Source organism: Paenibacillus pabuli, from assembly GCF_039831995.1.
GTDB lineage: Bacteria > Bacillota > Bacilli > Paenibacillales > Paenibacillaceae > Paenibacillus > Paenibacillus pabuli_C.
Genome location: NZ_JBDOIO010000004.1, coordinates 57,672 through 115,342, shown reverse-complemented (window position 1 = coordinate 115,342; position 57,671 = coordinate 57,672). Strand labels below are relative to the sequence as shown.

Genomic DNA, 57,671 nt, shown 5'->3' with positions numbered 1-57,671 from the left:
TGAATTAAATGGCGAGATAGTCGCACCCAAGTCACGAAGCAGCTGCACCCGTGCTTTGATAATATAAGCAATCGGCCCAACAGCTTCGGTGTATACCACACCATGATAACTGGCATCCGGTTCGGTCAGACACGGGTACTTGCCGCTCGCTTTCCAGTCGAATTTCCCGCTATCAACAATCACCCCACCAATGGATGTACCATGTCCCCCAATAAACTTCGTCGCCGAATGAACCACAATATCCGCTCCATGTTCAATGGGACGAAGCAAGTACGGGCTGGGGAACGTATTATCCACGATCAAAGGAATGCCATGCTCATGGGCAATCGCCGCAACTGCTTCAATGTCCAGCACATTCCCTTGAGGATTACCGATCGTTTCCGCATATAATGCTTTCGTTTTCTCTGTAATGGCCGCCCGGAAATTCTCGGGATCACTGGAATCGACAAACTTCACATCAAGGCCCAGCTTCGGCAACGTTGTTGAGAACAAATTATACGTCCCACCATACAAGCTCGCCGAGGAAACAATTTCATCCCCTGCACCTGCTATATTCAGAAGGGAAAACGTGATGGCTGCCTGCCCGGAAGCTGTAGCCAGCGCCCCGGCTCCTCCCTCCAATGCTGCAATCCGCTGCTCGAACACATCGGTTGTCGGGTTCATCAGACGGGTATAGATGTTGCCAAACTCTTTCAGACCAAACAGATTGGCAGCATGTTCCGTGTCCTTAAAGCCATAGGATGTGGTCTGGTACAAAGGCACAGCACGTGCATGAGTCGTTGGATCAATCTCCTGGCCTGCATGAATTGCCAATGTTTCAAATGAAAGCTCACGTTCGTTTGACATAAATCGGAATCCTCCCTTGGCTTATACGTTTCAATATCCTGATGTCCTCACATGGTGGCGTATGTTTTCCATATTCTCTCATAAGATGTCGTGTTTGAAAAGAGTTATTTCCGATTTATCCGATAAGAAATATATTATATGTATTGACGACAAGCTCATACCAAAAAACCTTTGCAAGGGCAAAGGTTTCCTGGCTATTTAAATACACGCAGATATGAGCTTATCTCCAGCTCATCCCTAGACTCGCACACCATTCCATACTTCACGCAAATGCTTGGCTGCTGGAACCGCTTCTTCCGCAGTCACGCCCTCCAGTGAGATATCGATATGTGGCTTATACGTTTTTAACAGTTCAAAAAACAGCGGGTAATCCAATATGCCTGCACCCGGTACCGGATTAATCTTCTCGCCCTGTGCATTGAAGGCCACATCCTTCGCATGAATGACAATGATCCGCTGGTATAGCGACTCCATCACATCACGCAGGAAAGCGCCTTGATCAGCGACATGGGGCTGTTTAATCAGATTGCATGGATCAAACAACATACCCAGATTGGAGGATGGGATCTCTTCAAACAAACGAGTCATATGTTCACGTGTATGAAGTGTATGGGTAGATACGGGCTCAATAGCCGCATGCACACCCCATTTTTCCGCTTCCTCCGTAATCTCCTCCAACGTTTCCCGCAGCACCGTCCAAGCCTTTTCTTCATACCCGTCTGGATGGGTGGCTTGGTAGGTGTCCAAACCTCCGGTTTCTGTTGCGACCATGCTGCAACCAAAATCCCGGGCATAACGCAGATGCTCCTTGAAACGCTCAATATCTGCCCGTCTGCGTGCAGCATCCGGGTCGATCGGATTAATATAGCAGCCCAGAACAGCAATCTTGACTCCACGTCTTGCAAACTGGTCCCCGATCTCATTCGCGAGTCCCGGACTGAGTTTACCGTTAGCCGAGTCAACATCGGACAGGGCTTTTGCAAGCGCCAGCTGCACCGAATTGAATCCATGATCTGCGACTGTCTGCGCCAGCTGGGCTGTAGGCTGCTGGCCAAACGTATGTGCCAGAATACCAAGTTTCATGTCACTGCCTCCTTTACCATTGATAGCAGAGCAGATTAACGAGCCATCCAGCCGCCATCTACATTGAGTACATGACCATTCAAATAATCCGAAGCTGCCGATGCAAGAAACACGACCGGACCTTTCAAATCTTCCGGAGTTCCCCATCGCCCTGCCGGAATGCGTGCTGTGATATCCCGATATCGGTTTTCATCCGCACGAATTTGGGTCGTATTATCCGTCTCCATGTAACCTGGTGCAATACCGTTAATTTGTATGCCTTTGCCTGCCCACTCATTGGCGAGAGCTTTGGTTAAGCCTGCAACGCCATGTTTACTGGCCGTATAACCCGGCACGTTAATGCCGCCCTGATAGGACAGCATGGATGCGATATTGATGATTTTGCCGCTGCCGCGTTCAATCATATGTCTGCCCGCCAGTTGGCTCAAGAAGAATACCGTGTTCAGGTTAAGCCCGATGACATCGTGCCAGTCCTGCTGTCCGTGGTCAGCCGCAGGTGTACGGCGAATAATACCCGCATTGTTAACGAGAATATCAATCTTCCCTTGAAAAGCTAATGCCTTCTCAAATACCGCCGGCAATTCGTCTTCACGACTTAAATCCGCTTCAATGATATATGCTTTGCGCCCGAGCGCTTCGATCGCACCTGCTGTCTCGGATGGTTTCGAATAGGAAACGAGCACCACATCTGCTCCGGCTTCCGCCAGACCAATGGCCATTCCCTGCCCTAAACCACCAGATGTACCGGTTACAAGTGCAACTTGTCCGCTTAGATCAAATGGATTCATGAATGATTCCTCCGCATGTTATGAGATGCAAACCTATAAGTGATGCAAATCAACTTCTTATGTTTATGCTTAGTGATTCAGACATTAAGCGCTTCTGTGCGTTTAGCTTTGATAATCGACTTTGACTCCGAGTTGGTTGTACAGTGCTGCTGTCTCTTCGTCCAGATGGCTGTCACTGATAATACAGTCCAGCTCCGAACAATGGGCAAAGGTCCGCAGCGCAAACTGTCCGAATTTATAATGATCCACCACGCCGAAGATCTGCTGGGAGGCCGAGATCATTGCCTTTTTCAGTGGAACCAGATCACCTGTGTAAATGGATAGTCCGAACTCCGGATGTAGTGCCGTGGTTGAGATAAATGCTTTGTGGATATTTAGACTGGAGATGAAAGTCGCCGTATCGTCTCCCACCAGCATATTACGAACTCTTGCCCCTCCTGGCACAACCAGTCGGACCTGCTCCTTTTTGGTCAGCTCTGCGATAATGAAGAGGTCATTGGTTACGACAGTGAGCGGCTGATTGTCCATCCGCTTCGCCATTTCAAGTGTGGTGCTCCCTCCGTCCAGCGCAATGATTTCATGGGGACGTATATAAGCGAGCGCACGCTCGGCGATCTCCGTTTTCTCGGAATGATGCTTCTCTGTGGCTCCGCGGCTTGTGAGGATACCATACTGGTCATTCTGAGCCAGCATGGCCCCTCCATGGACACGCACAAGCAACCCCATCGCTTCCAGCTTGTCGAGATCCTCTCGAACCGTCTTGCCGGTCACCTGCAGCAGTTCGCTCAGATCACTAACAGTAACTTCCTGGCGCTCCAGCAGAGCCTCCATAATTTTCTCGTGTCTTTTCAATGGATTCATACAATCAACTTCCTGTTTCTTTGGAATTTACGTGTTTACTTGAGGTCTTTCATCGCCACGCCGTCCATATCCTCGAACGTTTGGTTCTCACCAGCCATGGCCCAACAGAACGTATAGCTGCTCGTGCCTACTCCGCTGTGAATGGACCAGCTTGGAGAGATGATCGCCTGACGGTCACGTACAACCAGATGCCGAGTCTCGTTTGGTTCCCCCATCATGTGGAATACCACGCCGTCCTCCGGCAGATTGAAATACAAGTATACTTCGGAACGGCGGTTATGGGTATGTGCAGGCATGGTGTTCCACATGTTACCCTTGTCCAGCTCGGTAATTCCCATTACCAACTGACAGCTCTGAATTCCGCCCTCACCCTGATGGATGTAGCGATAAATGGTCCGTTCATTCGAGCTTTCAATGCTGCCCAGGTGGTTCGGCTGAGCTTGTTCCTGGGTTGCCTTTTGCGTAGGGTAAGTGTGATGTGCTGGTGTGGATACAAAATAGAACTGAGCTGGCTGCTCATTACCATTACTTTTGAACACAACCTCTTTCACACCTTTTCCGATATAAAGGCATTCTTTGGCACCAATCTCATATCCCTGTCCATCCGCCGTAACCGTACCATGACCTCCCACGTTAATGATACCGATTTCACGACGCTCCAGGAAAAAGTCCGTTCCAATGTCTTTCAGGTTCACTTCAAGCGCAATGTCCTTGCTCTGAGGTACCGCAGTTCCTACAATATAACGGTCCACATGAGAATATACAGTAACCAGCTCGTCTGTTGCGAACAATTGCTCCATCAAAAATTCTTCACGCAGGCGAGACGTATCATAATTTTTCACTTCATTGGGGTGTGCAGCATAACGATTTTCCATCATTAATCCATTCCCTTCGTCAATTGAGTGATGTTTGAATTGATTTGATTATAAAAGTTCATATAAGTTCATTTTAGTTCATTATGTATCTTTTGTGTACCTTTTTTTGAAAATAAACTGATTTTAATCCAAGTTGTTTATTTTGCTTTCCATCCGTATTAAATCTAAAAAGGATCTCCACAGTCTGCAGTGCAGACCGGGAGATCCTCTTTATTCAAACATTAATGTGCAACGACGTTATTCAGCATGATCCAGATTGAACCGATAACGATGGTCATCATGATCAACAGGCCGAAAATCAAAGCCATGACATTCCAGCGTGGTTTTCCTGTTTCACGAATATGCATGAAGAAGAAGAGTTGAACCACAAACTGAAGTGCAGCCGTTACGAGAATAACAACCATTGTTCCTGTTCTGCCCATCATATCGTTCAGTACAACCACCAACGGGATGATTGTGAGGACGATGGACAGAATGAAGCCGATGACATAGGACTTCATGGAGCCATGCTGTTCGTGAGCATGGGAATCATGTGAGTTATGCTCTGCCATCTACATCACCCCCATCAGATAAACGATCGACAGGAGGAAGATCCATACGACGTCCAAGAAGTGCCAGTACAAGCTGATGACGTTAATTTTACCGCGAGTAACATCGGTAATACCACGTTTTTTCAGTTGGAACATGAGTCCGATCATCCAGATCAAACCTAACGATACGTGAAGTCCGTGAGTTCCCACGAGGGTGAAGAATGCGCCGGAAGCAGCACTCGTAGTGTAGCTGAATCCTTCGTGAATCATCTCAACAAACTCGGTTACTTCAAGTGCGATAAAGGCTGCACCGAGAACGGCTGTAACAGCCAGCCAGCTAATCAGTTGCTTCACTTTACCTTGGTTCATTGCAAGAACGGCAAGTCCGCTCGTAAATGAACTTGTGAGCAAGATAAATGTCTCGGCGATAACGCCAGGCATTTTAATCAGCTCTGACAATATTGGTCCGCCCGCCGTATTGTCACGCAACACAATAAAGGTTGCGAACAATACGGAGAACAGGATAACGTCGGATATCAGGAAGAACCAGAAACCGAGCAATTTCAATTCTTGTGGATCATGGTGACCATGGTCGTGACCGTGATCGTGACCATGTTTAGCGGCTGCTTGAGCCATTATACCGACCCCCTTAACGACGCTTCGGTACGCTTAATTTCGTCGACCGGAATGTAATAATCCGTATCGTATGAGAATGAACGAGCGATCATGCAGATCCCTACGCCAGCGAGTCCGAGAATCGCCATCCACAGCCATCCGAATACAAAGCCGAAGCCGGCGATGAACCAGAACACAGACATGATAAATGGAATTGCGGAGTTCTTAGGCATATGAATCGGCTCGAGCGGTTGCTCTGGTGGGTAAATGCCTTTGGCACGACGTTCTTTCTCTTCCCACCACTCATCAATATCATCACCGCGCGGTGTAATGGCGAAGTTGTACTCAGGAGCTGGTGAAGGAATCGACCACTCGAGTGTACGACCATCCCATGGATCGCCGGATGCTTTGAGTGTTTTGTATTTGCGAATACCGTCTGCGATTTGTGCAACCTGGAACAAGAAACCTACACCCATCAGGAATGCCCCGATTGTGGATACGAAGTTCAGTTCCCACCAGCCGGTATCCCAGCCGTAGGTGCTCAGACGACGTGTCATACCCATCAAACCTACAGCGTACTGCGGCATGAAGCAGACATAGAAACCAATATTCCAAGTCCAGAAAGCCCATTTGCCCAGTTTCTCTTCGAGTTGGAAACCGAACATTTTTGGCCACCAGTAGTACAGACCTGCGAAGTATCCGAATACTACGCCACCGATCAATACTTGGTGGAAGTGGGCAATCAGGAAGTAACTGTTGTGGAACTGGAAGTCAGCAGGTGCGACAGACAGCAGAACCCCTGTCATACCCCCGACGATAAAGCATGGAATAAATGCGATTGTCCATAACATCGGGGTGGCCATGCGGATCCGTCCGCGATACATCGTAAACAGCCAGTTAAAGATTTTAACCCCTGTCGGTATTGCAATCAACATCGTTGTAACAGCGAAGAATGCATTAACGTCTGCTCCCGAACCCATCGTGAAGAAGTGATGCGCCCATGTGAAGAAGGACAGGAAGCTAATGATCAACATTGCAAATACCATGGATTTGTAACCAAACAGTTTTTTCTTCGAGAAGGTACTTACAATCTCGGAGAACACACCGAATGCCGGCAAGACGACAATGTATACCTCAGGGTGACCCCACATCCAGATCAAGTTGATATACATCATCGGGTTACCGCCCATATCAAGCGTGAAGAAATGCGCCCCGCCGAATCGGTCAAGGAAGAGCAATGCAAGCGTCACGGTCAAAATTGGGAATGCAAACAAGATGATGATACAAGTGGAGAATACCGACCATGTGAACATCGGCATTTTCATCCATTTCATGCCTGGCGCACGCATTTTAATGATGGTAACCAGGAAGTTGATACCGGTAGCCAGGGAACCGATACCCGAGATCTGTATACCCCATATATAGAAGTTCTGTCCTACCCCCGGACTGTGTGACAGTTCCGATAGAGGCGGATAACTCAGCCATCCAGCATCAGGTGATCCACCGATAACAAAGGATAGGTTGAACAGCATTGCTCCCAGGAAGAATAACCAGAAGCTTAATGCATTCAGGAACGGAAATGCGACGTCCCTTGCCCCTATTTGAAGAGGCACAATTACGTTAAACAATCCGAACATAAATGGCATCGCCATGAACAGGATCATGATGGTACCGTGAGTCGTAAAGACTTGGTTATAATGTTCTGGATGTAAGAAATCCATGTTAGGCATAGCTAGCTGAAGACGCATCATCAGCGCATCGACACCACCACGGAACAACATGATGATGGAAGCAATGATATACATAATACCGATCTTTTTATGATCGACGGTTGTTAACCAGTTACGCCAGAGCCAGCCCCATTTTTTGAAATAAGTCAGCACCGCTACGATGGTAATCATCGTAATACCGATGGCCACGTCCGCACCATAAATCAGCGGGTCACCGGTAACGAAAAACTCCGATGCAAACTCCTTAAGTCTCTCTAACATTGGGGGCCTCCTTTCGAATCTTTAGTTAGCACTCTTGTCCACTTTAGTGGACGCATTGTCTTGGGCGCCTGCAGCTTCTTCCGAAGTTCCATGGTTATGAGCGCCTGTACCTTCAATGACATACTTGGTCACAATGTCTTGGAACAAGCCTTCAGGGAAGGAAGAATAATAAGCAACATTGCTTGTTCCCGGTTCCGCCAGTGTATTATACGTCTCTTGCGTCAGCGGCTGGGATTGATTTTTCACTTCTCTCACCCATTGATCGAATTCTTCATCTGATGTTGCGTTGACGTCGAATCGCATTTGGGCAAAATGTTCACCCGTAAAGTTAGCACCTGAACCGAAGTAAGTTCCTTCGTGATCAGCTTGCAAATACAAGGTCATCGCCATACCCGACATCGTATAAATTTGTCCACCAAGCTGCGGAATCCAGAATGAGTTCATCGGTGAATCCGCGGTGAGCTCAAATTTCACGGGCCGGTCTGCCGGAATATTCAGCGTATTGACCGTTGCAATGCCTTGCTCAGGATACATAAACAACCATTTCCAGTCCAATGATGATACTTGAATGGTAATGGGTTCTTTCTCGGAAGCCAGTGGCTTCGAAGGTTCCAAATCATAGGTGTAGCGAACAGTTACGATCGCAAGCAAACCAATGATTACAATTGGAACCGTCCACCAGATAGCCTCAGCTTTGGTACTATGAGCCCAGTTCGGCTCATAAGCAGCTTTATTGTCCGGCTTGTCGCGGTAACGCCAAACGATTACAGCAGACAAAATCAATACAGGCACGATAACAATCGCACAAAGAATCGTCGAAATGACAATCAAATCTCTCTGCGAAGCGCCAATAGGTCCCTTCGGATCCAGAACAACGTACTGCCCGCCTGCCAGCATTGGCCAGACAATCAATGCAATTGTAACCAACGTCAGGACAACCGGAATGATAATCCGGGTTAGCGACCTAGGTTTCTTGTTCATCTTGATCCCCTCTCCTTAAATTCGCTCATACTGAAAAATCAGTATACTACTCTCTTCCTTCTAAAGATATCAGAAATGAGCAACTTTTTTGTTCTTGTTAACAAATTTGTCGATTTTACACCTTAAATGTGTGAATTTTTTCTCACAAATCGCTTGCACACTTGATATTTTTCCATTGTAATCATTACACTTCAAGTCACAAAATAAAACCCTTTGCAGTCCCGTTGAACAGTATCAACGAATCCGCAAAGGGCTTTATTGACTGGATTCCGGGTACTTATCCAGTCTTATTATGAACGAAAGATCGCCAGATTATAATTCAATCCGCTCCTTCGTCTTCCCGGCGTGTATGAACAAGACCAATCGATTTGGCGATTACATAAATAAACACACTACCTACTAGAAAACCAATACCCACCATCAAGCCAAGATTTCGGTCATTAAAATCATTCAGGTTAATCAAGCACATGACCACTCCTGTAATGAGGGCGATCCAGGCCAAAACTGTCATCGTCAACACTGCGCGCCGCATATTCTTGTCTTTGCGCTCCAATTGGCTTACCATTGCTGTCTTCGATGCCATAGTAAACACTTCCTTTTCCCTTTTTGTAAGTGCTTTCCTTATACCAATATACCACATCAGTATGATTTTTAGTCAACAAATGTTCAAATTTATTTCGCAATTTGGACACTTTATTTTAAATTCTGATGTTGACAAACACTTATTTTATATTCTTGTTATGTATAACCCAAAAACAGCCTCTTCATAACAGCAATGCGGTTTAACCTTTTGAACGCTTTATGAACATGTCTCCGTTCCTAGAAAAACTCCATAAAAAAACGGCAGTTCGGATAAACCGAACCCACCGTCTGATTCTAAGCGTATGTTTGAATAGCTGACTCTAACTAATTACGTGTCTCCAGCCAGTTATTTTTAATGACATTCTGGTACCAGTAAAAACTCTCCTTCGGCGTTCTTACCAGTGAACGATAGTCCACATGAACGAGACCAAAGCGCATCCGGTATCCTTCTGCCCATTCAAAATTGTCCATCAGAGACCATGCCATATACCCCTTCAAGTTAATGCCATCGTTAATGATCCGGTGGATTTGGGCTAAATGCTGTTCGTAATAGGAGATCCGGCGATCATCATTAATTTTTCCACTTTCCAGGTCATCATTGATACAAGCACCATTCTCGGTGATGTAGACATCAACGTTGCCATACTTTTGCAAATAATGCATGAACTCATACAGTCCACGGGATTCAATCGGCCAGCCAATGTCCGTCTTCGTCAGTCCCATATCCACCTCTTCAGACTGGAGTGCCCCTGCCTCCGGATTGAAGCGATTAATACCCATGGTGTAATAGTTGATACCCAGCAGGTCGATCGGTTGCGAGATGATCTCCATATCGCCTTCCTGAATTGGCACTGTAGCACCTGCTTGGGCAAACCAATCCACCATGAATTGCGGATAGGAACCTTTGTAGATCGGGTCTAGGAACCAGTCTGTATTGAGTGCGATAGAGCGGTCGCATGCCGCCTGATCTTCAGGTGACTTGCTGTATGGCTCAGCCCAGCATACATTCGGCGCAATACCGATCTGTCCCGTAGTGCCAAGGCGCCGGAAGGATTGCACCGCTTTACCATGAGCCACAAGCAGTCCATGAGCCACATTAAGGGAGGTCTGGAGGTCTTTGTTCCCCGGTGCATGGATCCCCAGCAGGTTCGACAGGAACGCAATACACCATGGTTCGTTAAATGTCAGCCATAACTTGATTTTTCCCGTGAACTCCTTGAAGATGACCTCTGCATATTTCACAAATGCATCGACGGTTCTCCGGTTACCCCAGCCCCCGTCATCCTCCAACACTTGTGGCAGATCCCAGTGATACAGTGTGCAGAAAGGTTCAATACCTGCTTCAAGCAATTTGTCCACGAAACGATGGTAAAAGTCCAGCCCTTCACGATTGATCTCGCCGTCTCCGTCGGGGATAATGCGCGGCCAGGCGATAGAGAAACGGTACGTGTTGATACCGAGCTTCTTCATCAGCTCAATATCTTCCTCATAGCGGTGGTAACTGTCGCAAGCCACATCTCCATTATCTCCGTTGAAAACTTTGCCTGGTGTCCGGGCAAACGTATCCCAAATGGATACACCGCGTCCACCTTCCTGTGCTGCTCCTTCTATTTGATAGGAAGCTGTTGCTGTACCCCAGCGAAAATCCTGCGGAAATTGAAAAATAGTCATTGGTTTCTCCCTCGTCTCCTCATGATACGCGGACAGTCTGCCCTGCGGTCATGGATAAAGTAATTACATAATCCCCTTGTGGTGTTAGCTCAGCCGGATGCTGTCCCCCGTTCTCCACACTCAGCACACGTGCGCTTCGGATCGTCACCGAACCATTACGCTCAGCCCTAATCTCAGCAGAAATCAAGTTGCTGTCCGTCCACTCCATGGACAGGGTATAGCCGCCTCGTGCACGCAAACCTGCTACACTGCCTTGTGTCCATTGTTCTGGCAGGGCCGGCAACAAATGGAGTTCATTCAGATGGCTCTGAAGCAGCATCTCTGCAATGCCGGCCGTACCACCGAAGTTGCCATCAATCTGGAACGGAGGATGATCATCAAACAGATTGGGATGAGTCGACCGGGCAAGCAGTGTACGCACAAACTGATGCGCCTGGCCGCCGTCAAGCAGACGTGCATACAGATTGATTAACCATGCACAGCTCCATCCGGTATGCCCGCCCCCTTGCGATATGCGCCGTTCTAGCGATACACGGGAAGCTTCTACAAGCTCCGGTGTTTCGATTCGATTGATCTGTTCTCCCGGATACAGACCATACAGATGGGAAACATGACGATGTCCCGGCTCTGATTCGGCGAAATCCTTGAACCATTCCTGCAATTGACCTTCACTGCCGATCCGGAACGGATATAATCTGCTCAGGCTGCCTTCCAATTCCGTAACCAATGCCTGATCGACCTCGAGAGTCCCCGCTGCCTCAATACACCTGGTGAACAATTCTCGAATCAGGGTCATATCCATCGTCGACGCCATCGAAATGCTGCGAGCCTCTCCTTTCTCTGTCAGGAACTTGTTCTCCGGAGAGGTTGAAGGAGCAGTAACCAGATAGCCATCCGGTCCTTCAATCAGCCAGTCCAGACAGAACAGTGCGGCTTCCTTCATAACCGGATAAGCACGCTCTTCGAGAAAACGCTGATCACCTGTAAAGAGGTAATGTTCCCACAGATGCGATGTCAACCAGACACCACCCATCGGCCAAAATGCCCAACTGGCATCACCGCCTGTAGGTGTTGTCGTTCTCCAAATATCCACGTTATGATGGGCTGTCCACCCTCGAGCACCGTACAATATCCGAGCTGTTCTGCGCCCGGTCTGACTGAGGTCTTCCAGCAAATCGAACAGCGGTTCATGACATTCGCTCAGATTACACACCTCAGCTGGCCAATAATTCATTTCCGTATTGATATTAATCGTATAATCACTGTGCCAAGGTGGCTCAACCTGATGATTCCATATGCCCTGCAGATTGGCTGGTTGTGTACCTGGGCGCGAGCTGGCCATTAATAGATATCTGCCATATTGAAAATACAGGGCTTCGAGCCCGGGATCTTGAACTCCAGTCTGGTAAGATTTCAGCCGCTCATCGGTAGGCAGCTCTGCATTAGGAGTAGATCCAAGGTCAAGACGGACCCGTGAGAATAAAGACTGGTGATCAGCCTCATGCCGGATGCGCAGGCTTTCATGGCCTAATGACATGGCTTTGGTGATGACATCTCTACACTCTTGGTCAAGCAGATGCTCATCCTTTACTGGCATAACCTCATAGTTTTCAAAAGCTGTAGCTGCAGCCAAGTAAAATACAACCTGTTTGGCTCCCTGAACATGAAGCTTGCCATTCACGGTTGATATCTTCGCCTCATTCCCGGTCACCGTCACCGCTAAACGAACTGCATATGAGGTTCCCCGGTCTTCTTCATAGATGACGGATTCGGGATGGTCCCGGAAGTAGTTCGATTCCACATGACTCGGACAACGGCTGAACATCGTCACGCCATCTTCTGAATGCTGAGTTGTAAAGGGATGCGGACTGTCCAAATGAGCAGTAACGTTCACAGCCCCTTCCCGGTCTGCCGTAAGCGTGCATACCATCAAATTATCCGGTGTGCTAGCGTACACCTCACGGATATAACGAATACCTTCATAGGCATAGCTCGTCTTGGCTATACCGGACGCTAGGTCAAGTTCACGTTCAAACTCTTCATAACTCAGCTCAAGAAGTCCTTCCTGCTGCAGGATGAAGTGCCCCATAGGTTGATAAGCTTCCACGTCGCGCCCCAACATTTCACGGTTTAAAAGCGCTTCAGCTTCACTATATTGTTCAGACATGATTAGTTCACGAGTTTGCTTCAAGTATCTCTGGCTGCTGTACTGAATGGTGTCGCGCGGGAAACCCGACCACAAAGTGTCTTCATTGAGCTGAATACGCTCTTCGGACGCACCTCCGTAGACCATGCCGCCGAGACGGCCGTTCCCAATAGGAAGCGCCTCTTCCCAGCGAGTAGCGGGCTGGCGGTACCATAGACGATTAATCTTTGTTTTCTCATTGAATGGGGACATAAAATAACTCCTCTTCATGAATCATCTATTTATTTACCTGAAATAACTAAAACGTTTTCGAATACATCAGTATGAAATCTTATTACTATGTATCCACTGGCCTTTCACACGTTCAAATTCGGTGCTCAATTCACATCAAAGTGAAAGTGCTTTCAGTAAGAAAAGTATATTGGATTTATAATTCTTCGTCAATGTAAAACATCATAAGACAAACAAGAAGAGACCCTAATTCAGGGCCTCTTCTATTCTGCGGGTAAACCCCCGCAAATGTATTATTTCACATCTTTGCCTGTCCACAGGGACACGCGGTCTTTAACCCATACTGTATATTGTTTCTCCATTTCCACTGCACCTGCTTTATCCAGCTCAGCGAGCATGTCATCATACACTTTATCGAAATTCGCTGGCGTTGTCAGAACCGCTTCTGGAATCCGTTTACGTACGATGTCCTGAGTTTTTCTGAACGTTACGTCATAATCTGTACCTGAAGGTACAGGCATGTTGTATGCCGCTCCCCATTCTTTGAGTGGAAGATCCTCTTCAGACGGGTAGAACTCTTTCCAGGTTGTAATGCCATAGGCTTTGAGCGTTTCCTTCTCAGCCGCTGTATAACCAGCCACAATCTGCTCAGGGAAGTTGGTTGTGTAATAGTTATCCGTTGAATCCTTCACACCATCACCATATCTTGCACTGAAGATATTGTAGAGACCAATACCTGTTTCTTTGCTAAATGCGGAGTTATCGTTGGTTTTACGATCCTGCACATCTTCAGGGATAACACGTTTACCATTCTCTACATTATAGTGTTGGCCCTCAATTCCCCAGTTTCTCAGCACTTGGCCTTCGTCCGAAGCAAGCCAGTCCATGAATTTGATAATACGAACTGGGTCTTCCGCTGCAGTGGTGATTCCAATTCCGTAGCCGTCAAATCCAGTTGGCTGGAATGTGTGATCCACGATATCCTCGTTCAGGGATACAGAGAAGTGAGCGTATGTGCTGTCGTCCTTGCCTGCACCTTTCAGTGCATTTTCAGCTTCTTGATAGTTCCATTCTTGGTCAATCAGACCGAGGACACGGCCGCTGGCAATTTTGGATTTGTATTGGTCGTCTTTTTGAACAAATGTATCTTTGTCAAGCAGTCCTTCGTTGTACATTTTGTTCAACCAACGGAAGTATTCTTTTTCCTCCGGACGTTTATAGTGCAGCATCGCTTCATACGTTTCAGGGTTGATATAGTATTCACCGTCATCCGGTGCACCTGTTGCCTGGAATGCCGGGTTCGTTACGGTAATCATGATCTTCCAGTCATCCGCATTCAATGTCAGTGGAATGGTTGGCTGACCATCGATCGTTGGATGCTTCTCATAATAGGCTTTCAGTACGTTTTCGTAATCCTCAAGTGTTTTTACCTCAGGGTAGCCGAGTTCTTTCAACACCTTTTGTTGAATTTCAAAACCGCCTGTAGCGTCAAACGTCATATTATCTACACCCATATTGGTTGGGATCGTGTAGATGGCTGGGTCTTCCGTGCTGTATTTCAAGCGATTCATCTGATCGCCATAGATTTTCTTCAAGTTCGGTGCATGCTCCTCAATCAGATCCGTGAGGTCAATCATCGCACCAGCATCTACAAGCTTAGACAAGTTACCTTTTGGGAAAATGATATCAGGATAATCACCGCTGGCAGCCATAAGACCAATTTTTTGATCGCCACCATTGTTTACATCGTATTCTGCTTCAATTGTAACGCCTGTTTGCTTGGTAATTTCCTTACCAACTGCATCTTGCATCTTGTTCCAAGTTGGACTTGCATCAGCACCAAAAAAAGTAAATGTAACCGGATCGGTACCGGTTGATTCTTCAGAAGCACTTTTGCTTCCCGAATTTCCGCAACCAGCAGTAACCAACAGCGCACTTGCGAGCATCAACATTGCAAAAGTCTTAGGTGTGTTGCCTTTCATTTTGCCTCTCATTGTCTAGTTCCCCCTATTATTATGAAGGTTTTATCTGTATAACAGGCTAAGCCTGCGAATACCACATTCGAAGCGCATTTCTGTATGCGCTTACCAAAACAACATTTCATACTTTTTGTAAACATAAAATACGCTGTTACAATCAAACCATTTTTAATGCTTTTAACAAGGATAAAACGTTTTCGAAACTATGTTTAAAACGCTTACTGAAAGTGCTTACATCAATGATTATATGCTATCCTTACCGTCCCGTCAACAACAAAAAAAGGCCTTCTGCAAAGGCCTCCTTCTGTATATCAAAAGCTTTAAATTAATATCCCGGTTTCTGAAAGTTTCAGAGTTATTTCACATCTTTACCAGTCCAAAGTGCTACACGTTCCTTCACCCATACGGTATACTGTTTCTCCATCTCTACTGCCCCTGCTTTGTCGAGTTCAGCTAGGAGGCTATCATAGACTTGGTCGAAGTTTTCAGGCTTCGCCAGAATGGCTTCAGGAATCCGTTTGCGGATGATATCCTGTGTTTTCTGGAAGGTTACGTTGTAGTCTGTATCCGATGGAACCGGCATATTGTACGCAGCGCCCCAGTCTTTCAACTTCAGTTCATCTTCGGATGGGAAGAAATCCTTCCATGTTGTAATACCATATGCTTTCAACGTTTCCTTCTCAGCTGGAGTGTATCCTGCCTGGATCTGTTCAGGGAAGTTTGTTGTGTAGTAGTTATCCGTTGAATCCTTCACACCATCGCCGTATCTTGCACTGAAGATGTTATATAGACCAATCCCGGTTTCTTTGGTAAATGCTGAATTGTCATTGACTTTGCGTTCCTGGATTTCGTCAGGAATGACACGCTTGCCGTTTTCAACGTTATAATGTTGACCTTCAATTCCCCAGTTTCTCAGCACTTGGCCCTCATCTGATGCAAGCCAATCCATGAATTTGATGATACGCACCGGATCTTTGGCCGTTGTTGAAATCCCGATTCCATACCCGTCGAATCCAGTTGGCTGGAATGTGTGATCCACGATATCCTCGTTCAGGGATACAGAGAAGTGAGCATATGTGCTGTCATCCTTGCCCGCTGCTTTGAGGGCGTTTTCAGCTTCACCATAGTTCCAGTCCTGGTCAATCAGACCGAGTACGCGACCACTGGCAATTTTGGATTTGTATTGGTCGTCTTTTTGAACAAATGTATCTTTGTCAAGCAGTCCTTCATTATACATTTTGTTCAACCAACGGAAATATTCTTTTTCTTCCGGACGTTTATAATGCAGCATCGCTTCATACGTTTCCGGGTTGATATAGTATTCACCGTCATCCGGAGCACCTGTTGCCTGGAATGCCGGGTTCGTTACGGTAATCATGATCTTCCAGTCATCCGCATTCAATGTCAGTGGAATGGTTGGCTGACCGTCGATCGTTGGATGCTTCTCATAGTAGGTTCTCAATACGTTTTCGTAATCTTCAAGTGTCTTTACTTCCGGATATCCAAGCTCTTTTAGTACCTTTTGTTGAATTTCAAATCCACCGCCGGCATCAAAAGCAACGTTATCTACACCCATGTTGGTCGGAATCGCATAAATAGCCTGGTCTTCCAAGCTATATTTCAGACGATTCATCTGATCACCATAGATTTTTTTCAAGTTTGGTGCATGTTCTTCGATCAGATCGGTAAGGTCAAGCATTGCGCCTGCATCTACAAGCTTCGATAAGTTCCCTTTAGGAAAGATAATGTCAGGATAATCACCGCTGGCAGCCATCAAAGGTATCTTCTGATCCCCGCCATTATTCACATCGTACTCTGCCTCAATCGTAACACCTGTTTGTTTGGTAATCTCTTGGCCGACTGCATCCTTCATATTGTTCCAGTTTGGACTTGCATCTGCACCAAAGAATGTAAACGTGATTGGACTCGTTGTATCCCCTGTATCCTCTGGTGTTTCTGAAGCAGTAGTACCTCCTCCTCCACAGCCTGCCGTAATGGCAAGTGCACTTGCGAGTAGAAGCATTGCGAATGTTTTTGGTGTTTTGCCCTTCATGTATAATCCCCCTTATGGATAAAATGAAGCTATCTATTGTATAACAGGCTGGCCTGCACATACCGGAAAGTGAGTGATTCTCAATGTAAATCTTTAGTTTTTATTACTTTAAAAGCGCTTACTAAATGAGTTTAAATTTACCTTAATTAATTTATAAACCTGATATATTCCTTTGTTTTAGACTTGAAGGGAAAGCCGTTAATGTCTGTCACACCAGTGATGTAAGTGCTTTCATACTTGAATCATAATCGCTCGGAAAGTCCTTGTCAATAGTGAATTTACAAAATTGAAAACGTTTTTTAGAAAACGTTTTAGAACTAAAAGGAGAACCCAGGTTTCTGGGTTCTCCTCTTTGAAAAATGAACGTCTCACACGTGAATCATTATTGAGCTTCACCATTCCACAATTTAACGCGATTTTGGACAAGCTCAGTGTATTGTTGCTCCATTTCTTCTGCTCCGGCCTTGTTAACTTCTGCAATCATTCCATCGTAGATGCCGTCAAACTGATCCGGGGAACTGAGAATAGCCTCCGGAATTCGTTTACGGATAATATCCTGCGTTTTCTGGAAGATGACGTTGTAATTGGAATCACCTGGTGTTGGCAAATTGTATGCCGCTCCCCATGGCTTAACCGGGAATTCATCTTCACTCGGGTACAGGTCTTTCCAAGTTGTTACACCATACGCTTTCAGTGTTTCTTTCTCTGGCTCGGAATAAGCTGCTACGATCTGTTCAGGGAAATTCGTGGTGTAATAGTTATCCGTCGAATCTTTAACCCCGTCTCCATAGTGACCGGACATATTCGTGTAGAGACCAATACCCGTCTCTTTTTGGAATACGGCAGCATTGTTTGTCTTTTGATCCAGAACATCGGCAGGAATAACGCGTTTGCCATCCTTCACTTCGTAATGCTGGCCTTCAATTCCCCAGTTCATCAACACTTGACCTTCTTCAGAAGCCAGGTAATCGAAGAATTTGATTGTACGAACCGGATCTGGATTCGTCGTTGTAATCCCTACACCCCAGCCGGATACGAAGCCAGTATCCTGATAGGAATGATCCTTGATGTCCTCTGACAGTGTCACCGGGAAGTGTGAATAGGTTGCTTCAGGCTTGCCTGCCGCTTTCAATGCGTTCTCTGCATCGGAATAGCCCCAATCCTGGTCAATAACACCAAGCACACGTCCACTTGCGATCTTGGATTTGTACTGGTCTGTTTTTTGTACGAAGCTGTCCTGATCAAGCAATCCCTCGTTGTACATTTTGTTCAACCAACGGAAGTACTCTTTTTCCTCTGGACGTTTGTAATGAAGCATGGCTTCATACGTTTCCGGATTGATGTAGTATTCACCGTCATCCGGTGCACCCGTTGCTAGGAAAGCCGGGTTCGTTACCGTGATCATGATTCTCCAGTCATCCGCATCCAGTGATAGCGGGATCGTTGGTTGACCATCAATTGTCGGGTGTTTCTCTTTGTATGCCTTCAGCACATTTTCGAAATCCTCGAGCGTGCGTACCTCAGGGTAGCCCAGTTCTTTCAATACACGGTGCTGGATACCGAATCCACCGCCTGCATCAAAGTACTTCTGGTCTACCGCATAATACGTCGGCAGCACATAAATGGCCTGATCCTCATTACTGTATTTCAACCGGTCCATGTAATTACCATACAGCTTCTTCAGATTGGGAGCATACTGGTCAATCAGATCTGTCAGATCCAACATGGCTCCTGCATCTACCAGCTTGCTAAGCTCTCCTTTGGGTGACACGATATCGGGATAATCGCCGCTCGCTGCCATTAAGGATATCTTGTCCTGACCACCGCTGACGGCAAATTCACCGTTGAGTGTTACTCCTGTTTTCTCCGTGATAACCTGGCCTACCTCATCCTTCATGCCATTCCAGTTTGGACTGGGATCGACGCTAAAAAAACTGAATGTGAGCGGAGACGTGTCACCACTTGTGTCTTTAAACGACGTTTCACCGCCAGTTCCTCCACCGCCACAACCTGCGAGCAAAGACATCGCAAGTACAGGAGCCAGTGCCCCTTTCATTTTAAAACTTGCCATAATGGTAATCCTCCCTGTTTCATATGTCTGTCTTATCCGGGACTTTTTTGTCCCTGTCTATAGCTTCATGAATGCCGCTCCGCAGCCCTATACGGTGAGGCGCCAACCAGTTGGTCACGCCTCGGGCACCTGATGCTTTTTTTAGTTTACGGCTGCTCATTTTGGCAGCTCTATAATGTTGTTTATGCTTTTACTGCACCCAGTGTCATACCGCCTACAAAGTACTTTTGCAGGAATGGATATACAACCAGGATTGGAACGGTAACAACAATCGTAATGGCCATCTTGATGGATTCTGGTGAAATCTGTGTCATCTGCTGTGCCATGTCATTGGCATTCCGTCCAGCACCAGAACCTTGCTGTGTACTTTGCAGTACTTTCATCAACTCATACTGGAGTGTTGTGAGATGTGCCTTGGAACCGTTGTACAGATACGTATCAAACCATGCGTTCCATTGACCGACTGCCAGGAACAATGCAATCGTTGCAAGTACCGGTTTACAGAGTGGCAAGATGATTTTGTAAAAAATCTTAAAGTCATTTGCACCGTCCAGCTTAGCGGACTCTTGCAGTGCATACGGCAATCCGTCAATGAATGAACGGATGATGAATACGTTGAATGCACTGATCATGCCTGGCAATACATATACCCAGAATGTACCGATCAGATTCAGGTCACGCATCAGGATGTACACCGGAATCAGACCACCGGAGAAATACATCGTGAGCGCCAGTGTAGTCGATACGAATTTTCTCAATTTGAAGTCAGGACGGCTCAGTGTAAAGGCGATCATGGATGAACTGATCAGACCGAGCAGTGTACCCACAATCGTACGCAGAATGGAAATCTGCAGACCTTGCAGCAGCCCATCATATTGGAAAATCGTTTTATAGTTTTCCAGCGTAAATTCCCGCGGCCACAAGTATATTCCGCCACGTACGGTATCTGTTGAGTTATTCAGTGAGATCGCAAGCACGTTCAGGAATGGATACAGCGTCACGACGAGCACCAGCGCCATCGCGATATAATTGAATATATCGAACAGTTTATCGCCCCGTGTAGCATTGAATGTTTTGTTCGCCATAATGTTTCCCCCTCCCTACATAATGCTTTCTTTGGTGAATTTTTTGAACAACCCGTTCGCTGTAAACAGAAGGATGATACTGACAACGGAGTTGAATATACCTATGGCTGTACCATATGAGAATCGTCCCATATTCAAACCATAATTGAGTGCGTAGAGATCGAGAACTTCCGAGTAGTCTAATACCAGACTGTTTTGCAGCAACATCTGCTTCTCGAAACCGATACTGATCAAGTGTCCAATGGACATGATGAATAATACGGAAATCGTGGTCCGGATACCTGGAAGTGTGATATGCCACATTTGTCTCCAGCGGTTTGCTCCGTCTACACGGGAAGCCTCGTACAGCTCTTGGTCAATACCCGTAATTGCCGCCAGATAGATGATGGCATTCCAACCGGTTTCCTTCCACATATCTGAAGCGGTTACAATGTACCAAAACAGGTTCCCCTTCGCCATGAATTGGATCGGCTGATCAATAAGATTAAGGCCCATCAAGATGTCGTTGACAATCCCTCCATCGGTGGAGAGCATCTTGGTAATGATCCCGGCTACAACGACCCAGGATACAAAGTGAGGCAAATAGGAAACGGTTTGGACCGTCCGCTTGAATAGCATGCCCTTCATTTCATTCAAGAGAATTGCAAAGAAAATCGGCACGACAAAACCCACAATCAGCCCCATTAAGCTCATTGCAAGCGTATTTCGAAGTACCAGATAGAACCGGTCATCGCTAAACAGCTCTACAAAGTGTTTAAAACCAACCCATTCTTGTTCGCCGAACGATCTGGCTGGTTTATAATTTTGGAAAGCCATCGTCCATCCCCATAGTGGCAGATAGTTAAATACAAAAACCCAAACTACGAATGGCAGTGACATGAGATAGAGATACTTCTGCTGCTTGATGCTATCCCAAATTCCGTTCCGCCGTTTGTTCGCTGGCGGCTTGGGGTTACTGCTTCTTTTCGCGGAAGCGGATTTTTTTGTTAGCGTTTCCATCTCCGTTCCCCCTCCTCTGTTTTATAGATCCATCATAACTGATAGAGCGTTTTCAAAATACCATCTGGATTTTAGAGAAAATCATATAAAAATTAGATATTAGCCCATAGAATTCGACATTATCCGATCAAAATCGGGTATATTATGGCCTTTCATCTACAATATACGCCATAAAAAGGTAGAGATATTTTAAAAATGTTAATTTCCGAAAACGTTTTATAGTAATCGTTTACTTTCATTTTTAGAGAATAGAAAAAGGACCTGTATCAGGTCCCCGCAATCATAATGTGAACTGAATGGTCTGCAGCTTGACAATGCCCAACAATTCGGCAGCCGATATCGTGGCAACAGGATCGAATTGATCTCCCAACAAGTACGCGACCATCTCCTGAAACAGGAAGGCAACCTCAGGACGCTTCATCATGGAAACATTGGCAAAGGGCAATGACGATACTAGGAGTTTCCCCCGCCCCACTCTAACCTCAAAAGCATATGCCAAACGTTTGGCTCTGTGAAAATGATCAATGACTTCAATTAATGGACGTACCCCGTGCAACGAATCAATACATATTGCAGGAGTACCATTAACCAGATGGTACCAATGCCAATCGGAGGCCTGATCATGAGGGAACTGGCCGAGCACAGGCATGTGTTCCTGCAGGTTCATTCCCATCGTTGCTCCAGACTGCGTTGCAAACATGAGATAATTCCAGAATACAGGCAGATACTTGGTGTTTACCGCATCGTATAATTCATCCGGTTTGACCTGAAGCCAGACACTGCCACCATTCATCAGATAATCGAGTACGTTGGGTGTAAGTGAAGAAATGATCACCAGATCCATCTCACCTTGGCTGAGTAAGTCTTTTCCATCCAGATGATCCACCTGACGATAATGGGAATCCACTAAAAATGGCTGCAGCTCATCCACGCTATTCCAGATCCGATCAGTTCGATCGTGAGGATGATAATGAGGAAACGACCAACCGTGCCAGACATTGGCGGCCATGCGCTGCGAATTGCCTGATCTGATCTCAGCTTCAATCACAAAGGCCGCAGCCCCCTGCTTGGGCGCCTGAATGGTTAGATGCCCAAGCGAAACAACGGAGCCACAGCTAATATCTCCGTATGCCCACTCGCCTTCGTTCTCTACTATATTGTTGCGGATAAGCTTCCAATGGATCGAGGCATCTACTATGGGCTTCTCTCCATAATGGGATATGCTGGCTTCAATATGAACGGGTTCTCCTGCATAGTAGGTCCGCTGACGAGCCCCCAGTAAGAGTACAATGCTATCGTTAAACTGCTTGAATGCTGCTGGTTCCACTATTCCCTTGCTCCCCCAGAACACGTCCAGAACTCCTGTTGTCGCATGTCCTTGTCCAGGGAAGTCACGGATATCAAGCAATTGGTTGCCCGCAGCATCCGGTGTGCGGCGAACCCGCTCCATCGCTTCCTTTAACGACCGCATCAGATGGATGCCACTAGCGTGCTGGAAGTCTTCCACATCAGCCGCCATGCCTCTGCGCGCAATGGACTCCTCAATCGACTCCAGCCAGCTTGGGCGCAGAACGCCTGTGTACTTCTCCCGCTCCTGAGGGCGTACGTACATGGTGAACTGTGCATGTTCATGCCCAATGACCGGATCATCCGTAAGCCGGGTGACATCATGGTAATCCAGCGTGGTGTCCGGAACCGCAGACAACTCTGACTCCAGTGGAGGATGCCAGTTCAGTGACTGGATATAAAAATCTGCACTTCGGCCTTGAGCCGGCAGCTGACCAAAGCCTGTATTATCCGTATATAACCGGGTTGGGTCCAGAGTACGAGCGAGTTCTACCAGATCATTCAACTCTGGATGGCCGTTAGCCCCGATCAGCTCATTCCCCATTGAAAACATGACAAAGGAGGGATGCGTGTGCAGCGAGTATAATAATTCCTTTAATTCACGGGTCAGGAATAGCATAATCTCCGCTGGTGCCTTCACGTCACGGTCTACAAACCATCTCGACCAGTGCGGAAGTTCAGCCTGGACAAGCATGCCCTCTTCGTCTGCGGCCTCCCAGAATGGACGAGGTGCACTCCAGCCATGCAGACGTACATGATTAAACCCATAGGATTTTGCCGTACGGAACTGCTGTACATAATGCTGCTTATCCCAGACCGGGTAACCCGTTAACGGGAAAATGCAACAATCAACGTATCCACGTAAAAAAACAGGCACATTGTTCAGCTCAAGCTTTTTTCCATTCGCTCTGAAGGAACGCATGCCGAATGTCTTTTCCACTCGATCCAGCTCTCGCTCCTCATCCTGCAAGGAGATAATGATCTGATATAACCCCGGGGACTTATCTGACCATAGGACAATGTCCTTCACCTGGCCAAGATCAAGATCCCATTGCTCACTGCCATAACTTCCTTCAAAATGTTGATCCTCAGTCCGAAGCGACATTGAACTAATTGTGCGGCTCTGCCTCGGAAGCCAGCTTCCGTCAGGGTGCCTAATATCAATATGAAGTTGACATGTCCTGGATATTGTTGAGACGCTAGCGCTTACATCATATCGGATTGCTACAATCCCTTTCTCTGCGTTAGGCTGGATATGCAACTGCTCGATCCGACAACGTGGCAGCCGTTCCAGATAAGCTCCGCCTGTAATTCCGCCCCATGCTGTTGCCGTATGAATGGAATGAATATGACTTCCGGCCAGTGGCAGCTTCATCGTGTTATCCACACGCAGCTCGAACCGGTTTTGCGTTCCCGAATGGATTAGGGATGTAATATCCCACTCCTGTGCAACAAGCAGACTGTCACGCTGCCCGGCATGATGTCCGTTTACCCAGAGATCTGTTGTCCACCTGACTCCATCAAGTCTCAATACATACTGGCAGTCCGGCTCTGACGCTACCAGATCCACTGTGGTCGCATACCAGGCAGCACCCTCGTATTCACGTATCTTGGTCCACGTATCCATCCTGAGATAATCTGGCTCATTCCCATACCCCTGCTCTTCCCAGGAACCTGGAACCTGAATTGTTCCCCATACCAATTCATCAGAAAGGGGCGGCCTCCCGTTATTGGCAAGATCTGCTTCAAGACAGAACTTCCAGGTTCCCTTCAGGTCAAAGGTATGGCGAACAGCTTGTACATCCGATGATTTCATCTGATTGTCTCTCCTTGTCCGGAATAAGATACCACCAGTTTATGATGTACAAATGGAAGACACCATTGCTTATATAAGGAAGAGGATGGATTATATAATGATGCAAACTAGACTTGAATAAGGTCGGAAGCGAAAACGTTTTATATTAAAAGATATGTGAAGTTAACATCTCAAGAAAAACAGAGCCTGTTTGACCTGCGATTAGACGCCATCAGGCTCTTCGGGCTGATCTTTGAATTGGGATCTAGCATGTTTGTATGCTGAAGGAGACTCCCCTACATACTTCTTAAACTTACCGTGGAAATAGTCCACATTGGCATACCCCACTCTTGCGGCGACCTGATGTACCTTTAAGCCTTCATCAAGCAGTTCTTTCGCTTTTTCCATTCGAACCTTGTCCAAGAATGCGTTGAAATATTCTCCCGTGTGGTTTTTGAACAGCTTGCCCAGATAACTGCTGTTATAGTTGAACACCTCGGCAAGAACCTCCAGCTTGAGATTTTCCCCTGGATTACGCCGAATAAAATCAATCATTTGTTTTAGCGCCGTATCTTTACTGCCGCCGCCCATGCGCTGAATAAGACGGCTTAGATGACCTTCTGCCATAACCTTGAGATCAGATACCGTTAATTGATGATATACTTCGTTAATCAAGACAGAATGTTCCTGCATGATCGACTGCATGTGCTGGTTCGATGCAGCCAGTTTGTTGATTGCCATGGAGAACACCTGTGAGAACGCCGTCTTGATTGACTGCTCTGTCCGATAGTAAGGAACAATTCGTTCTTCGATCTCGGCCAGTACCCGAATCACGGACTCCATGCTGCGTATGTCGAGCGCATAATACAGCTTGTCTGCCAATTCCGACTCACCAGACTCAGCGCTTTCATCTTCGCCGATCATTGAAGCAGCCTTTCCTTCAGCAGCAAGCTCTTCATTCCATAACATTATACGTTGTTCGGTAAATAGAAAACGTTCTGCAAGCAGCCCGTTAGCCTGTTGATAGGACCTGACAATCTCGGAAGTGGTATTGGCCGGTTCACCTGCTGCCCCGTACATCGTAATGTTCCATTCTCCGAGCAGCCTCTTCAGTTCATCGTATAGATGCTCGGCAGACGAAGTCGATGTAATCGGATCCTTGCACAATAAAGCAAGACCCGAATGGTAAGAGAAGACGATTCCCCGATCTTTTTGATCAAAGGCCTCTGCCAGTTTGCGTTTAACTACACCTCCACGCTGGACATCAGGCGCAGCATGCATCTCAAGCAGCACGACCTGATATTGTGGCCACTTCAATCCAAGGGCATCCTCATCGATGGGACCGACGCCTTCCAGGTTATCAAACAAAAGTGCCTCGATCTGATGCTCCCGATATGCCGTATCTTCACCTGCATGCCGTGCCAGCGCCTCCTGTTCACGTGTAAGCACTAGAGCAATACGCTGAAGCTCGCCAATAATCTCCTCTTCATCCACAGGCTTGAGCAAGTATCCATCCACACCGAAACTGATTGCTTTCTTGGCATAATCAAAATCGGCATAACCACTCAAAATTAAAAAATGTGATCCGGGATGTTGTTTCCGCACCTCTTCGATCACGTCCAGTCCGGTCATGCCGGGCATCCGGATATCTATAATGGTCAAATCAGGTTTAAGCTCATCAAATCGTGTAATGGCCTCCCGTCCACTGGCTGCTGTAGCGATCACCTCAAATCCATACGCTCCCCAATCGATGATCGTTGTCAGACCCTCGCGTATGCTCGGTTCGTCATCCACCAAAAATACTTTATACATGCTGTTCCCCTCCTGAAGGTAAGTCAAAAGCAATCTCTGTTCCTTCCCCATACACACTCGTAATTTGTAATCCGTATGGTTCACCGTAAGTCAGTGTTAACCGTTGATGCACATTGCGCAAACCAATCCGGCTCTTCTCTTGCTCCTCCGGCCCGCGGATAAATTGCATCACCTCTTCAAGGCGCTCTGGCGTGATACCTGCACCATCATCCTTGACGCGAACCTTCACCACATCATTTACCAGACGAATATCTATATTGACATGGACCGTTCCCTCTTTATTCTCCAATCCATGCACGATGGCATTCTCCACCAGAGGTTGAACGATCAAAGGCGGAATGTATATCTTCTCTGCTCCGGGATCGATATGAATCTGAAAGGCAAGCCGATCCCCGTAGCGGAATTTTTGAATTTCCAGATAGGAACTCACCATTTCGAGTTCAGCCTGAAAAGTTGTCTTTCCACTGCCAATTTCAAGGCTTTTGCGCATCAGTTTACCGAGGAGTCTGACGATATTGGCAATTTCGGCCTCCCCTTTGATATGAGCTTTCATACGAATGGATTCCAGAGCGTTAAACAAAAAGTGAGGATTAATCTGACTTGCCATCATTTTCAGTTTAATCTCTTTCTGCGCGATTTCCAATTGGTTGTTCTGCTCGGTCGTTTCAACGACCTGAGTCATGAGTTCGTTTATGCTTTTGACCATGTAATTGAATTGTCTCGATAATTGCCCAATCTCATCATCCCCGTCGATTCTGGACGTCACATTCAAATCCCCAAGGGCCAGCTTGTTCAGATGCTTGCTAAGACGAAGCAGCCTGTTCGATGTAAGGAATGAAATAATATATACAAGTAAAAGGGCAATGATTAAGACAAGGGAGATAAAGAGCATACCGATCAAACTGATTGTGTTGGCATCCTTGACGATATCTTTGGTCTCAAAGACCGAGATCACCTTCAAGCTGTTCATACTCGACACAGGACGCAGCTCATCGATAACGATATTGGACGGCTCTCCCTGAAAGTCAGCTTCCAGTGTTCCTTTGGCCTGATTCTGTAAATCCACGCCAAAATCCAGCTCATCCAGCGTTTTGCCAACCAGATCCGTATTTTTGGCAGCCACAACATAACCCTGCTCATCCGCAATCAGCGTTTCAAAAGGTTCCTGTCGAAGCAATTCATTGAGCTCATCCTGATTAATTTCAATCAGCAGTACTCCCTCGGTGCGATATTCAGGAAAAGGGACTTTGCGCACCAGGCTGAGTTTATGAACCGGATTATCTTCCTCGTCCGGAATGTAGAACCATCCCGTGTTCGTTGATAACAGCGCTTTTTGGTACCAGTAACTTTCCTTCGTCTGTTCATTCAACGGAATGAACTCGAGATTGTTGATCAGGGTGGGATTATCAGAATAAAAACGAATGCCTGCTATCTCACGGTACTGTCGCTTGTATTCCTGAAAATCCTTATAGGCCAAATAAGCGGAAGTCAGTTCCATTACGCTGGAATAGCGTTTGTTCACAATCTCTTTCAGGTCGTTGTTGAACATAAGAATATCGGAAATATCAGTCGGCACACGCAGCAATGTGGCTGTCTGGCTCTTAATTTTGTCCACGTTGTTGATCGTCTGTCCAATGGCATTATCGAGTGCCTGCTGCCGGAAGTATCCGGTCACGGCAAGACCAATGATCAGAACCGGAATCATGACGACAAGTACATAGGAAATCAGCAGTTTATGCTTCAATTTGAGATTGTTCGATACACGTATAAACCTTCTTAACATATCTGCACCTTCCGTCATCCATATAAGCGCTTACATATATATGGCAAGATCAATGGGCTCCTGCATTTCCACTTATCATACCATACAACCCCTAAAAGCTCTTCTGTTTCCAGGCTCTTGATCCCGGCAACTATTTCCTTAGATTAGCATACATTCGTGCTCAATTGCAGTGACCAAAAGATGTATTCGTGGTAGAAAATATATAAAAAGGCCGCCACTGGCATGGCGGCCAAACTTGCAGATATGCTATATTACAAACGAACGGCGATATCAACGCCAGCCCTTTGCAGAGCTACTGATCATTTAAGGACGAGGTGTCTCTACCCCATTCAGAATCAGTTTAGGATGAATATCCGCGCTCAACGAAGCCGATACGGCACAGTATTTCTCTTCAGCCATTTGGATCGCTTTCCAGATGCGGTAATCCGGGATATCTCCGTCGACTTTGAAGATCAGGTCAATGGACGTAAAACCTTTTGGCATCCCTTCACTGCGCGTACCCTGAGCTTCAATCTCAATGCCGGTGATTTTGTCCAGGAAGGCATCCAAAATCATCGTAATATCGATTCCCATGCATCCTCCAAGGCCTGCAAGTAACAGTTCCATCGGGGTAGCACCCTGACTGTCACCACCATAAGCAGCGGTGGCATCCATGCCTACAGCATATCCAGAGGGTCCTTCGGAAGTAAACGCGCGTTTGCCTTTCCATACGGTTGTTACATTCATGATGTTATCCTTCTTTCTTAGAATTCAGTAATTTGCTGCAAAAATTTCCGTGTTCGTTCATGTACCGGATGCTCAAAAAACGCCTGCGGACTGGCTTCTTCCACGATCGAACCATCTGCCATAAACACGATTTTATTGGCCACATTTCGGGCAAATTTCAATTCATGCGTAACCACCAGCATTGTCATGCCTTCCTGCGCCAATTCTTTCATGACCGAAAGAACCTCGCCTACAAGTTCCGGGTCAAGAGCTGAAGTCGGCTCATCAAACAGCATCACTTCCGGCTCCATGGCAAGTGCACGAGCAATCGCAACCCGCTGCTGTTGTCCACCCGACAAGCGGGATGGATAAGCATCCTGCTTGTCCGACAGACCTACACGATCCAGCAGAATGCGACCGCGTTCTGCCGCTTCGTCGCGTTTGATTTTTTTTACCGTCACGGGGCCTTCCATCACATTTCCCAGTACCGTTTTGTGCGGGTAAAGGTTGAATTGCTGAAACACCATGCCGGTCTGACGGCGGATCTCAAGCACCCGTGAGCGCTGAACTCGCAGCGGATCGGTACTGTCCACGACAATGCCGTTCACTTCGATCTTTCCGCCGGATAGTTCCTCAAGTCCATTCAGACAGCGGAGCAATGTACTTTTGCCTGAACCACTGGGTCCTAGCAGCACTACGATATCTTTTGCATTCACGTGCAGATCAATATTCGTGAGTACTTCATTATTCCCGAAATGTTTCTTCAATCCTGTCGTAGTAATCATCGGTTCTCTCCCCCTATCAGTAAGCCCGCGCCAACCGGCGCTCCACTTGTTCCAGAATGGCCGAGAAGCCGATACTCATAATCCAGTACATCACACCGATTGCAAGATAAAAAGGCATATTAACATAATATTGTGCGACCAGCAGCTGTGCCGACCGAAGCAGCTCCGTTACTCCGATGGTTGCCACCAGTGACGTTTCCTTCAGCATACCAATAAACGTATTCCCCATCGGTGGAATGGCAATACGGACAGCCTGAGGAAACACGATCCTTTTCATGGTTTGGAATGGAGTCATTCCCGTTGCGTAAGCTGCCTCTGTCTGGCCTTTCGGTACAGCTTGAATGGCACCCCGGAAAGTCTCAGACAGGAATGCGCCTGCATTCAAGCTCAATCCCAGACACGCTGCCGTTAGCGACCCCAAGGTTACGCCGTAATCGACCAATCCGAAATAAATAACGAATAATTGCACCAGCAGCGGGGTTCCTCGCATGATCGATACGTAGAATCTTGCGATTAACCGGAGCCACATTGGCCCCTTAAGACGTGCAACGGCAACGAGCACTCCGATAATAAACGCAAAAAACATAGATATTACAGTTAAATACAGTGTGTAGTATGCCCCCTTCAAAAAGAAGGGGATATTCTGATATACCAGTTCCATGATTTAAACTTCCCTTCGCCTTGCAGGTTCATTATTGCGCAGGCTCTTCACCAAACCATTTTTTGAAAATGGTATTGTACGTGCCATCATCCTTCATACCTTGGAGAGCATCATTCAATGCAGCAACAAGTTCCGGATTGTTTTTGCGAACGGCGATGCCGGCTTGATCACTCTTGATCGGTTCACCTACGGCCTTGATGTCGAATCCATTGGCATCCACGATTGGTTTCAGTGCATACAGGTTGTTGATGGTCGCATCAATTCGTCCAGCATTCAGATCTTTCAGTGAAGAAATGACATCGTCATAGGTCTTAATGGTGAAGTCTCCCACTTTCGGAAGCACTTCATTACGCAGGTAAGTTTCATCATTCGTGCCCAGACCTACGCCAATCGTTTTCCCTTTGAAATCTTCGAGTTTGGTAATATCGTTATTATCACTTTTCACAATGATTTTGACTTGGTTTGTGATGTAGCCTTCACTGAAGTCCAGTGCCTGTTTCCGTTCATCGGTGATCGTCATCTGGCTGATTACGGCATCAATTTTCTTGGATTGCAAACTCGGGATCAGACCGGAGAACTCCTGGGATACAAATTCAACTTCAACCCCAAGACGCTTGGCTACCTCACGTGCGATATCCGCATCAAAGCCGTCCATTTCCTTTTTATCATTCAGGAAGTTGTACGGTGCATAGGTTCCCATCATCCCCACTTTCATGGTACCAGCCGACTTGATCTGTTCCAGTTCATTACTCGCTTTTGCTTCATTACCGCTACCACTATCAGTTGTTTTGCTGCCACATGCACTTACTACCAGCACGACCATAAGCAGAATTGCCGTCAGCATCCAACTTTTGCGCATTTTTTTGCCGTTACTTGGTGTTCCATTATTCATCACGTTAACTTCCTCTCATTCATGTGGTTAATAGTTGTACCCATTATTCCCTGCTTCTGTCTCAATCATGTAAAAAAAGACCTCGGTACCGGCACATCGTTACGTGCCCAGCAAACCGTAAAATTCAAAGCTTGATGCTTCCGCAGCGAGCGATTGTGCTGTCTTGGCTGATATGCCTTCATGCAGCTCCGCGGAGCCAAACAGCCAGCGGGAGATCATGCCTTCAATCATGCTCACCAGTAGAGCAGCCCGTACAGGCACATCCATGGATGGAGGCAGCATGCCAAGTTCGATTGCACGTTCCATGTTATGGCGGAACGCCGACTCCACAGCGCCCCTTGTATCCTCAACCAGACGTCGTACCGACTCTTCGGTCACGATGCCCTTCAGCAGCAGCTCCATAAAGTAACGGTTGTCTGCGGCAAAAGAGAACAAGCTGATGAACAGTCGCTCTGACGCCTTGACCATATCCTCCACTGATCCTGCATCCTTGCGATACCCCTGACCGATGGCTTCAAGAAGCTTCTCTCTGCCGGTTAACACAATCTCTTCAGCAATGGCTTCCTTGCTCTTGAAATGCCAATAAAACGTCCCTTGGGCTACGCCAGCTTCACGAACAATATCCGATATTTTGGTCTGATGGTACCCATGAGTTGCAAATCGCTGCAACGCAATACGTATAATCTGATCCCGGCGTTCTTCCCCGGGTTCCTTAGGATTTCCTTTGGACATTTCAAAACCCTCCCGATTGATCAGTCAGTCAGTTAACTATATCCTATTGGATAACTAGGTTATTGTCAATATGGTTTTAAACAATCAATTCAACGCATAAGTTGAAGTTGGACACGTTTCTGATCATAATAGATGATAGCCTTGTTCTGCTGAACAAGCACTGTCAGTCAAGCAGAGCAGACCACGTTCTGTCATCTGCATTTCAAGGAGGAAGAGAATTGGACATTTTATCATCCATTATTATGGGCATCATCGAAGGTTTGACTGAGTTTTTGCCCGTGTCCTCAACCGGACACATGATTCTGACCGCCCATTTGCTGGGATTATCGGAGGACAACGAGTCAGTCAAAACGTTTGAGGTGGTTGTTCAACTCGGTGCTGTACTTGCTGTCGTTGTGCTCTACTGGAACAAATTCATTGACATGTTCCGCTTCACTGGAGGCAAGAGGAGCTACTCCCAACGTCTGAACCTCGTACATATCTTTTTGGCGATGGTACCGGCCGTAGTCATTGGACTTGTTTTTCGGGACTGGATCAAGGCACATCTTTTTGGGCCAGAGACCGTATTGTACAGTTTGGTCATCGGTGGGATCTTGATGATTGTAGCTGAGCGCTGGAGCCACCGCAGTGATCGAATCACAACACATGATGTGGACGATATTACGTATAAACAGGCATTTGTTGTGGGTCTTTTTCAGATTTTGGCGTTGTGGCCAGGCTTCTCCCGTTCCGGTTCAACGATCTCCGGCGGATTGTTCGCAGGGGTAAGCCGTGTTGCTGCTGCTGAGTTCACCTTCCTGGTGTCCGTTCCCATCATGATTGGAGCAACAGGATACGACCTCTACAAAAGCATCGATCACCTGAATGGTAGTGACTTCCCTATCTTTGCGATTGGATTTATCGCTGCATTTATCGTAGCCATGCTCGCCATCAAGACGTTCCTGTCCATTTTGAAAAAACTCAGTCTGACCGTCTTTGCGATCTATCGCTTTGTGCTGGCAGCCGTGTTCTTTTTCATTTTGATGATGTAATTACAGTAAAAAGTAAACCCAAAAAGGCGACACGCGTTCCATCTGGAACCTGTGTCGCCTTGTTCATTCCTCTTATACCTTGGATTCCAGCGTCTCCAGGTATTCGGAGATTTGTGTAGGCGTTTTTGCCCATTTGCTATGCAGGTGGGCAATCTTCTTGCCGTTCTGGAACACGAGCAAACTTGGAATGCCGCGTACCGCATTCTCCTCAGCCAGCGGTTGGAATTCCTCTGCATCCATTGCATAGAAGGTTTTGTCCGTGTGCTGATCTACAACTTCGCCAATAAAGCGATCGAGGTTTTTGCAGTCTGGGCACCAGTTTGTATCAAATTTGATGACGGTCAATCCGTCTGAATTAATGGTATCACGGTATTGTTGTTCACTTTGAATTCTTTCCATATGTCTTCTCTCCCTTGTACAATTCTTTATGGTTGACCTCTATTGTACCTCTTATAGTTACAATTGCAATAGGCAGTCTGGCTTATCAGCGGTGCTGCTTGTACAGATTGGCCGGAACATGTTTCCGTATTTCTTGAATTTCCGCATCCGTAAGTGGTGCAGATTCGGAAGCTTCAATATTGTGCAGCAGCTGTGCTCGGGAACTTGCCCCAGGCACGACAGCAGCTACTGCGGGATGGGACAAGGCATACCGAATTGCGGTTTGCGCCATGCTTCGCTCGTTTGTAACCAACCGGCTCAAGCCTTCACGAATGGCAAGCAGCTGATCCGGCGTATAGTCCAGATAACCTTTCTCTACCTTGGAAACACCGGAATCCGCCAGTACTCCGCTGGCGACAGGCCCGCGGGCAATGACACTGATTCCCTTTTGTTCAAGCAAAGGCAGCACTTCTTCCTCAGCCCGGCGATCCGCGACACTGTATTGGTTCATCACACTGACAATGGACGCCCTTCTGACATATTCCCGAATCACATTAGGTCGAATCGAGGATATCCCATAATACCGAATCAGCCCCTCCTGCTTCAGCTCCTCGAAAGCTTCTATTGTTTCTTCGATTGGATCGTCCAATGTACCGCCATGCAGCTGATACAGGTCGATATAATCAATCTGCAAGCGTTTCAGGCTGTCATGGACAGCTTGCTTGATGTACGCCTTGGACGGATCCCATGACCAGCCCTCTTTCCCTGGCAAACGACGATTACCCACCTTCGTTGCCACAATCACCTGCTCACGGCGTCCCTTAATCGCTTGCCCTACAATTTCCTCATTACGTCCTGCATCGTACAGGTCAGCTGTATCCAGCAGATTGACACCACGATCCAGTGCTTCATGAATCAGGTCTACAGCGGGCTCCACTTCGGTTCCGAGCGACATACAGCCCAGTCCAATTTCTCCGACGTACAGTTCAGATGAGCCCAGACGGTTTTTCTTCATGTGTGTACATCCCCTTTCATACGTTCTGCAAGTATCCATTGTATCATTCTTCCTGGTAAAAATCGCATCTCAGGGTGCAATGAAATAAACACAGAAAAGCCCGGAACCTTAACAGCCCCGGGCTTCGCTTGTGTGTGCTCACACTGTGAGTCTAATTTATGTCTACTCGTTGTACCTTATTGCTTCCATTTGAGGAATTGGAGCCTTTCATCATGCCAGAAACCGTTGAAAACAGTTTATCTCTGGCCTGCTTGTTCCTCATCAGATAGGTCACGCCTGCACCAATGGCCGTCATAATAATTCCGCTTTTTTTAGACATGTGTTTTTCCTCCTTAAGGGATTGATGTACATCGTGTCTTGCTTGAAATTTACCCTTTGTGAGAAAAACGAAACGGCTATGTCACGCCAGTCATATCTCGTTTTGACGATGCAGGATAAGCTCCTGAATGTATGCAGCCTTATGGTTATCACAAAAAAATGACCCCTAACTTTCAGAGGTCACCTTCATTAGCTCTTTAACTATAGATCAATCAGACGGAGGTGCTACATGGGTCATTTCTTCGTGTTTGTAGGTCGAACCATCCGCAGTCAGGTAGAAGTGTCCGATGGGATGTAAATCTTCATCCAGCTCGTAAACAAGCGGAATGCCCGTGGGAATGTTGAGCGCCATGACATCGGCTTCCGACATCTCATCCAAATGCATGACGAGAGAACGAAGTGTATTCCCGTGCGCAGAGATCAGTACCCTTTTCCCGGCCGAAACCATTGGTTTGATCTCGCTGTTCCAGTACTCCAGAACCCGCTTGGACGTATCCATCAAGTTCTCCGTACGGGGAATCGTACAACCCAGACGCTTGTACTTGTCCAGATCCTGCACATAACGTTCATCTGTTTCATCAAGCGGTGGTGGAGATACGCTAACGGAGCGTCTCCATTCCATAACCTGATCTTCTCCGTACTTGACAGCAGTTTGCTGTTTATTCAATCCTTGCAGAGCACCATAATGACGTTCGTTCAGCTTCCATGTCTTTGTGATCGGAATCCACATCCGGTCCATCTCATCAAGCGCAATGTCCAGCGTTCGAATGGAACGTTTGAGTACCGAAGCATAAGCGTAGTCAAAATCAAAACCCCGTTCCTTTAAAATTTTGCCAGCTTTACGGGCTTCACCATACCCGTCCTTTGTCAGGTCCACATCGGTCCAACCCGTGAATCGGTTCTCCACATTCCACATACTCTGTCCATGACGAATTAATACCACTCTGTACATTGCCGTACCTCCTTCCTTGAAACCATTACCCGCATGTACTGCGGGATATGCCTAAGAACACAAACTACATTAATAGTATGGAGCCATCATCAGGTAAACGACTACACCTGTGGAACTGACATACAACCAGATCGGCATCGTCCAGCGAGCAATTTTGCGGTGTTTCTTCAATTGATTCGTCCAGCCCCAGACGAGGGTGAACAAAGCCAACGGCACAATAATGGCTGCAAGGATACTGTGGGTAATCAAAATGAAGAAGTAAATGGATCGAACCATGCCTTCTCCACCGTATTTAGACGTTTCCGGAGAGAGATAGTGGAATGACAAATACGTGACAAGAAACAGCAGTGTTGTGGAGAACGCAGCAAGAATAAATCGTTTATGGAGCTTTACGTTCTTTTTGATAATAGCAATCAGCGCGGCAAGCAGGAAAATGAAGGTGAAGCTGTTAAATACGGCATTGAACCGCGGCAGAACGGTAATATCAAAGGCCACATCCCCTTTGTATCCGATCGACGGTGCGAAGAACAACAATAAAATAATGACATTGGCGAGAATGGAAATGGTAATAATGATACCTGCAAAATTTTTATTACTGGTCGGGGTTGCCGAATTGGATTGAATATTCGAATCCCCTTTGTTATGTTTGCCCAATGCAAAATCCTCCTCATATGCTAACTTCTATGTTCTATGTCATTATATCTCGCGGCCTGCCCCCTGTTAAGTGACAACACTCTGAACAAAAAGCGCTTCATATGCATATAAAATGCCCGTAACAGCTTGTTTTCATCCGAATGTCGCCAGTCAACAGTTTACCCAGAACAGTCTTTATGGTATAATTAATGCAATTAATCACATACGCGTTGAAACTGGAGGAGCCTGTCACCAAGGGCCCCTCTTTGTCTTTTTCATGGCATATTTGGGCACTGCTATTTGCGCCTTTCTATGCCATTTTTTGTGTTCTGGGCAAGGAATGAAGCGCCCTTGGTATGGCAACCTTATAAACGCTACTGCTGGAGAGGAGTACACTTATGGAATTCATTTTGGTTCTTGCATTAATTCTGATTTTCACCAAGCTTGCTGGAGATCTATCCGTAAGACTTGGGCAACCCTCAGTACTAGGAAAGCTCATTGTTGGTGTTGTTCTGGGACCTGCTATTCTGGGGTGGGTTCAACAATCCGATTTCGTTCACTACATGGCTGAGATCGGTGTTCTGCTGTTAATGTTCATTGCCGGACTTGAGACGGATCTGGATCAACTGAAAAAAAATTGGAAGGCTGCCTTTGCTGTTGCAGTCGGTGGGATCATTCTTCCATTTATCGGAGGATACGGTGCTGCTATAGCTTTTGGAATGTCCCAAACTCATGCACTTTTCTTTGGACTTTTATTCTGTGCCACGTCTGTAAGTATTTCCGTCCAGACACTAAAGGACATGGATCAGCTCAGTTCACGTGAGGGTACTACAATTCTCGGTGCAGCTGTAGTCGATGACGTTCTGGTGGTTGTACTGCTTGCTGTCATGATGAGCTTGCTGGGTACGGGTGCAGGCGACACGTCAATCAGCCTACTTATTGGTAAAAAGTTATTATTCTTCGTTATTATTATCGCTGCCGGCTGGTTCCTTGTCCCTCGAATCATGAAGTGGATGGCACCTCTCAAAGTTACAGAGACTGTCATTACTACAGGATTAATCATCTGTTTCGGATTTTCTTATTTCGCTGAATGGATGGGCGTTGCCGGAATTATTGGTGCATTTGCGGCGGGTATTGCCATTTCTCAAACTAATTTCAAACATGAAGTTGAAAGCAAAGTTGAGCCCATTGCCTATAGTATTTTTGTACCGGTATTCTTCGTAAGTATCGGTCTGAATGTTACTTTTGACGGTGTAGGTTCCCAAATCTGGTTTATCATTGCGATCAGTTTAATTGCTATTGTGACGAAGCTGCTGGGCGGAGGAGCCGGCGCACGGCTTACCGGGTTTGATCGCGTTTCGTCTCTGGCCATTGGCTCTGGCATGATTTCTCGGGGTGAGGTTGCACTTATCATTGCCTCAACCGGACTTGCTTCTGGCTTGCTCGACCCTGAATATTTCACCAGCGTTGTCATTATGGTTATCGTAACTACGCTCGTTACTCCTCCTTTGCTCAAAATAACCTTTGCTCGCAAAAAAGGAGAAGCTCGTGTTGAACAAGGGATTGAGGAAGCTCATTTGAATGGATAGTTACGGGAATACCAACGGGAATAAACCAATATTGTAATCATTAAAGTTTGCTATAATTTCATCAGATTAACCATTTAGGTCGTGAAGCACACGCCGCTTTGAACCATTGCTCACCTTCGAATCCGGAGGAATAAGCATGTTCAAGGCGGTTTTTTGTATTAGCTTCGCAAACCTTAATAAGCTAGGTTACTTTAGTCGGGGTTGATATAAAGCTTCTAGAAAAACAAAAAAAGACCGCTCTAACTACAAGAGGTCTTTATCCTCAACCCGACACTTACACAAGTTGTCCCATTTTAAGTTAACACACCAACGTAAAAACCGATTGATATAAACACAACGCACCAGATGAATGCCCCGATCCCGGAGATCAGTACATATTTTCCGATGGCCATACGGCTAATGCCCGAGAAGCAGCACATCAGATGACGAATGCCTGGAATAAAGTATCCGAGGATAATGGACCAGTACCCATACTTCAGGAACCAGCCCTCCACCCTCCCCAGCCGCTTGGGGTTCACCCCTACCCACTTGCCATACTTTACGACGAGAGGTCTGCCTGCCTTTTTGCCAATCGCATAGCTGAGCAGTCCTCCCGTAAATGCACCACCAAAGCTGACAATGATCGAAACGGAATAGTTAAGGACCGAGATGGAGGCGAGATAACCGACAAAGGTCATCATCACCTCATCCGGAATGGGCATGCCAATGACACCCAGAGCGAGCAATCCATAGATTGCGAAATACCCATATTGACCAATAAACTCTTTAGCAATTTCCATGACTGACTCGCTCCTTATTTCGGTTCCACGATGTCCTTCTCATGAGGCGCCAACACCTGTTTCAGAGATGGGAATCGAATTTGGCTGACCATTAGACCGGATAATACAACGATAACAAGATAGGCTACACCATGGGTGAAATAAGGACTCCAGAGCGCGAAAAAGGACATCAATCCACCTGCGAACGTGATTGGCATTCCCACAAATCCCGTGGTTGCTGTCTTCTGGCAGTTGTAACGGGCCAGACGCAAGGCGCCACATACCGGGAACAATGCCGTCAATGCCATGCCAAGCACACTCACTTCGTTCATAGAATTCAGATACAGAATCAGCACCGGGGCTGTTCCGAAGGAAATGACATCCGCCAGGGAATCCAGCGCCTTGCCGAACTCCCCCTCACAATGCAATTTCCGTGCGGCAAAGCCGTCAAACAGGTCAAAGAACATGGCAACCCAAATCATCGTCACGGCCAGAGCGAACTCACCATGAATGGCCATAATGACTGCGAGCATGCCAGAAGTTAAATTGCCCAACGTTAAAATGGACGGTAAAGATTTCATAAGACTTGACTCCCTTTCGTACTAAGCATTAGGAAAAATAATATAGAAGCGGACTCCGTCCGGCGTGTTCTCCACTCCATAACTGCATCCGTGCAGATCCAGAATCTGCTTCGCTATGGCTAGGCCCAGCCCGGTTCCTCCCATTTTGCGATTACGTGATCGCTCTACCCGATAAAATCTCTCCCAGATATACTGGCGTTCAGCTTCCGAGATCCCTTCGCCTTTATTCTCGATGGAGATTCTTACCTGTCCTTCCAGTCTGCTGATCTCAATCATTATATCGGTCTGCGGCAGCGCATGACGTATAGCATTCATCATCATGTTATAAATCACTTGCTCCAGCTTGCTTCGATCTCCTTCAACGGTCTGCTCTGTGGTGGAGACAAGCACGATTTCGAGCCCTTTTTCCTTCAGCTGCGGGCCGAGACGCCCGGCAATCTCCTCGATCATGTCTCCAAGGACAACTGCACCAGTATTCAGCTTGATGGCCTGGGATTCGAGCCTAACGAGATCCAGCATTTCTTCAACCATCGTTTCCATTTTGACTGCTTCATCGGCAATGATCTCAATGTAACGCTCGCGCTTGTTCTCGCTGACCCCATCCTTCAATCCTTCGGAATATCCCTTGATGATACTGATGGGCGTTTTGAGTTCATGCGATGCATCGGCAAAAAATTCACGCTGCCGCTGCTCAATCCGCTGCTTCATCTCCATATCGGTCCGCATTTGACGATTTGCCTGCCTGAGTTCCTCCAGCGTCTGCCCCAATGTGGTTGATAGAGCATTCAAGCTATCGGACAAACTGCCAATTTCATCATTGCGTTTGATCGGTGATTTCACGGAGAAATCAAGCGTCGACATTTTTTTGGCCACATGGTTCAGCGCAAGCAAAGGTTTCGTGACAATTCTGGACAATAACAGGGAAAGAAACAGAATCAGCACAAACGCACCCATACCAAAGTATGCATAGAACAAACGTGTTGCTTCATTCGCTTCCCGCATCTCCTGCAGGGAAGTCAGGGAGAAAATAAGCTGCTGCTGCGGCCCGTTTTTGTGGACTGGGGCAATGGTAATCACGTTCCGAACACCGCTCCAGCTATCCGTCCATTCTTCATTAAGCATCTTGCCGTTCGCCAAACTGAGCTGGTCCTCCGTTGAGAGCGGGAAGCGGCTGTTCAGTGCCTGCACAAGCAGTCCCTGTCTCTGACTCCATGTTCCCAAATTGGGAAGCACCACTTCAGTCAATACACCAGACCATTCCTGAACCGGCTCAGAGAGCTCCTGAAAATCCTCCGTACCACGGGCAGCAGAATTGGTGTCCTGGATCTTCAACGGATAGACCATCGGTTCGTTTAATCCGCTGGCCGGACCGATAACAGTCAGCTCCTGACCATACTTCAGGTGAGTGGCAATCCAGCCCGCGTTCTCACTATTGATGAACAGGGATAGTGAGACCTTTACCTGACTGCCATCCTCGCGGAGCAGCGTAATGTGAAACGGATCGTTGACCAGTTTGCCCGTGCTTGTCAAAATCACCAGATGCGATTGATTCTGACGCATAAACTTTCCGGTTTCCTTGGCCAGTTGTACACTATCCCAATGTCCGCTGGAATACTGCTGTTCAAATTTCGCCAGTTTTTTCTTCATGCTGCTGATCTTCTGATGCTGGTAAAAGTCCGGAAACCAGACCAACTGGGCAGTCACCGATGTTCCGTATAAGAGAAGCAGAAAACCAGCCATAACCAGAAATAGCTTCATCGTTACGCCATTACGTCTCATGCCTCAGCCTCGAATCGATATCCCGTGCCAATGACTGTCCGGATACACTTGGCTTCATCTCCTAGTTTGCTGCGCAGCTTCTTGATGTGTGTATCCACAACACGGGAATCACCATCAAAGTCGTATCCCCAGACCCGGTTGAGGATGGCGTCCCGGGATAGAACGATTCCCTGATTACGTGCCAGGTAGAGCAGCAACTCATATTCTTTGGGAGCAAGCTCTACCTCTACTCCGTCCTTCTCCAGTCGTCTCGCCCAAGGATCAAGCAATGCGTGACCAAACCGGATCACACCCTGTTCCCTGCTGATCGCACCTTCGACTCGCTTCATTAACGTCTCCGCACGCGCAACCAGCACACGAGGGCTGAACGGCTTCGTAACATAGTCATCCACACCAAGGTTAAATCCATGGATCTTATCATCATCTTCAGACCTTGCGGTCAGCATTATAATAGGTACGGTGGATTGTGACCGAATATGCCCACACAGCGTCCATCCATCCATTTCAGGCATCAGTACATCCAGAATGACCAGATCCACTTCATGCAGATCCAGCAATTGGAGGGCTTCAATTCCATGCTCTGCCTCGATTACATTCCATTGTTCCTTTATAAAATAATCGGCCACAATTTCACGAATGCGGCTTTCGTCTTCCACGAGAAGCACTGTTCTCACCATGGCCGACTCTCCTTTTATCTTTCTTTTGCTAACATAACGATTCCGTGTGTCGTTCGTGTGTCCATCCATGTTCTGGAATGAACTCCATGTTATATACGATTAATAGCCGTTATAAGTTACTGAAATCTCAGCAATCCACACAAAAAGGCGGTTGCCAACGAGCCACCTTCGCCCATTGACAACCACCCTTCAGCTGAATCCATGTTCTCTTCCCGGTATCGCTTACCGCATCCGCTATTAGCGTTGTTGCTCCAAGCGGTGTGCCGCGTGCAACGTCGGGCCAACAAAACGATTAAGCGGGAATCCGCCAGCAATCGCTTGAGTAATGAAGGCTTTGCCTTCACGTACAGCCTCTTTTACCGATAAACCGCGCGCCAAACCAGCGGTAATCGCTGCAGAGGTTGTACAACCCGCCCCATGCGTATAACCGGAACCAACAACATCGGCCTCATACCATTCGTAGTTTTTGCCATCATAGAGAAGATCCATCGCTTTGCCAGGGGTAATCACACCTCTGTCCTTGATCAGAACATGCTTCGCCCCATGGTTGTGAATTACAGCAGCAGCAGCTTCCATCTGTTCTTTGGAACGGATCGGTCCGCTCTTAGCCAGTTGGGAAGCTTCAAACAAGTTAGGAGTCACAAGGTCAGCACCCGGCAGCAAAAATTCAATCATTGCTTCCGTATTTTCAGGCTGCAGCACTTCATCTGTACCTTTGCAGACCATTACCGGATCGATTACGATCTGCGGAAGGCCACTGCGGCGAACATGCTTCGCAACCAGTTCAATAATATCTACGGAACCCAGCATCCCCGTCTTCATCGCATCAAACCCGATCCCGTCCAAAACGGTACGGAGCTGTGCTTCCACTACATCCAGAGCCACAGGGAAAACCTGATGGTCCCACGTTTCAGGCTCCATCGCCACAACCGTAGTTAGTACGGTCATACCGTATACACCAAGCTCCTGGAATGTTTTCAAATCAGCTTGAATTCCTGCACCGCCGCTCGTATCCGAGCCGGCTATTGTCAATGTTTTTGGAATCGTCATGGTCGTCGCATTCTCCTTCGTGTTTCAGTTGACATTATCCTATCCCTTGTACGAGCGGATGTCAATGGCATCTGAAGCCATACGAAGCGCGGTTTTCCTGATCATTCAGTTCACATCTTTTGTCTCCAGTCTCACCATGGACAAGGAAGCGATCCAAAGGCCGATAGCGCCCAGAGTTAATGGAATTACGATAATCGAATTGATGGAAACACTCGGTCCATTAACACCGGAACATACCACGAGAACCAGGAAAATGGAGGATACCAATGTTGTCGTGGCTGAGTGTTTCCTCATGCCAAACAACAGAGGGATTAATGCCATCGCAGCAGCGGACAGCGAACTAATCGTGTATTTGATCAGCAGTTGAAGCGCTTCATTACCCGTCAGTTCGTTGGCAATGAAAGGATAGAACTGATTTGTCGTCAGCAGGATTGCCCCCATGAGCAAATTGGTGAACATAATCATGAAAAAGGTGAACAGAAACACAATGATCAGCTTCGCTGCAATAATTTTGTGACGTTTGATTGGATAAGTAAACATCACATTCATCATTTTATTTTTATATTCGCTAATGACCAGTTTTGATAATAAGGCACCTGCAAAGATGATAAAGGTAGCCCGTGAAATTGTGTCAATCAACATAAACGAGAGGGGAAAGGTCATAAAGGCATAATCCTCAGCTCCCCAGTCCACCAAGCCGATCATAAGCAGGAACAGGAGGATACCCACATTGGCAATTGCTGCGTATCCGAAAAACCGGGCAAATTGATGCTTACGCATTTCCAATAAAATAAGTTTAAGCAACGTCCCCATCCCCCTTCACAAGGTTTAAAAAATGCTCCTCCAGTGAATGAGACCGCTTGAAAATAGATTCAATTTCGATCCCGTACTGAACCAGTCGGCCCGTCAATTCGGATGGAGCCACACCGGGGTCGTATATGCGAACTGTACGTTCATCGACCAACTTATAGTTACTCAAAGCAAGCTGATGCTCAATGACATAGATCGTCTTGCGGGCATCAATCACCTGCAGCTCAATGTATTCGCTCTGAGTGCCGCGAATGCTCTCCATGGACACTTCTTCTACCAGGCGACCACCACGAATCACCCCTACCGTATCGGCAATTTGCTCAATCTCGCCCAGAATGTGACTGGAGATGAGCAGAGTAATTCTATACTCCGTACTGAGGCGTTTGAACAGGTCTCGCATTTCCTTGATTCCAACAGGGTCCAGTCCGTTGATGGGTTCGTCGAGAATGAGGAATTCAGGCGTGGTAATCAGTGCCCGAGCAATGCCCAGCCGCTGTCTCATACCGAGAGAGAAATCACGTACGGGTTTATTGTCTGTATTTTTCAGTCCTACACTCTCCATCATCTGATCAATAACCTTTTTATTATGAAACCCCATATACTCACAGTGGAGCTCCAGGTTATCCCTAGCGGAAAGTCTATCGTAGAAAAAAGGATATTCGATGATGCTGCCTATTCGCTTCAGTACTTCATAAGAGCTAGGGGTAAGCTTCTCACCGAACAATTCAATTTCCCCTACGGTGGGCTTGACCAGGTTGGTCAACATTTTCATAATGGTCGTTTTCCCGGCTCCGTTCGGTCCTAAAAATCCGTATATTTCACCTTGCTTGATATTCATATTGACGTTGGATACGACCTCCGTACCTGCGTAGGTTTTGGTCACACCGATGGTGCGTGCAATATATGTCATCTCTTCTTGTTCTCCTTTACGATCCCTGACGGGTTCTTATATCTGTATTGTAAAGAGAAAAGTCTGCTTTTTTATTAATCAAATCTTACAAAAAACTTAAGTTCGTCAGAAGCATAAAAAAGGCAACTAACGAGATTTTAGAGAGATTGTAAATGAAGTCCGCTCATATGGTACACTGCGCAGCTCAATGCGTCCCCCCATCCGTTCGACAAGTCGCTTCGTGATGGTGAGGCCAAGCCCACTTCCATGATAGAGACGGTTACGGGAATCCTCCAGCGTATACATTCGCTCAAAGACACGGTCGTGTTCCCTTTCCGGAATGCCTTTGCCCCTGTCCCAGATTTGCAGCATGACCTCCCCGCTATTCGGTTGTTCAAGCAAAAGGCCCAATACCTTACCATCCGCACCATATCGCATCGCATTGGTAATCAGATTATCCAGCACCCGGTCAAGTGCATCCACATTGCCAGTCACGAACAAATCCCCTTCCGGAATAGACAGCTCCACTTGCAGACCCTGATTCGTTAACATTTCATAAAAGGAAAGCATCTTCACCCTGCATAATTCACTAAGATTTACCCGAGTCAAGGCAAGTTCGGTATCCCCAGACTCCAGCTTCGCCAGATCAAAAAAGGAATGAATCAGACGCAGCACCTCCTGCGCTTTATCCTGAATCTTGCGGATCATGACTTCCCGTTCCTGATCGGTTAATGAAGAACTATGGAGCAGTGTTTCACTGTAGCCCATGACTACCGTGAGAGGGGTCTTCAAATCGTGTGAAATGTTGGAGAGCATATTGCGGATTTCTTTCTCCTGATTGGCATATCGTGCACCAGTCCGGTGTGCGTAATCCAGCAATTCGTTGATATCCCCCAGCAGCAGGCGAATCTGGGCATCGCTGCTAAAGACCAGCAGACGCTCATATGTGCCCTCACCCAGAATGCCTCCCAGCTTCTGATGAATATATGATAATTGCCGGCTGCGTTTATTCAGCTTCACGGCAAGTGAGATGACAACCATGATGAGAACACCGGTTAAGATGCACAAAAGGATGGTCACTTGGGTTCCACCTCCAGCTTATAACCGATACCCCACAACGTTTTGATATACTGTGGTGCCGATGGATCCGTCTCAATCTTTTCGCGCAGACGGCGCATATGTACGTTAATGATATTTTCGTCCCCATAATACGGATCGTTCCACACTGACGTATAGATCTGTGCCTTCGTAAACACTCTGCCAGGATGCGTAACAAACAACTTAAGAATGCCAAATTCCTTGGATGTCAGTCTTACAGGGACACCTTCCCGCTCCACCTCATAGGTGTCCATATCGACCACCAGCCCGCCAATTTCAATACGCTGATCCTTGGCTGCTGTCGTATTGACAGGCTGTACCGTATAGTTGGCACGACGAATCGCCGCCTTGATTCGCGCAGTCAATTCGATTAGGGAGAATGGCTTGCTCAGATAGTCGTCTGCACCAAAACCTAGCCCGAATGCCTTGTCCACTTCCCCATCCTTCGCGGATAGTATTAATACAGGGACAAGACTGGCAGCTCTGATGGTCTGCAGTACGTCCATGCCGCTTCGGTGCGGCAGCATGAGGTCCAGTATGACAAGATCATAAGCAGGCTGTGCTTGCTGGAACTTGTGCTCTGCCTCTAATCCGTCATATGCATACGTGACGTTGTAGCCCTCTTTCTCCAAATATGGCCCAACCATCTCACTAATCGAACGATCATCTTCTACGAGCAGCAAACGGTGACTTGACACGTGATTTCCCCCAACTTTTTTTCTTTTATTACCTCACAGTTCACCTGAATTGGCAATGCGTGAAGCAACACTTCTTCGAACTTCATCTGAAATAGGTACAAAAAAGGCAGGAAGGCCACCTGTGTTTCAAGGCGGCTCCCCTACCGGATCTGTCGTACTCTATTTATATTGTCTCGCTTCGTATCCAGCACAGCCCAATCGTACCTGCGCCTGCATGAATGCCTACCACAGGGATAAAAGGCATAATTTCAGTCTTCAGCCGTGGAAGCAGATCGGCAATTTGCTGCTTGATCGTGATTGCTTCTTCCTGATTATCAGCGTGCATGATACACACATGTTTTACTTTTTCCACGTCTACCTTCAGCACCTCCAACATTCGCTGTTTGGCTCGCTTGAAGGTACGAATCTTCTCGTTTACAACGACCTTCCCCTCTTCAAATCGTAAGAGCAGGTGAATTTTCAACAATTGGCTGAGTACAAGCTGTGTGCCTGACACGCGCCCACTGCGGTGAAGGTGCTGAAGACTGGCCGGAATGAGGTAAAAGGACATATTATCCATCATCTGTTCAATGTGAATCTTGATTTCAGATACTGTACATCCCTGTTTCTGCTTTTTCACACCTTGCAAAATCATCTCCCGCAGCGGATATGCCCCCGCTCTGGAATCAATTGCAGTTATCGATACTCCAGCAATCTCTGCCGCCTGCATTGAGGTATGCAGCGTCCCGCTAAGCGCAGTTGAGCAGTGAATGGTGATAATCTCGTCATACTGACCTTTTAGCGATTCATACAGTTCAATAAACTCACCTATAGGCGGCTGAGAACTGCTTGCCCTTGGAGCCTCCGCAAGCTTTTCATAGAACTGTTCTGATGAGATGTCCTCGGTCTCCCGATAGCATTCCTCTCCTAATACGACGCGCAGCGGTACAATGTATACGTGATTTTGCTCTGCAAACAGTGGATCGAGTGTGCTGGTACTGTCGGTAACCCATGCAATTTTTTTCATTCCAACCTTCTCTCTTGCCGGATTGTTGAAGCTGTATCCTCCATCGTCAGGCACATGCCCGGCGGATTATTTTAAATTTGAATAGCTCATATTGTAAACGTTTACGTCCTTACTCCTCAATTATAAAGGACCGGGCAGACCGCTGTCTTGTGGCGCATTGTTGAACAGCCCTGTTTCTTCCGGGATATCCCAAAAAAATGTCTTGCCTGTGAAGGAATAAATTGGTATGCTGTTGTCCTTCTCTCTTTTTCGCCTTGACTGAAGTGAACGGAACCGCCGTTCAATCCACTTATCGGAGGTGTCATATGCTTTATCTCACGCTGGCTTCCAAAGCCTACGCCCGGAATCTGCAATATCGCGGGGCACACATGGTACATAACCTGGCAAGCGCCATGTTCGGTTACATGTATGCCTGCCTATGGATCGGCATCGGGGCCGATCACTCTCTCGGGGAATACGGGACACAGGGGATGGTCAGTTACATTGCGTTTACGCAATCCTCTCTCTGGATCTCAGGTTTCCTCACCAACGGACTCGGAATCCCCCTTACGGTCAGGACAGGACAGATCGCGCTGGATCTTATGAGGCCGGTGCATCTGTTTACTCACCTTATGGCACGCGAATGGGGACAGATTGCCTACCAGTTCGTGTACAAAAGCATTCCGATCTACCTGCTGTTCTCCATCGTTTTTTCCCTGCAATGGCCCACAGAAGCTTCAACCCTGTTATTTGCCGCGCTTGGTCTTGCCGGCGCATCCTACTTATCCATCTGCATGAATTACATTATTGGGGTCACTGCAATATGGACGACCGAATCATCCTGGCTTCACTGGGGCAATCACGCCCTGATGAATTTGCTGGCTGGTTTCTTCATCCCGCTCGAATGGCTGCCTGAGTGGCTGGAACGTCTGGCCTGGTTATCACCCTATCCTTTCCTGCTCTATGTTCCTACCCGAATCTATCTCGGTTTTGAAGATGGCTCCTTGCTCTGGGGAACCTTGCTTTGGTGTGCTCTAATGACCCTGATCTGTCTGGTCATCACCCGTGTGATGCGCCGTAAAGTGGAGGTGCAGGGCGGATGAAACGAACTTCCTGGGTCCATTTATATAAAATACTGATTCGAACGAGCATCCGCAGCCGGATGCAGTATAAGTTTAATTTCATATTGGCATCCATCCTGGCCGCACTGATTCAAATCTCCGAGTTTCTCATGGTTGCTCTGGTGCTGCATCGATTCGGTGCAATTAAGGGCTGGTCTCTCCATGAGATCGGCTATCTGTTCGCAATCATGACATTATCCAAGACGCTGTACCGTACGTTCGGGAACGAGGTTCATCATCTGGAAAAATATTTGGTCGGCGGCGAACTGGATCAACTGTTGACACGACCTATGCCTGTCCTGCTCGCACTGCTGCCGCAGAATTTCCGCATTATGATTGGCGAAGTGCTTCAGGGCGGATTTATTCTATGCTGGTCTCTGGCGGGTATGATGCACAGCGGGCAGATCGGCTGGACGGTCATTCCTCTCTCCCTGCTGATTATTCTGACCGGAGCCATCATCCTCTTCTCTATAGGGCTGGCTACAGCGACACTGGGGTTCTGGACTACACGCATTGAGGAACTGCAGACCATTACAGAAGATGCAGCCCGTACGGCTGCTCAATATCCGCTAACGTTATACCCCAAGTGGATGTCCGGCATTCTGCTGACCGTCATTCCGGTTGGATTCGTCAACTATATCCCCTCCCTTTATCTGCTGCGGGGTCAAGGAGGAGCGTGGGTGCTTGCGGCGATTGCGGCTGTTGCCGTTCTGTGTCTGGCCGCCAGTCTGCGCTTCTGGAAATACGGTATCACCAAATATCAAAGCACGGGAAGCTAAGGAGGGTTCTTACCATGAACATGATCACAGCGAGGCAACTGCAAAAGGAATTCAAAACACCTGTCGTTCGCGAAGGCCGGTTCTCCGGACTTCGGACACTATTTTCACGTGAATACCTGTCCAAAGAAGCTGTACGTGATATCAGTTTCGATATTGCGAAAGGAGAGTTCGTTGGATACATCGGGCCGAATGGTGCAGGCAAATCGACGACGATCAAAATGTTAACCGGTATCCTCCACCCGACTTCGGGTGAAGTTCTTCTGGCCGGAATGAATCCCCATCAGCAAAGGCGCCAAACGGTAAGACGACTGGGAGTCGTGTTTGGACAGCGCAGCCAGCTCTGGTGGGATCTGCCCGTGAAGGATTCGTATGATATTCTGGCCGAAATGTACGGTGTACCTGCTGAACTCAAAAAGAAACGGCTGTCCCAGTTTGCCGAACTGCTGGACCTTGAATCCTTCTGGGCCACTCCTGTCCGTAAACTCTCCCTCGGACAGCGGATGCGTGCAGATCTCGCAGCTTCCATGCTGCATGATCCGGAACTGCTTTTTCTCGATGAACCCACGATTGGGCTGGACGTGAACGCCAAACGGAACATCCGCCAGTTTCTGCGGACATTAAATGAAGAGTTTGGCAAAACCATTTTGCTGACGACGCATGATATGGATGATATCGAGCAGTTATGCAGTCGGGTGATGGTCATTAATCATGGCCAGCTCACATATGACGGTACGATCTCCTCTCTGCGGGACACGATTGGTCTGCCCACGATTATCCGGGTGACTTACCGAGGGGCGTTTCATATCCAGGACTCCATACCTTCTGCCATACAGATTACAGGTGTGGACGGACTGGTCGTTACTGTACAAGTTAACCGAAAAGAGTGGAGTACAATGAATATTCTGAAGCAGCTGGAACAATGGGGCGAAATTATCGATGTGGAGATGAAAGAACCGGATTTCGAGGATATTATCCACCAGGTATACTGATGGGCCCATTTTGGACAGATCTGGATGAGGGCCTGTTCGGATGCCGTTACATGCAGAAAGGACATGACGTACTGTAGTAACGGAGGTGAGTTCATGCTTGTCACTAAACATGTATTAGCAGCGTCCAGCACACACTCCACTCCCTACTACATGGTACGTGGTGCAGCGTCTGGCCCCGTGATGGTTGTCACTTCCGGCGTTCATGGAAACGAAACCGCAAGCATGGCTGCTGCACAAAAACTCGCAGATGATTGCACGGCAGGTCGGCTTTTCATTCAGCGCGGACTTCTAATTATCATTCCACGAGTGAACCAGAAGGCTTATGGCAAAAAAATCAGGGGCAATCCTGATCTGAACAGAACATTTCCCCGCCGCATATCTGCCAAAGCCAAGCATCCACTTGCGTCTGCCGTCTTTCGTCTGGCTCGTGAACATGGAGCAGACTGGTGGATCGACCTGCATGAAGCCAATGGATTGTCCCAGCTCAGTTCCCGTGTATTGGGTCAAACGCTGATTACCAATCCCGGAAGCCGTGCCGTTCCGACATGCAGGAGAATAATTGAACACATGAATCGTTCCATCGCCATTCGTGATCGGCATTTCAATCTGAAGCAGCATGAGCTTCCTGGATCTGCCCGGACAGCTGCGGCCAGATTGCTGCAGGCCCGTTCCGTTACCGTTGAAACCTGCTGGAGCCTGAAGCGATCGGTACGAATCAAGCACCAGACGAGAATTGTACATCACTTTTTGCGGGAAGCCGGCTTCATATGAAATGAGTAACCTCCCAATTCCAGCATGATGTGGAGCAATATCTCGATTATTTGTACAGAACATATAAGTAATCATTATGAGAAAACCCGTCATACGTGGTACATCAGCCCTGATTGGCTTGTACTTTCGTCTGACGGGTTTTAACGTTTAACTGAGTATTCTTCTTTTAATTGCTGGAAGCATTCTCTACGGTTACCTTGGTTCTCGGCATCGCATGCATGGCCCCTTCGGTTACATGGACCTGTACGACATATATGCCCGTTTCCTCGAACGCATAGTTGGCCTCATAAATTCCATCCCCTGTGGATTGAGCAGTAATCGCTCCCTTAGCTTCAAGATCCTCAGGATTCATCATTCCCTGATCCTCAGCTGGTGCTGCTGGTTCATCTTTTTCATTCCACACCTGAAATTGCACATGGTCTGCATCATCCACGGGCTGACCTCCCTGCGTCAGTTTAATCTGCAGGGCAACATCATCCTGGATTGACACCTTATCCGGTACCATGAGCTGCACCTTAATCATCTCCAATGTATCCGTGCTCTGGGATTGCTTATCATTGGAGCAGCCCACAGCCGTAAGGAGCAGAATGATAATTAACGGCATGAACCAACGGACTTGTCCACTCATCCATCATCTGTCCTTTCTTATAAAGAAGATTTTGGTGTTTTGCCAATTCCCCACAACATTACAATTATGATGATAAACGCAATCAGGGCAAGCAATGGAATCGTGATGAAACCAAACCAGTTCAAATAGTCGGTATAGCAAGGAATCTGCCCACAAGCGACGGAATTGCCAGTAGCCGAATAGATGCGCTGAATCGTAACATGATATAACGAGATCCCACCTCCAATGAAACTTAGTGGCAGTACATATTTGGTGATCCCTACATCATCCTTGAAGTAGGCAATCCCAAGCACTATGGTCAGTGGATACATGAAAATTCGCTGGAACCAACATAGATCACATGGAATATATCCCTTAATCTCGCTGAAATATAGACTTCCTCCCGTCGCGATGACGGATACGGCCCATGCGATAAACAGCCGGGTATCCACACTTCTTGCCGGACGCTCGGGTTTTGATGATGCACTCATTCATCTGGCCTCCTCTGCATTTTGAAATATCATAATACCTCATTCATGACGCAAGGGCTATTCAAGCCGTTATGTAGGGTGTTACATGATGATTATTATACCAAATATTTGAATAAATTTGAGTTCATTTATGGTCACATTGGATTTGTTCATCCGGTTCCATTCCCTTGACACTTGCGTACGTATTCCCCCATTCACACATCGTGTTTAATACCGGAATAAATGATCGTCCAAGTTCAGTCAAACTATATTCCACTTTTGGCGGTACCTCTCTAAAAATTTCCCTACGGACAAGTCCATCGCCTTCCAACTGTTTCAATTGATCGGTTAAGACCTTTTGTGTAATTCCAGGCATCAATTCATAAAATTCCTTGGTTCTTACCGATTGTTGACTCAGAAAGAAAAGGATCAGACACTTCCATTTTCCGCCGGCGATATCCATAAAAATATTTATTCCAGTATTATATTTAACCAATGTGCCTTCACTCCCCAATAGATACTTTAATGTGGCTATACCACCTTTTTGTGCGTTATTTTCTCTTTTGTTATTGCCTACTATAATTCAAAAGAGCCCTAAATAACAACGATGGAGATGGTCTTATGAGTGTACAAACCATTTTGGAACAAAGACGTTCCGTTCGACATTTTGATTCAAGTTATACGATAAGCCCAGAGATTCTGACAAACCTCATTGAATCTGCAAGTAAATCACCGAATGGGAATAATATTCAAGCCACCCGATACCTTATTATTGATGATCCAAAGTTGCGAAGTACTTTGCTGCCTATCGCTTTTAATCAACAACAGGTGGTCGATGCTTCGGCGCTGGTGGTCATGCTGGGAGATTACCGGGCATTTGAGCAAGATAACATCATTAAAATCCACGAAGAAGGCTTCCAGGCAGGTTTTTTTGATGAATCGCTCAGAGATTATCTGGCGAATGCTGCAATACAGTACTATGCAAATAAATCGGATGAAGAGCTAAAGTTGGAGTTAACCCGAGATGTAAGCCTGGCCTCAATGTCATTTATTCTGCTGGCAAACGAAGCCGGTTTCGAAACCATTACCATGTCAGGTTATGATTCCGCCCAATTAAAAACCAGCCTGAATATTCCCGAAAGATATTTGGATGTCATGCTGATCGCGATTGGCAAAGGTACGAAAAATGGACATCAAACGGTACGTCACCCTGTAAATAAAATTATGTATCGAAACTCCATCACCTCTTTAGTATAACAACATAAAAAAGCTGCCGTATGGGGCAGCTTTTTGCTTTTTGCCTGACTGTATTATTTTGATTCTTACTATTACATTGATTTCGTCAATGTGATGGAGCCATCCTTTTGAGCCCATTTAACGTCCCAGTTCAACAACTCAGTAATGAAACGCAGCGGAACTTGAGTACATCCGTCTTTGTTAACAAACACTGTGGAGCCTACGTTCTTCTTCATACCGTTCACTTCCATGACTTTGTTGTTCACCCAGAATACGAGTGTATCATCACCAGCCATAACCGTAACTTCATGGGCTCTTTTGTCCCATTTCACCGTTGCACCAATTCCTTCACTCAGGAAGCGAAGTGGAATGTACATCGTGTTTTTCCAGAGCACAGGTGTAGTGTCCATATTGGTCGTTTTGTCGTTGATCTTCAGCATGTTGCTGTTCACTTGCATCCACATCGTTGTCATTTCCGGAGCTGGTGCAGGTGTAGTTGGCTCCTTGAATTTGTCGTTAAATTGGGTCACGATTGCATTACCCAGAGCTTGACCCACACCGAACATCACTTTGAAGCCTTCACGGTTGGTGGTATAAGAAGCATCATAGTTACCCGCTGCATATTGATCCAATACGTTTTGTACTTGATCTTCATGTGTAGTCAGTGCTTGTTGGCCTGCTGCTTGAGGCAGGTTGCCTGCTGTAGCGGAATCCAGGTAAGTCGCAAATTCGGTTGTGAATCCAGCAATACGTTTTTCTACTGCCGCGCGAGCCGTTGCATCATTGTTTTTAACAGCTTTTACATAATCGCTTTGTGCATTCACATGATTGGTTACCCAGATTTTCTCAAATGCATCAGCACCATCGTTACCGTAAATGGAAGCTATGGTAGCCTTGAAGTCAGATGTGTTGCCAGCTTCGGCTGTAACTTGTGCATTTGAAGCTGCTGTACGTCCATCATATTGCTCTTGCATTTGCAGAGTCGACGCTGGGGTATCGGCTTTGGTGTGATCGAATTTCTCTGGCATTTGTGTTGTAATCGCTGTGGACAGCGCCTTACTTACATCGAACGTTTCTCTTGAAACCTTCGCAATACGCCTTGTATGCATCGCTATAATCGCCAGCTACATCACGGATGCCTTCATCGTATTCATTGACGTCTGTGGCAGGGAAGCAGCCCCTGCGATTCCCGGCATCAAAAGCGTCAAGCTTAGCATGGGTGCAATAAACTTCTTCATTTTCATCTTCATTACGTATTCACTCCTTAATCAAGGGTGTAACGCAGGGATCCCCAATCTGGATCACCATGAAGGCAAAAAAAATTCACGACCTCCGTTTGGAAGAGTCGCGAAATGCGTGTCACAATTGACTTTTTATTGGAGTAAAAGAATTTAAATTCGATGTGATTTGTTGTTGAAATGGTATATACCCACTGTAATTTGGGTGCTTTATTTTCCTTTATCTCACAATAAAACCTTACATCCTAGGTTATCCTGGGGTACAATAAAAGAGAAAGATTATGCGCTTTTTGAAGGAGGTTCACTCATGACCTGGCTGCCTTATATTTTAATTATTGGTATTGCCTTGTTCGGCGGAATTGCTACCCTAATTATCGGAAATTCCAAAGCCAATCAGACCAGCAACCCCGAATATGACCGCCGAACCAAGCAGAATTTGAGCCGATTAACCTATGTATACGTTGGTGCAATCGTTCTTGGCATGGGCGGACTAATCCTTTATCTAGTGAACTAAACGACCTCCCGGGTTCAATAAAGTATGACTTTAAATCTTTTCAACACCTCAATAGTTCGTTCTACATATAAGATGGTTGGGGAATTCATTCCCCTCTCCCTGATCACCGCCAAGCACCCTCGCAGTATCCATACATGGATCTGTTGATATAGACTCTTCCTGTTCAAAGCTGCATTACCATGCCCATATCCGCACTCAAAATCCGCCACGATAATATCTAGTTCTCTTTCTTTTACCGATGAAGGTATGGTGGATGTCAACGCGGCCGCCACATCAAAATGATGATTCCCCCTCCTCACCTCACCCATATCAATTATGTGGATGTACTCCTTCGTAAATAACATGTTCCATGCGCCAAGATCACCATGAATCATGGTATTATTCTTCGGTTTATATTCCATTCACTGCTCGGTATGTTCTGCTAAAGCCCGGATTCCTTCAAATGATGAATTCTTCACTTCATTGGACACAGCACTCCATAATTGGCTTAACGCATAGCGATCCTTCTGCTCGGGAATATCCAGATGAGTGCTCAGCTGATGAAAAAGGGAAATTACGTTACCCAATTGCACAAAATCAATGCCCGCTTGATGATGCGGAAATGTATTGTCTATGTAGGTTTGCAAATTATAAATTTCATGATTGTAAATGATATAAGATAGCCCACCTCTGGCTTGAAGCATGTCTGGAGAAATGTTTACAGATGCCAGCACTTGATAAAGCTTATGTTCAGCCTGAGCCTGCTGTTCATTTCTGAGCTTACGCAGAACATATTTTCCAGATGCTGCATGAATCAGTATCGCCTTAGAACTGTTACCTTGTTGCAAGGCAGTGCTGGTTAGCACTTGGCCAATATCATAATGTTCCCTCACAAAATCGATGTCAGTCATAACTCCTCTCTCCTTTTCTTTGGTTTCACTATCACATGAATACATTTGCAATGTTTACAAGTTGGAGATAATTCAGAATTATTATGGATAACTTCCGGGTTTAATATAAAGCCATAAGGGACAGCGAGCCCCTACAAATGATAACCATATAAGTTGATCCTGACATTTCACACAGTAACGTAACGTGCAGAACCATTCTGAAGAAGCGAAACGTTCACCTTTATCCCCGGATTTCCCCTTTTAAAATAAGTAAACAAATCTGAGGATAAGAGTGATCGGAAGATGGTACTGCAATCGAAGTGGTAAGTGTAAATTCTATCAGATCAACTACTCAACCTAAAGGAGAGTTATACATGATGAAAACAAACCTGAAAAAATCCGCAGCAACGATGATGGTACTTGGCATGACATTAACTGGAGCTGCAGGTGTATTTGCCGGTACTCAATTGGAGAAAATCTCCGCTTATCTTAATCACGGTATCAGTTTCAATGTAGATGGCGCAGCTTATACACCAACGGATGGCAATGGCAATAAACTTGCACCGATCACTTACAATAATTCAACCTATCTGCCTGTGCGTGCCATTGCAGATGCGCTGCATGTCCCTGTATCGTACGACGGCAAAAAAGGTCAGGTTACCATCGGCGAAGCAACGAGTAATCCTTCTGCCCTGTCCAATGTAACCTATAATGCGGCGCAAAAAGAAGCGATTCAAAAGGCATTTGCACAGTTCGATAGTTTTGAAACAGCGTATGCACCTCAGCAAAGTATCACAGGTGATACGTTTAAAAGCGTAGGCGCCGGAGGCGATGGCGTAAGCTTTATCTTCACCCATATGAAAGTAAGTGTATCTCCGCGAGATTACTCGGATAGCTATAACAGCAAAGATGTAAAATTGTCCAATGGTGTTACTGCCAAATGGTACACACCGGATCAAACAGGCATGCTGACATTCCCATTGGATGATCGTTATGTTACGCTCAGCTCCCCTGACCATACGTTGAGTCAGGCACAGCTTGCACGGGTGGCCGTATCTGTCCAAAAGGTAAATAACAACGATCAAGGCGTTACCGGGTTTGCCAATGTAAATTACACCAAGGAGCAAACAGCTACCATCCGTAAAGCATTTGCGAAATTTGATGGCTTTGAGACGGCTTACGCGCCTCAGCATATGATTGCCGGGGATGCATTCAAAAGCGTGGGTGCCGGAGGCGATGGCGTGAACTTTGTTTTCATAAATATGAATGTGACGGTATCACCGAAAGACTACTCGTTCAGCTATGATGGAAAAGAAGTTAAGCTGTCTAATGGCGTTAATGCCAAGTGGTACACACCGGACAAAACCGATATGCTGACATTTCAACTGGATGATTGCTATGTTACGATCAGCTCACCAAATAAGGCACTAACACACACACAACTGGAACAAATGGCCGTGTCCGTGCAAAAACTGAAATAAAATAAAACGAAACATACCAAACACACATCATGCTGTCCCCTTCTAATGGGGCAGATTTGATGTGTGTTTTGTCCTATAGAAGCCATTCGACTGTTATGAAAACAAGGCTTTCGTCCAGCTTCATTTCGCTCAGGATGGGGTTATAATGAAAGGTATATGTACAATTAACAGAGGCCTGAACAGACAAGGAGGGAAAAACAATGAACCAACGGATAGACCTTTCGCCTGAGGAGCTGCAACAGCTGGCAGGTGAATTCAGCAAGGCTTCCCAGAATGGTAATGATATTTTGGCACAGCTGAGAACGATGGTGGCTCAAGCCGAAGGCCAGTGGGAAGGTGAACGGCAGCGTGAATTCATGCAGCGGATCAATGACAGTATGACATCGATCAGCAATTATCTGCTTGGGTTGCAGGAAACCAGCACCAGCCTGCAGCAGACGGCAACCCGCTTCCGTG

Annotated in this window: 57 protein-coding genes (2 of these 57 cut by a window edge); 10 read left to right on the top strand and 47 right to left on the bottom strand. The window is 46.8% G+C overall.

The genetic code is table 11. The annotated features are described in order from the left end of the window. From ABGV42_RS20050 to ABGV42_RS19930, 25 genes are all read right to left on the bottom strand, one after another. On the bottom strand, positions 1–846 hold the 5' portion of the coding sequence (locus ABGV42_RS20050; protein ID WP_347383391.1) for a homocysteine synthase. It extends 462 nt beyond the left edge of the window; the window shows 846 of its 1,308 coding nt (coding positions 1–846); its start codon is at positions 844–846; its stop codon lies beyond the left edge, outside the window. 237 nt (positions 847–1,083) lie between these two features. Next, on the bottom strand, positions 1,084–1,929 hold the full coding sequence (locus ABGV42_RS20045; protein WP_347383390.1) for a sugar phosphate isomerase/epimerase family protein: 846 nt from the start codon (positions 1,927–1,929) through the stop codon (positions 1,084–1,086). A 35-nt stretch (positions 1,930–1,964) separates the two neighbouring features. Beyond that, positions 1,965–2,717, bottom strand: a complete 753-nt coding sequence (gene kduD, locus ABGV42_RS20040) for a 2-dehydro-3-deoxy-D-gluconate 5-dehydrogenase KduD (protein WP_347383389.1) — start codon at positions 2,715–2,717, stop codon at positions 1,965–1,967. Positions 2,718–2,819: 102 nt separating this feature from the next. Then, positions 2,820–3,578 carry a DeoR/GlpR family DNA-binding transcription regulator gene (locus ABGV42_RS20035; protein WP_347383388.1) on the bottom strand — a complete coding sequence of 253 codons (759 nt, stop codon included), beginning with the start codon at positions 3,576–3,578 and terminating at the stop codon, positions 2,820–2,822. A gap of 35 nt (positions 3,579–3,613) precedes the next feature. Further along, positions 3,614–4,453 (bottom strand): 5-dehydro-4-deoxy-D-glucuronate isomerase, encoded by an 840-nt coding sequence (gene kduI / locus ABGV42_RS20030; RefSeq protein WP_347384440.1) that lies wholly within the window; start codon positions 4,451–4,453, stop codon positions 3,614–3,616. 221 nt (positions 4,454–4,674) lie between these two features. Beyond that, positions 4,675–5,004 carry a cytochrome o ubiquinol oxidase subunit IV gene (cyoD, locus tag ABGV42_RS20025; RefSeq protein WP_347383387.1) on the bottom strand — a complete coding sequence of 110 codons (330 nt, stop codon included), beginning with the start codon at positions 5,002–5,004 and terminating at the stop codon, positions 4,675–4,677. After that, a complete protein-coding gene (gene cyoC, locus ABGV42_RS20020; RefSeq protein ID WP_095292385.1) occupies positions 5,005–5,619 on the bottom strand; it encodes a cytochrome o ubiquinol oxidase subunit III in 615 nt (204 codons plus the stop codon). Then, the gene (locus ABGV42_RS20015; RefSeq protein ID WP_095361754.1) at positions 5,619–7,589 is read right to left on the bottom strand and encodes a cbb3-type cytochrome c oxidase subunit I; all 1,971 of its coding nucleotides are present in this window, start codon (positions 7,587–7,589) and stop codon (positions 5,619–5,621) included. The genes cyoC and ABGV42_RS20015 overlap by 1 nt, the downstream gene beginning before the upstream one ends. A 21-nt stretch (positions 7,590–7,610) precedes the next feature. After that, the gene (gene cyoA / locus ABGV42_RS20010) at positions 7,611–8,570 is read right to left on the bottom strand and encodes a ubiquinol oxidase subunit II (RefSeq protein ID WP_347383386.1); all 960 of its coding nucleotides are present in this window, start codon (positions 8,568–8,570) and stop codon (positions 7,611–7,613) included. A gap of 319 nt (positions 8,571–8,889) precedes the next feature. Further along, complete coding sequence (locus tag ABGV42_RS20005) at positions 8,890–9,153, bottom strand: hypothetical protein (RefSeq protein ID WP_024631414.1); 264 nt, start codon at positions 9,151–9,153, stop codon at positions 8,890–8,892. Positions 9,154–9,476: 323 nt separating this feature from the next. After that, positions 9,477–10,823 (bottom strand): GH1 family beta-glucosidase, encoded by a 1,347-nt coding sequence (locus ABGV42_RS20000; RefSeq protein WP_347383385.1) that lies wholly within the window; start codon positions 10,821–10,823, stop codon positions 9,477–9,479. A gap of 19 nt (positions 10,824–10,842) precedes the next feature. Further along, positions 10,843–13,221, bottom strand: a complete 2,379-nt coding sequence (locus tag ABGV42_RS19995) for a glycoside hydrolase family 95 protein (protein ID WP_347383384.1) — start codon at positions 13,219–13,221, stop codon at positions 10,843–10,845. A gap of 272 nt (positions 13,222–13,493) precedes the next feature. Beyond that, entirely contained in the window at positions 13,494–15,194 is a 1,701-nt protein-coding gene (locus ABGV42_RS19990) for an ABC transporter substrate-binding protein (protein WP_431523661.1), read from the bottom strand. 340 nt (positions 15,195–15,534) lie between these two features. Continuing rightward, the gene (locus tag ABGV42_RS19985) at positions 15,535–17,232 is read right to left on the bottom strand and encodes an ABC transporter substrate-binding protein (protein WP_347383383.1); all 1,698 of its coding nucleotides are present in this window, start codon (positions 17,230–17,232) and stop codon (positions 15,535–15,537) included. Positions 17,233–17,614: 382 nt separating this feature from the next. Then, positions 17,615–19,303 carry an ABC transporter substrate-binding protein gene (locus ABGV42_RS19980; RefSeq protein ID WP_347383382.1) on the bottom strand — a complete coding sequence of 563 codons (1,689 nt, stop codon included), beginning with the start codon at positions 19,301–19,303 and terminating at the stop codon, positions 17,615–17,617. Positions 19,304–19,485: 182 nt separating this feature from the next. Next, on the bottom strand, positions 19,486–20,388 hold the full coding sequence (locus ABGV42_RS19975) for a carbohydrate ABC transporter permease (RefSeq protein ID WP_347383381.1): 903 nt from the start codon (positions 20,386–20,388) through the stop codon (positions 19,486–19,488). A gap of 15 nt (positions 20,389–20,403) precedes the next feature. Continuing rightward, positions 20,404–21,387 (bottom strand): ABC transporter permease, encoded by a 984-nt coding sequence (locus ABGV42_RS19970; RefSeq protein WP_347383380.1) that lies wholly within the window; start codon positions 21,385–21,387, stop codon positions 20,404–20,406. 280 nt (positions 21,388–21,667) lie between these two features. Then, complete coding sequence (locus ABGV42_RS19965; protein WP_347383379.1) at positions 21,668–24,550, bottom strand: glycoside hydrolase family 2 protein; 2,883 nt, start codon at positions 24,548–24,550, stop codon at positions 21,668–21,670. Positions 24,551–24,751: 201 nt separating this feature from the next. Next, positions 24,752–26,341 carry a response regulator transcription factor gene (locus ABGV42_RS19960; RefSeq protein WP_347383378.1) on the bottom strand — a complete coding sequence of 530 codons (1,590 nt, stop codon included), beginning with the start codon at positions 26,339–26,341 and terminating at the stop codon, positions 24,752–24,754. After that, positions 26,334–28,124 (bottom strand): sensor histidine kinase, encoded by a 1,791-nt coding sequence (locus ABGV42_RS19955; protein ID WP_347383377.1) that lies wholly within the window; start codon positions 28,122–28,124, stop codon positions 26,334–26,336. Before ABGV42_RS19955 ends, ABGV42_RS19960 begins: the two co-directional genes overlap by 8 nt. A gap of 303 nt (positions 28,125–28,427) precedes the next feature. Next, a complete protein-coding gene (locus ABGV42_RS19950) occupies positions 28,428–28,850 on the bottom strand; it encodes an OsmC family protein (RefSeq protein ID WP_347383376.1) in 423 nt (140 codons plus the stop codon). Between the two features lie 17 nt (positions 28,851–28,867). Continuing rightward, positions 28,868–29,614 (bottom strand): amino acid ABC transporter ATP-binding protein, encoded by a 747-nt coding sequence (locus tag ABGV42_RS19945; RefSeq protein ID WP_347383375.1) that lies wholly within the window; start codon positions 29,612–29,614, stop codon positions 28,868–28,870. Between the two features lie 16 nt (positions 29,615–29,630). Continuing rightward, positions 29,631–30,275, bottom strand: a complete 645-nt coding sequence (locus ABGV42_RS19940; RefSeq protein WP_347383374.1) for an amino acid ABC transporter permease — start codon at positions 30,273–30,275, stop codon at positions 29,631–29,633. 31 nt (positions 30,276–30,306) lie between these two features. Further along, a complete protein-coding gene (locus tag ABGV42_RS19935; RefSeq protein ID WP_431523682.1) occupies positions 30,307–31,134 on the bottom strand; it encodes a substrate-binding periplasmic protein in 828 nt (275 codons plus the stop codon). A gap of 132 nt (positions 31,135–31,266) precedes the next feature. Then, on the bottom strand, positions 31,267–31,899 hold the full coding sequence (locus tag ABGV42_RS19930; RefSeq protein WP_347383372.1) for a TetR/AcrR family transcriptional regulator: 633 nt from the start codon (positions 31,897–31,899) through the stop codon (positions 31,267–31,269). 242 nt (positions 31,900–32,141) lie between these two features. Here ABGV42_RS19930 and bacA point away from each other — a divergent pair, with 242 nt between their 5' ends. After that, positions 32,142–32,930: an undecaprenyl-diphosphate phosphatase gene (gene bacA, locus ABGV42_RS19925; protein WP_347384438.1), complete on the top strand. Its 789-nt coding sequence runs from the start codon at positions 32,142–32,144 to the stop codon at positions 32,928–32,930. A gap of 72 nt (positions 32,931–33,002) precedes the next feature. Here the strand turns inward: bacA and ABGV42_RS19920 are convergent, their stop codons facing one another. The 5 genes from ABGV42_RS19920 to ABGV42_RS19900 form a co-directional block, all read right to left on the bottom strand. Next, positions 33,003–33,329 (bottom strand): thioredoxin family protein, encoded by a 327-nt coding sequence (locus tag ABGV42_RS19920; protein WP_347383371.1) that lies wholly within the window; start codon positions 33,327–33,329, stop codon positions 33,003–33,005. 85 nt (positions 33,330–33,414) lie between these two features. Further along, positions 33,415–34,323: an aldo/keto reductase gene (locus ABGV42_RS19915; protein WP_347383370.1), complete on the bottom strand. Its 909-nt coding sequence runs from the start codon at positions 34,321–34,323 to the stop codon at positions 33,415–33,417. 151 nt (positions 34,324–34,474) lie between these two features. Further along, positions 34,475–34,642 carry a hypothetical protein gene (locus ABGV42_RS19910; RefSeq protein ID WP_347383369.1) on the bottom strand — a complete coding sequence of 56 codons (168 nt, stop codon included), beginning with the start codon at positions 34,640–34,642 and terminating at the stop codon, positions 34,475–34,477. A 207-nt stretch (positions 34,643–34,849) separates the two neighbouring features. After that, positions 34,850–35,593 (bottom strand): 2,3-diphosphoglycerate-dependent phosphoglycerate mutase, encoded by a 744-nt coding sequence (gene gpmA, locus ABGV42_RS19905; RefSeq protein ID WP_347383368.1) that lies wholly within the window; start codon positions 35,591–35,593, stop codon positions 34,850–34,852. A gap of 69 nt (positions 35,594–35,662) precedes the next feature. Further along, positions 35,663–36,247, bottom strand: a complete 585-nt coding sequence (locus ABGV42_RS19900) for a DUF420 domain-containing protein (RefSeq protein ID WP_347383367.1) — start codon at positions 36,245–36,247, stop codon at positions 35,663–35,665. Between the two features lie 377 nt (positions 36,248–36,624). Here ABGV42_RS19900 and ABGV42_RS19895 point away from each other — a divergent pair, with 377 nt between their 5' ends. Next, positions 36,625–37,815, top strand: coding sequence for a cation:proton antiporter (locus ABGV42_RS19895; protein ID WP_347383366.1), 1,191 nt, complete (start codon positions 36,625–36,627; stop codon positions 37,813–37,815). A gap of 293 nt (positions 37,816–38,108) precedes the next feature. Here ABGV42_RS19895 and ABGV42_RS19890 read toward each other — a convergent pair whose 3' ends face one another. The 10 genes from ABGV42_RS19890 to ABGV42_RS19845 form a co-directional block, all read right to left on the bottom strand. Continuing rightward, positions 38,109–38,594 (bottom strand): DedA family protein, encoded by a 486-nt coding sequence (locus tag ABGV42_RS19890; protein ID WP_347383365.1) that lies wholly within the window; start codon positions 38,592–38,594, stop codon positions 38,109–38,111. A gap of 14 nt (positions 38,595–38,608) precedes the next feature. Further along, positions 38,609–39,154, bottom strand: a complete 546-nt coding sequence (gene pssA / locus ABGV42_RS19885) for a CDP-diacylglycerol--serine O-phosphatidyltransferase (protein WP_347383364.1) — start codon at positions 39,152–39,154, stop codon at positions 38,609–38,611. Positions 39,155–39,175: 21 nt separating this feature from the next. Next, a complete protein-coding gene (locus ABGV42_RS19880) occupies positions 39,176–40,933 on the bottom strand; it encodes a sensor histidine kinase (protein ID WP_347383363.1) in 1,758 nt (585 codons plus the stop codon). After that, positions 40,930–41,610, bottom strand: a complete 681-nt coding sequence (locus ABGV42_RS19875; RefSeq protein ID WP_347383362.1) for a response regulator transcription factor — start codon at positions 41,608–41,610, stop codon at positions 40,930–40,932. Before ABGV42_RS19875 ends, ABGV42_RS19880 begins: the two co-directional genes overlap by 4 nt. Positions 41,611–41,847: 237 nt before the next feature. Continuing rightward, a complete protein-coding gene (gene thiD, locus ABGV42_RS19870; protein WP_095292321.1) occupies positions 41,848–42,660 on the bottom strand; it encodes a bifunctional hydroxymethylpyrimidine kinase/phosphomethylpyrimidine kinase in 813 nt (270 codons plus the stop codon). 105 nt (positions 42,661–42,765) lie between these two features. Beyond that, positions 42,766–43,464: an ABC transporter permease gene (locus tag ABGV42_RS19865; protein WP_347383361.1), complete on the bottom strand. Its 699-nt coding sequence runs from the start codon at positions 43,462–43,464 to the stop codon at positions 42,766–42,768. Further along, the gene (locus tag ABGV42_RS19860; protein WP_347383360.1) at positions 43,457–44,380 is read right to left on the bottom strand and encodes an ABC transporter ATP-binding protein; all 924 of its coding nucleotides are present in this window, start codon (positions 44,378–44,380) and stop codon (positions 43,457–43,459) included. The genes ABGV42_RS19865 and ABGV42_RS19860 overlap by 8 nt, the downstream gene beginning before the upstream one ends. Positions 44,381–44,506: 126 nt before the next feature. Further along, positions 44,507–45,400, bottom strand: a complete 894-nt coding sequence (locus ABGV42_RS19855) for a sensor histidine kinase (RefSeq protein ID WP_431523681.1) — start codon at positions 45,398–45,400, stop codon at positions 44,507–44,509. Positions 45,401–45,435: 35 nt separating this feature from the next. Next, the gene (locus ABGV42_RS19850; RefSeq protein ID WP_347383358.1) at positions 45,436–46,155 is read right to left on the bottom strand and encodes a response regulator transcription factor; all 720 of its coding nucleotides are present in this window, start codon (positions 46,153–46,155) and stop codon (positions 45,436–45,438) included. Between the two features lie 163 nt (positions 46,156–46,318). Further along, complete coding sequence (locus ABGV42_RS19845; protein WP_347383357.1) at positions 46,319–47,161, bottom strand: DegV family protein; 843 nt, start codon at positions 47,159–47,161, stop codon at positions 46,319–46,321. A gap of 305 nt (positions 47,162–47,466) precedes the next feature. Between ABGV42_RS19845 and ABGV42_RS19840 the strand changes: the two genes are divergently transcribed. The 4 genes from ABGV42_RS19840 to ABGV42_RS19825 all read left to right on the top strand — a co-directional run bounded on the left by ABGV42_RS19840 (position 47,467) and on the right by ABGV42_RS19825 (position 50,800). Next, positions 47,467–48,243 carry an ABC transporter permease gene (locus tag ABGV42_RS19840; RefSeq protein WP_347383356.1) on the top strand — a complete coding sequence of 259 codons (777 nt, stop codon included), beginning with the start codon at positions 47,467–47,469 and terminating at the stop codon, positions 48,241–48,243. Beyond that, the gene (locus tag ABGV42_RS19835; RefSeq protein ID WP_347383355.1) at positions 48,240–49,040 is read left to right on the top strand and encodes an ABC transporter permease; all 801 of its coding nucleotides are present in this window, start codon (positions 48,240–48,242) and stop codon (positions 49,038–49,040) included. Before ABGV42_RS19840 ends, ABGV42_RS19835 begins: the two co-directional genes overlap by 4 nt. Positions 49,041–49,060: 20 nt before the next feature. Further along, positions 49,061–50,029, top strand: a complete 969-nt coding sequence (locus tag ABGV42_RS19830) for an ABC transporter ATP-binding protein (protein WP_347384437.1) — start codon at positions 49,061–49,063, stop codon at positions 50,027–50,029. A gap of 93 nt (positions 50,030–50,122) precedes the next feature. Beyond that, a complete protein-coding gene (locus tag ABGV42_RS19825) occupies positions 50,123–50,800 on the top strand; it encodes a succinylglutamate desuccinylase/aspartoacylase family protein (protein WP_347383354.1) in 678 nt (225 codons plus the stop codon). Positions 50,801–50,966: 166 nt separating this feature from the next. Here the strand turns inward: ABGV42_RS19825 and ABGV42_RS19820 are convergent, their stop codons facing one another. The 3 genes from ABGV42_RS19820 to ABGV42_RS19810 all read right to left on the bottom strand — a co-directional run bounded on the left by ABGV42_RS19820 (position 50,967) and on the right by ABGV42_RS19810 (position 52,373). Further along, entirely contained in the window at positions 50,967–51,428 is a 462-nt protein-coding gene (locus ABGV42_RS19820) for a FixH family protein (protein ID WP_347383353.1), read from the bottom strand. Positions 51,429–51,445: 17 nt separating this feature from the next. Continuing rightward, positions 51,446–51,898, bottom strand: coding sequence for a disulfide oxidoreductase (locus tag ABGV42_RS19815; RefSeq protein ID WP_347383352.1), 453 nt, complete (start codon positions 51,896–51,898; stop codon positions 51,446–51,448). Between the two features lie 124 nt (positions 51,899–52,022). Then, entirely contained in the window at positions 52,023–52,373 is a 351-nt protein-coding gene (locus tag ABGV42_RS19810) for a winged helix-turn-helix transcriptional regulator (protein ID WP_347383351.1), read from the bottom strand. Positions 52,374–52,498: 125 nt separating this feature from the next. Here ABGV42_RS19810 and ABGV42_RS19805 point away from each other — a divergent pair, with 125 nt between their 5' ends. Beyond that, positions 52,499–53,134 (top strand): nitroreductase family protein, encoded by a 636-nt coding sequence (locus ABGV42_RS19805; protein WP_347383350.1) that lies wholly within the window; start codon positions 52,499–52,501, stop codon positions 53,132–53,134. A gap of 71 nt (positions 53,135–53,205) precedes the next feature. Here the strand turns inward: ABGV42_RS19805 and ABGV42_RS19800 are convergent, their stop codons facing one another. Both ABGV42_RS19800 and ABGV42_RS19795 read right to left on the bottom strand, forming a co-directional pair. Next, positions 53,206–54,222 carry a copper amine oxidase N-terminal domain-containing protein gene (locus ABGV42_RS19800; RefSeq protein ID WP_347383349.1) on the bottom strand — a complete coding sequence of 339 codons (1,017 nt, stop codon included), beginning with the start codon at positions 54,220–54,222 and terminating at the stop codon, positions 53,206–53,208. Positions 54,223–54,237: 15 nt separating this feature from the next. Then, on the bottom strand, positions 54,238–54,363 hold the full coding sequence (locus tag ABGV42_RS19795) for a hypothetical protein (protein ID WP_347383348.1): 126 nt from the start codon (positions 54,361–54,363) through the stop codon (positions 54,238–54,240). 295 nt (positions 54,364–54,658) lie between these two features. Between ABGV42_RS19795 and ABGV42_RS19790 the strand changes: the two genes are divergently transcribed. Then, the gene (locus ABGV42_RS19790; protein WP_347383347.1) at positions 54,659–54,865 is read left to right on the top strand and encodes a hypothetical protein; all 207 of its coding nucleotides are present in this window, start codon (positions 54,659–54,661) and stop codon (positions 54,863–54,865) included. Between the two features lie 14 nt (positions 54,866–54,879). Here ABGV42_RS19790 and ABGV42_RS19785 read toward each other — a convergent pair whose 3' ends face one another. Further along, a complete protein-coding gene (locus tag ABGV42_RS19785) occupies positions 54,880–55,239 on the bottom strand; it encodes a phosphotransferase (protein ID WP_347383346.1) in 360 nt (119 codons plus the stop codon). A 27-nt stretch (positions 55,240–55,266) separates the two neighbouring features. Beyond that, entirely contained in the window at positions 55,267–55,755 is a 489-nt protein-coding gene (locus tag ABGV42_RS19780) for a hypothetical protein (protein WP_347383345.1), read from the bottom strand. Positions 55,756–56,108: 353 nt separating this feature from the next. On the opposite strand from ABGV42_RS19780, the gene ABGV42_RS19775 reads away from it, so the two are divergent. Together ABGV42_RS19775 and ABGV42_RS19770 are read left to right on the top strand one after the other, a co-directional pair. Then, positions 56,109–57,215, top strand: a complete 1,107-nt coding sequence (locus ABGV42_RS19775) for a stalk domain-containing protein (RefSeq protein WP_347383344.1) — start codon at positions 56,109–56,111, stop codon at positions 57,213–57,215. A gap of 200 nt (positions 57,216–57,415) precedes the next feature. Next, a protein-coding gene (locus ABGV42_RS19770) for a WXG100 family type VII secretion target (RefSeq protein ID WP_347383343.1) crosses the window boundary here: on the top strand, positions 57,416–57,671 show its 5' portion. 20 nt of this gene lie beyond the right edge of the window; 256 of the gene's 276 nt are visible here — the first part of the coding sequence; its start codon is at positions 57,416–57,418; its stop codon lies beyond the right edge, outside the window.

Bases quoted from the DNA above. Each gene is read 5' to 3' on its own strand.
- ABGV42_RS20045 (WP_347383390.1), bottom strand. From the start codon at position 1,929: ATGAAACTTGGTATTCTGGCACATACGTTTGGCCAGCAGCCTACAGCC.
- kduD (WP_347383389.1), bottom strand. From the start codon at position 2,717: ATGAATCCATTTGATCTAAGCGGACAAGTTGCACTTGTAACCGGTACA.
- ABGV42_RS20035 (WP_347383388.1), bottom strand. From the start codon at position 3,578: ATGAATCCATTGAAAAGACACGAGAAAATTATGGAGGCTCTGCTGGAG.
- kduI (WP_347384440.1), bottom strand. From the start codon at position 4,453: ATGGAAAATCGTTATGCTGCACACCCCAATGAAGTGAAAAATTATGAT.
- cyoD (WP_347383387.1), bottom strand. From the start codon at position 5,004: ATGGCAGAGCATAACTCACATGATTCCCATGCTCACGAACAGCATGGC.
- cyoC (WP_095292385.1), bottom strand. From the start codon at position 5,619: ATGGCTCAAGCAGCCGCTAAACATGGTCACGATCACGGTCACGACCAT.
- ABGV42_RS20015 (WP_095361754.1), bottom strand. From the start codon at position 7,589: ATGTTAGAGAGACTTAAGGAGTTTGCATCGGAGTTTTTCGTTACCGGT.
- cyoA (WP_347383386.1), bottom strand. From the start codon at position 8,570: ATGAACAAGAAACCTAGGTCGCTAACCCGGATTATCATTCCGGTTGTC.
- ABGV42_RS20005 (WP_024631414.1), bottom strand. From the start codon at position 9,153: ATGGCATCGAAGACAGCAATGGTAAGCCAATTGGAGCGCAAAGACAAG.
- ABGV42_RS20000 (WP_347383385.1), bottom strand. From the start codon at position 10,823: ATGACTATTTTTCAATTTCCGCAGGATTTTCGCTGGGGTACAGCAACA.
- ABGV42_RS19995 (WP_347383384.1), bottom strand. From the start codon at position 13,221: ATGTCCCCATTCAATGAGAAAACAAAGATTAATCGTCTATGGTACCGC.
- ABGV42_RS19990 (WP_431523661.1), bottom strand. From the start codon at position 15,194: ATGAGAGGCAAAATGAAAGGCAACACACCTAAGACTTTTGCAATGTTG.
- ABGV42_RS19985 (WP_347383383.1), bottom strand. From the start codon at position 17,232: ATGAAGGGCAAAACACCAAAAACATTCGCAATGCTTCTACTCGCAAGT.
- ABGV42_RS19980 (WP_347383382.1), bottom strand. From the start codon at position 19,303: ATGGCAAGTTTTAAAATGAAAGGGGCACTGGCTCCTGTACTTGCGATG.
- ABGV42_RS19975 (WP_347383381.1), bottom strand. From the start codon at position 20,388: ATGGCGAACAAAACATTCAATGCTACACGGGGCGATAAACTGTTCGAT.
- ABGV42_RS19970 (WP_347383380.1), bottom strand. From the start codon at position 21,387: ATGGAAACGCTAACAAAAAAATCCGCTTCCGCGAAAAGAAGCAGTAAC.
- ABGV42_RS19965 (WP_347383379.1), bottom strand. From the start codon at position 24,550: ATGAAATCATCGGATGTACAAGCTGTTCGCCATACCTTTGACCTGAAG.
- ABGV42_RS19960 (WP_347383378.1), bottom strand. From the start codon at position 26,341: ATGTATAAAGTATTTTTGGTGGATGACGAACCGAGCATACGCGAGGGT.
- ABGV42_RS19955 (WP_347383377.1), bottom strand. From the start codon at position 28,124: ATGTTAAGAAGGTTTATACGTGTATCGAACAATCTCAAATTGAAGCAT.
- ABGV42_RS19950 (WP_347383376.1), bottom strand. From the start codon at position 28,850: ATGAATGTAACAACCGTATGGAAAGGCAAACGCGCGTTTACTTCCGAA.
- ABGV42_RS19945 (WP_347383375.1), bottom strand. From the start codon at position 29,614: ATGATTACTACGACAGGATTGAAGAAACATTTCGGGAATAATGAAGTA.
- ABGV42_RS19940 (WP_347383374.1), bottom strand. From the start codon at position 30,275: ATGGAACTGGTATATCAGAATATCCCCTTCTTTTTGAAGGGGGCATAC.
- ABGV42_RS19935 (WP_431523682.1), bottom strand. From the start codon at position 31,134: ATGCGCAAAAGTTGGATGCTGACGGCAATTCTGCTTATGGTCGTGCTG.
- ABGV42_RS19930 (WP_347383372.1), bottom strand. From the start codon at position 31,899: ATGTCCAAAGGAAATCCTAAGGAACCCGGGGAAGAACGCCGGGATCAG.
- bacA (WP_347384438.1), top strand. From the start codon at position 32,142: ATGGGCATCATCGAAGGTTTGACTGAGTTTTTGCCCGTGTCCTCAACC.
- ABGV42_RS19920 (WP_347383371.1), bottom strand. From the start codon at position 33,329: ATGGAAAGAATTCAAAGTGAACAACAATACCGTGATACCATTAATTCA.
- ABGV42_RS19915 (WP_347383370.1), bottom strand. From the start codon at position 34,323: ATGAAGAAAAACCGTCTGGGCTCATCTGAACTGTACGTCGGAGAAATT.
- ABGV42_RS19910 (WP_347383369.1), bottom strand. From the start codon at position 34,642: ATGTCTAAAAAAAGCGGAATTATTATGACGGCCATTGGTGCAGGCGTG.
- gpmA (WP_347383368.1), bottom strand. From the start codon at position 35,593: ATGTACAGAGTGGTATTAATTCGTCATGGACAGAGTATGTGGAATGTG.
- ABGV42_RS19895 (WP_347383366.1), top strand. From the start codon at position 36,625: ATGGAATTCATTTTGGTTCTTGCATTAATTCTGATTTTCACCAAGCTT.
- ABGV42_RS19890 (WP_347383365.1), bottom strand. From the start codon at position 38,594: ATGGAAATTGCTAAAGAGTTTATTGGTCAATATGGGTATTTCGCAATC.
- pssA (WP_347383364.1), bottom strand. From the start codon at position 39,154: ATGAAATCTTTACCGTCCATTTTAACGTTGGGCAATTTAACTTCTGGC.
- ABGV42_RS19880 (WP_347383363.1), bottom strand. From the start codon at position 40,933: ATGAGACGTAATGGCGTAACGATGAAGCTATTTCTGGTTATGGCTGGT.
- ABGV42_RS19875 (WP_347383362.1), bottom strand. From the start codon at position 41,610: ATGGTGAGAACAGTGCTTCTCGTGGAAGACGAAAGCCGCATTCGTGAA.
- thiD (WP_095292321.1), bottom strand. From the start codon at position 42,660: ATGACGATTCCAAAAACATTGACAATAGCCGGCTCGGATACGAGCGGC.
- ABGV42_RS19860 (WP_347383360.1), bottom strand. From the start codon at position 44,380: ATGACATATATTGCACGCACCATCGGTGTGACCAAAACCTACGCAGGT.
- ABGV42_RS19855 (WP_431523681.1), bottom strand. From the start codon at position 45,400: ATGGTTGTCATCTCACTTGCCGTGAAGCTGAATAAACGCAGCCGGCAA.
- ABGV42_RS19845 (WP_347383357.1), bottom strand. From the start codon at position 47,161: ATGAAAAAAATTGCATGGGTTACCGACAGTACCAGCACACTCGATCCA.
- ABGV42_RS19840 (WP_347383356.1), top strand. From the start codon at position 47,467: ATGCTTTATCTCACGCTGGCTTCCAAAGCCTACGCCCGGAATCTGCAA.
- ABGV42_RS19835 (WP_347383355.1), top strand. From the start codon at position 48,240: ATGAAACGAACTTCCTGGGTCCATTTATATAAAATACTGATTCGAACG.
- ABGV42_RS19830 (WP_347384437.1), top strand. From the start codon at position 49,061: ATGATCACAGCGAGGCAACTGCAAAAGGAATTCAAAACACCTGTCGTT.
- ABGV42_RS19825 (WP_347383354.1), top strand. From the start codon at position 50,123: ATGCTTGTCACTAAACATGTATTAGCAGCGTCCAGCACACACTCCACT.
- ABGV42_RS19820 (WP_347383353.1), bottom strand. From the start codon at position 51,428: ATGAGTGGACAAGTCCGTTGGTTCATGCCGTTAATTATCATTCTGCTC.
- ABGV42_RS19815 (WP_347383352.1), bottom strand. From the start codon at position 51,898: ATGAGTGCATCATCAAAACCCGAGCGTCCGGCAAGAAGTGTGGATACC.
- ABGV42_RS19805 (WP_347383350.1), top strand. From the start codon at position 52,499: ATGAGTGTACAAACCATTTTGGAACAAAGACGTTCCGTTCGACATTTT.
- ABGV42_RS19800 (WP_347383349.1), bottom strand. From the start codon at position 54,222: ATGCATACAAGGCGTATTGCGAAGGTTTCAAGAGAAACGTTCGATGTA.
- ABGV42_RS19795 (WP_347383348.1), bottom strand. From the start codon at position 54,363: ATGAAGATGAAAATGAAGAAGTTTATTGCACCCATGCTAAGCTTGACG.
- ABGV42_RS19790 (WP_347383347.1), top strand. From the start codon at position 54,659: ATGACCTGGCTGCCTTATATTTTAATTATTGGTATTGCCTTGTTCGGC.
- ABGV42_RS19785 (WP_347383346.1), bottom strand. From the start codon at position 55,239: ATGATTCATGGTGATCTTGGCGCATGGAACATGTTATTTACGAAGGAG.
- ABGV42_RS19780 (WP_347383345.1), bottom strand. From the start codon at position 55,755: ATGACTGACATCGATTTTGTGAGGGAACATTATGATATTGGCCAAGTG.
- ABGV42_RS19775 (WP_347383344.1), top strand. From the start codon at position 56,109: ATGATGAAAACAAACCTGAAAAAATCCGCAGCAACGATGATGGTACTT.